Source organism: Nocardiopsis suaedae (assembly GCF_027706745.1).
Lineage (GTDB): Bacteria > Actinomycetota > Actinomycetes > Streptosporangiales > Streptosporangiaceae > Nocardiopsis_A > Nocardiopsis_A suaedae.
The window spans coordinates 1-47,311 of the sequence record NZ_JAQFWP010000057.1; the positions used below are offsets into that span (position 1 = coordinate 1).

Below are 47,311 nucleotides of genomic sequence, written 5' to 3' on the forward strand. Positions count from 1 at the left end.
GACCACGCACACACCCGGCGGCCGACAGAACAACAGGTAGGGCCGCCGACCTTCGTCGTCGCCGCCCTCCACCCCGCACCCCGGCGGCCCGCCGCCCGCCTGCCCGCACCGCGAGGGGCCCGCCGGACGGCAGGTAGGCCCGGGGAACCGCCCCGCTTGTGCCGTCGTCGCCGAACACCCCGACCACGCAGACACCCGGCGGCCGACCGACCGGCAGGTAGGGCCGCCGACCTGCGTCGTCGCCGCCCACCACCCCGCACCCCGGAATCCCGCCACCCGGCCAGGGCCCGTCAGCGGGGGATCCGCCGATCCGCCGCCACGTTCGGAAGGCTAGGACCCCGACGCGCGGACCGCGGCGACCGTGTCCAGGGCGGTCCTCGCCGCGGCGGCGTCATGGACGCGGAACACGCGCGCCCCCTCCCACGCCGATACCGCCAGGACCGCGAGCGTGCCCGCCGACCGGTCGGTGAGCGGCGCGTCCAGCGACTCGCCGATGAAGTCCTTGTTGGAGACCGCCACCAGCACCGGCCACCCCGTCGCCGCCAGCTCCCCCAGCCTGCGGGTCAGCTCCAGCGAGTGGTAGGTGTTCTTGCCGAAGTCGTGGGTGGGGTCCACCAGGATGCCCTCCGGGCGCACGCCCAGCCCGACCGCGCGCTCGGCGAGCCGGGCGACCGTCGCCGCCACGTCGGCCATGACGTCCCCGTAGGCGGCGCGGTGCGGATCAGTGCGCGGCCCCAACCCCCCGGTGTGGCTGCACACCAGGCCCGCGCCGGTCGCGGCGGCCACCCGCGCCAGGTCCGGGTCGGCCCCCGCCCAGGTGTCGTTGATCAGGTCGGCGCCGGCCCGCACGCACTCCTCCCCCACCCGCGCGCGCCAGGTGTCCACCGAGATGGCCACGTCCGGGTGGCGTCGGCGCAGCTCGGCGATGAAGGGCGCGGTGCGCCCGATCTCCTCGTCCTCGCCCACCTCGGCGCCGTACCCGGCCTTGACCCCACCGACGTCGATGATGTCGGCGCCGCGCTCCACCGCCGCGTCGGCGGCGCGGACCGCGGCGTCGAACGCGAAGGTGGCGCCGCGGTCGTAGAAGGAGTCGGGGGTGCGGTTCACGACCGCCATCACCGCGTGCTCCCCGGGGGCGAAGGACCTGCCGCCCAGCCGCAGGGTCAGCGGCGGCGCACCCGCCGCCCCCTCCCGGGCCGCACCCGCCCCCGCCGTGCTCACGCCGCCACGCCCTTCCTCGCTCGGGGCACCGCCGCCGGGGCCGCTCCCCCGTCGCCGCGGAGCCGTTCCTTGGCCACCCGCAGATGCTCCCACGTCTCCAGCCGCCCCACGTCAGGGCAGGCCCGGATCGCCTCGACCGCCTCCACCAGGGCGGCGCGGTCCGCCGCCGCGGCCGTGCCCACCAGGTCGTACCGGCCGAAGCCGGCCGCCAGGAAGGACACCCCCGGCACCGCGGCCAGGCGCGCCGCGAGCACCGAGGCGTCCCCCCGGCATCGCACGCCGAAGCCCAGGCGCTCGTCGGCGCCCACGACCGTGGGCTCCACCAGCGCGGTCACGTGCACCACCCCGGCCTCGATCAGCCGGACCACGCGCGAGCGCGCCGCCGCCTGCGAGAGCCCCACCCGGCGGGCCAGCTCCGCGTAGGAGGCCCGGCCGTCCTGCTGCAGGTGCCGCACGAGCCGCCAGTCCAGCGGGTCGATGGTGATGTCCCTGAGCTCGCGTACGCCGCTGTCGGCGTCCTTGACCACGCCGCCCGCCCGGAAGACCTCGGCTCCCCCCACCCCGGGCAGTACGCGCATGGCGGCGACCTCCTCGGCCAGCGCCTGGTCGTCGCGGACCCTCACCTGCGCGACGGCGGGGAAGCGCCCCGCCGTCTGCGCGGCGAAGGTGACGGCCTCCCGCTCGGCCAATTCCCCCAGCAGCGGCCCCACCGGGCCGGAAACGGTGAATGAAACATGGGCGAACACCTCCCGGCCCATGACCCCCGCGTGCAGCACCCCGACGATCCTGATCGCCCCGAGCGCCACCAGGCGGCGCACCCGGGCGCGCACGGCCGTGCGCGAGAGCCCCACCCCGTCGGCGAGGGCCTGATAGGTCGCTCTTCCGTCCCCCTGCAGCGCCCGCATGAGCGCAGCATCGACCGCATCGAGCACGATTTTCGCCTTTCGTTCCTTCGACGGCGCCCATTCCCCCCGGGCGCCGCCCCCTCCTGCGGCCAGATCATGGCAGTTGCGGCGTTCCTTAACTACAGATCACGGAAGAAACAAGCACGTATTCGGCGATGCATGCCCGCGAGACCAGACATACGACCCGTCTTTGCGACATGCCGGACAGATGGCTAACGTGCCGTGTCGCGTCCCCGCGTGCGGACGACTCCGGCAAAGCGAGACACTGTCATCCGGCATGGTCGCCTCTGGATGCGGTACGCCCATAAGTGACGCCGCGCCCGGACCGCGGCGCCGGAGGCCCGACGACGCGCTCGGCGGAGCGCCCGAACACGACCGCCCGCCACAGCGGGCGGGGAATGAAGAGAAGGGACCCCGATGGCATCACCAGGGGATGAGCGGCAGGATGCGGCGGCACGCCCATCGGGGTTGGGAAGAGCGCTGCTGCTGACCGCGGCCTCGCTCGTCCTTCCGGGCATCGCCCACCTGCGCACCGGGCGCCGGACCGCCGGGATCGTCCTGCTCAGCGGATACGCGCTGGCGATCGCGGCGCTCGTCGCCGCCGGCGTCCTCCTCTTCGGCGATGTGACGCTCGGGGCCAGCATGGCGGTCCAGGGCCGCTGGCTGCTCACCGCCTCGGCCATCGCCTTCGCCGGCACCGTCGTCTGGATGGCGGTGGTGGTGCACTCCTGGGTCATCACCCGGCCGCGCCCCTCCCGCGCCGGTGCCGCGACCGCGGGCGGCGCACTCGTCGTCGTGCTGTGCGCGGTGGCCGCCGCCCCCGCCGCCGCCGTGATGCACACGTCCTACGTCACCTACTCCACCCTCTCCTCGGTCTTCGGGTCCGTGGACCCGCTGGGTGAACCGCCGCACGACGCCGCCGACCCGTGGAACGGCCGCGACCGCATCGAGGTGCTGCTCATCGGCGGCGACTCGGGCAGCAACCGGTACGGGATGCGCAACGACTCCACGATGCTGGCGAGCATCGACGTCCACACCGGCGACGTGGTGCTCATCGGCATCCCCCGCAACCTGGAGGACGTGCAGTTCCCCGAGGGGTCGAAGCTGGCGGAGGCCTACCCGCCCCCCGCCGGGTTCGACGACCTGTTCAACGAGGTCTACCAGGCGGTCGCCGAGAACCCCGAACAGCTGGCCGAGAACCCCGCCGCCGACGACCCGTCCGCCGACACCCTCAAGTCCGTGGTCGGCCACATGACCGGCCTGGAGCCCGAGTACTACGCCCTGGTCGACATGAAGGGCTTCGAGGGCATCATCGACGCCATCGGCGGCATCGACGTCTACCTCGAGGACCCGATCCCCTACGGCCTGGAGGGCGACATCCTGCCCGCCGGGCAGCAGCACCTCGACGGCAACCAGGCGCTCTGGTACGGCCGCAGCCGCGTCAACAGCGACGACTACACGCGCATGGGGCGCCAGGGCTGCCTGCTCAAGTACGTGGTCGAGCAGGCCGACCCGACCGCGGTCCTGCGCGGCTACCAGGACCTCGCCGGGGCCGCCAAGCGCACCCTGCGCACGGACATCCCCCAGACCAAGGTGCCCGCCTTCATCGAGCTGGCCGACCTCATCGACGACGAGGGGTCGATGAAGACCCTTCAGCTCACCCCGCCCCAGGTGGACCCGGCCTACCCGGATTGGAAGGAGATCCGGGCGATGGTGGCCGACGCGGTGAACGAACAGGAGCAGGGGCAGGGCGACGGGGCCGACGCCGCCCCCGGGCCGGACCCCTCCCCGTCCGGCCCTTCCAGCGACCCGAGCGGCGGGGGCGCCGCCGGAGGGCAGGACGGGAGCCCGGAAGGGCAGCAGGGCCCAGAGGGCGGGGACGACACCACCGAGTGGCAGGAGTACACGGGCCTGGACGACCCCTCGCCGACCACGCCCGGACGCCAGGTCGGCGACGACGCCGGCTCGCTGGACGCCCTCTGCCCCTGAGGCGGCCCGGACGCATCCGCGGCGTACGCGGGGCGGGCGGCGGGACCGGTCCCGCCGCCCGCCCCGCGTACGCACGCCCGCCCCGGTCCGCACGTGCAGCGTGACCGAATCCGGACACTGCGTGGCCACGGGTGAACCGGTTGCCCGGGAGGCGCATCCGAACCCGGCGGACACCGTCCCCCACACCGCTTTCTAAGGAGCCGCCCCCGTGCGTCCAGCAGTCAAGGCCGCGGTCCCCGTGTTCGTCCTCGCCCTCGCATTGGCCGGGTGCTCGGGGAACAACCGCGACAAGGACCCTGAGGAGGACGGGGGCGGCGGGGCCGCCTCCTCCCCTTCGCAGGTCTCCACGGACGACGTGATCGCCGAGGGGACCTTCCCCTACCACGAGCACAAGGGCGAAGTGAAGATCGAGGTCAACGGGCTCACCGTGCGCGGCGACCTGATGCAGCTCGACTACACGCTGACCCCCGGGACCCCGAGTTCGGACCCCGCGAGCCGCCTGCAGCTCACCGACCTCGACGCCCCGGTCCTGGGATCGCACGTCTCGCTCGTCGACATGGAGAACCTGCTCCGCTACCACGTCGTCCAGGACGAGGCCGGCATCTACCTCCAACCGTCCGCCTCCACCGAGCTCACCTACGACGAGCCGAACGTGATGACGGTCTTCTTCGCCGCACCGCGCGAGGACGCCTCGGCCTTCGACATCTACTTCTACGGGTTCGACCCGATCATGGACGTCCCGCTGCAGGAGGCGGGGTGAGGCGCCGCGCGGCGGGGCCGCACACGCTGGGGGCCGGAGCCGTCGGCGCCGCGTTGGCGCTCGTGCTCACCCCGGCCGCCGCCGCTGACACGGGCGAGGTCGCGGGCGACCCCGATGCCGTGACCGAGGAGACCCTCGCCGACGCGGTGGTCCCCATCGATCCCGCGCCCTCCGTGATCGGCATCGCCCCGTCCGAGTCGGTCGAGGAGCTGGAGACCGAGAAGAGCGAGGGCGGCACCACGACCGTCACCATCGCCGCCGACGTCCTGTTCGCCTTCGACGAGGCCTCGCTGACCGACGAAGCCCAGGACACGATCGCCGGCATCGCCGGGCGCCTGGAGGGCGCCGGGGGCACCGTCCAGGTCGTCGGGCACAGCGACGGCATCGGGGACGACGCCTACAACCAGGAGCTGTCGGAGGACCGGGCCGAGGCGGTCAAGGGCGCGATCGAGGACGAACTCGGTTCGGCCGCCCCGGACATCGAGGCCGAGGGCCGGGGGTCGAGCGAGCCGGTCGCCGAGGAGACCGACGGCGAGGGCAACGACGTCCCCAGCGCACGGGCCGAGAACCGCCGCGTGGAGATCACCTTCGAGGGCGACTGACGGGCGGTCCGGGGGTCTCCGGGCAGGGGGCCGGGGGCTGGTCCCGGCAGTGGACCCGGCAGTGGACCCGTCGACGGGCCGGATTCCCCTCGCCTGCCGTCCGGATCCGGGGCGCCGATCCCTGGGACCGGCGCCCCGGCCCGTCCTCGTCGCCGCCCTCCGCCCGGCGGGCGGGCCCGGTGAACCGCCATGCTCGCCCCCCGGCGCCGTCGGCCGCCCCCGACAGCCGTCGAACGTCTGCGGCCGCCTGCACGCCCGCCACCCGGTTGTGCCCACGGCCAGAACCTGATGCGCGGTGCGGATGGAGCCCGTGGGCCCCGGACGACAGCCCTGCGCCCCCGTAAACACGCTCTTCCGCCGGTGACCGGACCCGGCCAGGGACGCTGCCGAGCGTTGATCGCTCCGTCGCCCCGTGTGACGCTCGCTGTGGGGCACAGGCGGCGCGACCTGCGGACGGGATCGGTGGGCGATGACCTCAGCGCAGCTGTGGACCCTGATCGGCCTCGGCGTCTTCCACGGCGCCAACCCCGCGATGGGATGGCTCCTGGCCGTCTCCCGCGGACTCCAGGAGGGCAGCCGCGCGGCGCTCCTCCGCTCCCTGCCCCCGCTGGCCCTCGGGCACGCGGCCTCCATCGCCGCGGTCGCGCTGGTCATCACCGTCACCGGCTCCCTCACCGCCTCCCACTGGTTCACCGTGGCCGGGGGCGCCCTGCTGGTCGCGGCCGGGCTGTGGACCCTGCTGGCGCGGCGCCACTTCCACTGGGCCGACGTGCGCATGTCGCTGCCGCAGATCGGTGTCTGGTCGTTCTTCATGGCCTCGATGCACGGCGCGGGCCTGATGGTGCTCCCCGTCCTCGCAGGCGAGTTCGCCCACGGCGGCTCCGGGACCGTCAGCGGCGGGCACCACCGCGGCGCCGCCGCGCACGCCGCCGGAGGAGTCGCCGAAGACCCCGCCAAGGGGACTTCCGGAGGAGCAGCCGAGGCGACGGCAGGGATGCCCCCGGACGGTGGTTCCGCAGCCGCGGCCTCCACCGCGGACGGCGCCGCGGACGCCTCCTGGAGCCTCGTCGACGCGACGTTCCTGGGGCTCTTCGCGACCGGCGTCCATACGCTCGCGATGTTCGCCGCCGCCGGGGTCGTCGCCCTCATCGCCTACGACTTCCTCGGGGTCCACGCGATGCGCCTGCGCTGGGTCACCATGGACCGCGTCTGGGCCTTCGTCCTGATCGCGGGCGGCGCCTTCGCCGCATGGTCGGTCCTCGCCTGAAGGGCCCAGCGCGCGGGGCGCCGAAGCGGCCGGGAATCCGGAGAGCCCGACCTCCCGAACAGGAACCTTCCCCCGTCCCGGCTCGTCGTACCGGCCGTGAGCACCGATCCCCGTCAGGGCGCCTCCGACGACCTTCCGCCCTCCCGTCCCTCCTCCGAGGACGGAACCGGACCCGAGCGCGCCTCCGGCCCCGGCGCGCGCGGGCGGGCCCGCCGCCGCGGCCGCAAGCGCGGCGGCTGCCTCGTCGGCTGCCTCATCACCCTCGCCGTCCTCGCCCTCATCGCGGGCGGCCTCGCTCTGGCCGCGCCCCGGCTGCTCGAAGCCGTCGGAAGGGACCGCACCGCGCTCCCCTGGGGCCCCGAGTGCGCGGTCCAGACCGAGGACGGCGCCATCGCCCTCACCACCGAGGAGGCGCAGCGGGCCACCACCGCCGTCGCGCTCAGCGCGCGCGGCGCCGAGGCCCCGGACACCTCCGACATCGACCCGGCCGCGCTCGAACGCCTCGCCCAGGGCCCACCCGACGACGCCGGCCCCAGCCTCACCTGCCGCGCCTCCCCCGCCTCGGGCCTGGAGCGCCAGGAGATGGCCGAGTCCGGCCTGACCCCGCGCGCCGAACAGGTGCTGGAGGCCATGGGCGAGGTCTTCGGCGAGCAGAGCCTCGGCGGCTACGAGCCCGGCGGCGTCGACAGCGGCCACGGCGCCGACTCGGCCCACTACGACGGCCGCGCCATCGACGTGTTCTACCGCCCGGTCAATGAGGAGAACCGGCGCGAGGGGTGGCTCCTGGCGCACTGGCTGGTCGCCCACGCCGAGGAGCTGCGGGTCGCGAACGTGATCTTCGACGACAAGATCTGGAACGCCCGCGGCTCGGCCGGGGGCTGGTGGGACTACCGCTCCCCCGACCCCGACAACGAGATCCTGCGGCACCTCGACCACGTCCATGTGGACGTCCAGCGCGGCGGCTGAACGGCCGGGGGCGCGCGCCGCGGCCGCCCCGCGCCGCTGGCGCGGCCCCTGGTGGGCGGGTGGGCCCGCGAAGTAGGTTGTCCGGCGTGCCTGACATCGATTCGGACTTCCTCGCATTGCCCCTGCGCGAGCTCGCCGACGCCGCCCTGGAGCGCGCCGGCGCGCTCGGCGCCGAGCACGCCGACTTCCGCCTGGAGCGGGTGCGCGGCCGCGTGCTGTCGGTCACCGACGGCTCGGTCGACACCGCCGCCGACTCCGACACCCTCGGCTTCGCCGTGCGCGTGGTGCACGACGGGGTGTGGGGCTTCGCCTCCAGCGACGTCCTGGAGCCCCGCGCCGCCGCCGAGGCGGCCGAGCGCGCCGTGGACATGGCCCGGGTGGCCGCCCCGCTGACGGCCGAGCGCATCGAGCTCGCCCCCGAGCCCGCCCACCCCGATGCGGTGTGGGTCTCCTCCTACGAGAGCGACCCCTTCGCCACCACCGTCCGCCAGCAGGCCGCCCTGCTGTCCGGCTGGTCCCGCCGCCTGCTGGAGGACCACCGCGTCGACCACGTGGACGCCACCCTGCTCCAGGCCAAGGAGCAGAAGTTCTACGCCGACAGCGCCGGGACCTCCACCACCCAGCAGCGGGTGCGCATCGCCCCGGAGGTGGAGGTGTTCGCCAACAGGAACGGCCTGATGGACAGCATGCGCACGCTCTCGCCCCCGGTGGGGCGCGGGGCGGAGTACACCGCGCAGGTCGAGGCCGAGCTGCACGAGCTGCCCGCGCTGCTGGAGGAGAAGCTGCGCGCCCCCTCGGTCGAGCCCGGCCGCTACGACCTGGTCATCGACCCGTCGCAGCTGTGGCTGACCATTCACGAGAGCATCGGCCACGCCACCGAGCTGGACCGCGCGCTCGGCTACGAGGCCGCCTACGCCGGGACGTCCTTCGCCACCCCCGACCACCTGGGCTCCCTGCAGTACGGGGCGCCGTCGATGCACGTGACCGGCGACCGGACGGTCGAGCACGGGCTGGCCACCGTCGGCTTCGACGACGAGGGGGTGGCCGCCTCCTCCTTCGACCTGATCCGCGGCGGTGTGCTCACCGGCTACCAGCGCGACCGGCGAATCTCCCGCCTGACCGGCCACGACGCCTCCAACGGGTGCGCCTTCGCCGACTCCCCCTCCACCATGCCGATCCAGCGCATGGCCAACGTGTCGCTGGCGCCCGCCGCCGACGGCCCCACCACCGAGGGCCTGATCGAGGGCGTGGAGGACGGCGTGTACATCATGGGCGACCGGAGCTGGTCCATCGACATGCAGCGGTACAACTTCCAGTTCACCGGCCAGCGCTTCTACCGGATCCGCAACGGCCGCCTGGACGGGATGCTGCGGGACGTCGCCTACCAGGCCACCACCACCGACTTCTGGAACGCGATGGCGGCGCTGGGCGGCCCGAGCACCTATGTGCTCGGCGGCACGTTCCGCTGCGGCAAGGGGCAGCCCGGCCAGGTAGCGGCGGTCAGCCACGGCTGCCCGTCGGCGGCCTTCACCGGCATCCGCGTCCTCAACACGGTTCAGGAGGCAGGCAAGTGAGCGTGTCCACCCCGCAGGAACTCGTCGAGCGCGCCCTGGGGCTGTCCCGCGCGGACGGGTGCATGGTGCTGGTCCGTGAGCGCAGCAGCGCCAACCTGCGCTGGGCGGGCAGCTCACTGACGACCAACGGCGCCGCGCGGTCGCGGTCGGTGACGGTGGTGGCGCTGGTCGACGGCCCCGGCGGCGCCCAGGTGGGCGTGGTCGAGCGCGGAGGGCTGCGCGACGGGGAGCTGGAGGGCCTGGTGCGGGCGGCCGAGAAGGCCGCCTCGTCGGCGATTCCCACCGAGGAGGCGGTGCCGCTGGCGTCCCCGGAGGAGGCCGGCCGGGGCGGCGACTGGGACGCGCCCCCGGCGGCCACGGGCGTGGAGGTGTTCTCCGAGACCGCGCGCGGGCTGGGCCGGGTGTTCCGCGGGTCGGAGACGTCCGAGCGCCTGCACTACGGGTTCGCCGAGCACACCGTCGTCTCCACGTTCCTGGGCACCTCGACCGGGGTCCGGCTGCGGCACGACCAGCCCGAGGGCACCATCGAGATGAACACCCGCGCCGAGGGCTCCGACCCGCGTTCGGCCTGGGTGGGCCGGAGCGCGCCGGACTTCGCGGCCGTGGACCCCGAGGCGCTCGACGCCGAGCTGGCGCGCCGGGCCGGGTGGGCGTCGCGCCGGGTGGAGCTGCCCGCCGGGCGGTACGAGGCCGTCCTGCCGCCCGAGGCGGTGGCGGACCTGATGGTGCCGCTGTACTGGGACTCGGGGGCGCGGGACGCCCTTGAGGGGCGGTCGGCCCTGTCCGCGCCGGACGGCGGCACGCGTGTGGGCGAGCGGGTGGCGGGGCTCCCGCTGAACCTGCTGAGCGACCCGGGGTACGCGGGCCTTGAGTGCGCGCCGTTCGTGATCGCCAGCAGCCCCGGGCGCGACATCAGCGCCTTCGACAACGGGCTCCCCCTGCGCCGCACGGACTGGATCTCCGAGGGGGTGCTGAACGCGCTGGGGCAGACGCGGGCGACGGCGCGCAGGACCGGGATGGAGCCGACCGGCTTCATCGACAACCTGGTGCTGGACCTGCCGGGGGCCGCGGGCGGCGTGGACGAGATGGTGGCGCGCACCGAGCGCGGGCTGCTGCTGACGTGCCTGTGGTACATCCGGTCGGTGGACCCGCAGACGATGCTCCAGACGGGTCTGACCCGCGACGGCGTGTACCTGGTGGAGGACGGGCGCGTGACGGGGGCGGTGAACAACTTCCGGTTCAACGAGTCGCCGCTGGACCTGCTGGGGCGCGCGACGGAGGCCGGGGCGTCGGTGCCGGCCCTGTCGCGTGAGGCCGGGGACGTCTTCCCCCGGACGGCGATGCCGCCGCTGCGCATCCCCGACTTCAACATGTCGACGGTCAGCAAGGCCTCCTGAAGGCCCTCAGACGGCCGGAGAGCGGCTCCGGACTCGCCCGCGGCGGTCCGGAGCCGCGTCCCGCCCGTGCGCCCCTCAGTCCTCTTCGAGGCGGAATCCGAGCTTGAGCCCCACCTGGTAGTGCGCGATGCGGCCGTCCTCCAGGTGGCCGCGCACCTGGGTGACCTCGAACCAGTCCAGCCCGCGCAGGGTCTGCTGGGCCCGCTCGATGCCGTTGCGGATGGCCTGGTCGACGCCCTCGTGCGAGGTGCCGACGATCTCGGTGACCCGGTAGGTGTGCTCGCTCATGGCCGCCTCTCCTCCGCCGCCGGCGCCCCCTCGGACGCCGGCGATGTGTTCCATCGCACATTTCCCGGCACCCTTCCCTGGGGGCGGATCGGGCAATCCCCCCTTCTCCGCCGCTTTCCCGACCCTTTACGGGTTCCGCCCATACACCATTGGTCCCGTTCCGGATAATTCGCCATTAGTTGGTGAAACAGCAGGTCCGCGGGACTATCCCGAGATCACGTCGTAACTGAGTCTTGACGTACCCCCGGGAGTGGCGGTGTACATTGGGGGCAGCGCTTCGGTCCCCCGTCGGAGCGCTGGGCCGGTGTTTCGAGCCCCCGTCGGAACACCGCGCGCGACGTCGGGTGGTTTGCCCCCGTAGCCACCCGGCGTCGCCTTTTTCTTTCCCGGCCCCGGCCGGCGCGGCCCCGGCGGCGCCGGCCGGGGCACGGCCGCACCGACACCGCCGTACCGCCCGGAGAGCACCCCGTTGAGCACGACCGAGCCCGCCGGAACCGCACCGCCCGTCTGCTCGCGGAGGGGCTGCCGGCAGGAGGCACGGTGGGCTCTGGTGTGGAACAACCCCAAGGTGCACACCCCGGACCGCCGCAAGACCTGGCTGGCCTGCGACGAGCACCGCGGCTACCTGGCCGACTTCCTGGAGGTCCGCGGGTTCCTGCGCGAGACGGTGCCCTTCGACGAGTTCACGGGCTGAGCCGCAGACTGAGCGGCCTGAGGGGGCCGCGGCCCGACCGGCGCCGCACGCCGCACGGAAGGCGGCGGTGCGCGCACGGCGCCCCTCAGTCCGTCCCGTCGCGCAGCAGCTCCCGCGCGCGGGCCAGCTCCTCGGGCGTATCGCAGTCGAAGGCCGCCAGCTCGGCGCCCTGGGGCGTCCGCACCCGCGCGTAGTCGAACGGCCGGGCGCACCCCGCAGGCGCGAACAGGCCCCGCAGGGAGGCCCCGGGGTAGGCCTCCAGGGCCGCGCGGAGCCGCTCGGTGCGCCAGACGCCCAGCAGCCACTGCTCCCGCCCCTCAGCGTCCACCATGACGGCCCCGTGCCGCCCCTCGGCGGCCGCCCGCAGCGCCGTCACGTGCTCGGCGCGCAGGAAGGGCATGTCACCGGCGAGCACCGCCGTCCAGGGCGCCCGGACCTCGCCCGCCCCGGCGCGCAAGGCCGGGACGGGCCCGGAGCCGGGCGGGTCCTCACGGACGTAGACCGCGTGCGGGCGCTCGCGGGGCGGCCCCACGATGACCACGCGGCCCGGAGCCGCGGCGGCGACGCGCTCCAGCAGGGTCGCTCCCCCGGCCTCCAGGCCGGGTTTGTCCGCGCCGCCCATGCGACGCGCCCTCCCGCCCGCGAGGATGACGCTGTCGCACTCCTGGAGCGCCTCCACGGCCCCTCCCCTCGGCGCCGCCGCGGAGCCCGGCCGGGCTCCGCGGCGGCCGCTCAGCTCAGCCCTTGACGCACACGACCTGGCGCAGGTGCGCCACGACCTCGACGAGGTCGGTCTGCGCCGAGATCACTTCCTCGATGTCCTTGTACGCACCGGGGATCTCGTCCACCACGCCGGTGTCCTTGCGGCACTCCACCCCGCGCGTCTGCTCGGCCAGGTCGGCCTCGGTGAAGGTCTTGCGCGCCTTGTTGCGGCTCATGCGCCGCCCGGCCCCGTGGGAGGCGGAGTTGAACGAGGACGCGTTGCCCAGGCCGCGCACGATGTAGGTGCCCGTCGCCATGCTGCCGGGGATGATGCCGTGGTCGCCCTTGCCCGCGCGGATCGCGCCCTTGCGGGTGACCAGGACGTCCACGCCGTCGTAGGTCTCCTCGGCGACGTAGTTGTGGTGGCAGGAGATCCACTGCCCGAAGCGCACGCCCGGGAAGGAGCGGCGCAGCACGTCGCAGGCCAGGCCCATCATGACGTCGCGGTTGCGGCGCGCGTACTCCTGGGCCCAGAACAGGTCGCGGCGGTAGGCGTCCATCTCCGGGGTGCCCGAGACGAACACGGCCAGGTCGCGGTCGGGCAGGTCCTGGTTGTGCGGCAGCTTGCGGGCCCGCTCGATGTGGTGCTCGGCGAGCTCCTTGCCGATGTTGCGCGAGCCCGAGTGCAGCACCGTCCACACGGTGCCGTCGTCGTCGAGGCAGACCTCCAGGAAGTGGTTGCCGCCGCCCAGGGTGCCCATCTGGTGGGAGGCGCGGTCCCGGCGGCCGTGCACGGAGGGGGCCAGGTCCTCGAAGCGGCCCCAGAAGCGGTCCCAGTCGCCGGTCTTGAGGCCGTGGAGGCGCGCGACGTTCACCGGCGAGCGGTGCATGCGGAAGCCGACGGGGACGGCCGCCTCCAGGTCCGAGCGCAGGCGGCCCAGGTCGTCGGGGAGGTCCTCGGCGGTCAGCGAGGTCTTGACGGCGGTCATGCCGCAGCCGATGTCGACGCCCACGGCCGCCGGGGACACGGCGTCGCGCATCGCGATCACCGAGCCGACGGTGGCGCCCTTGCCGTAGTGCACGTCGGGCATCACGGCCAGGCCGTGCACCCAGGGCATACGGGTGACGTTGCGGAGCTGGTCCATGGCGGCCGGTTCGACGCCCTCCGGGTCGGTCCACATCCGGATGGGCACGCGCGCACCGGGCGCCTCCGTGTAGGGCATGGCCCCTTCGCCTCCTTCTGACGGGCGGATCGGTCGCACCGGCCCTCATGGCCGGTGCCGCCGAACCTCCCGGCCCGGCGCCCCGAAATCAGACCAGGGGCGGACCCGCTGCGGCAACGGGTTTTCCGTGCCTGCGCCCGCCCCTGGGGACCGATCCGCCCCGGCCTCAGCCGCCGATCGCCGACATGGGACGGGCGGGCTGCAGGAACCCGGTGTCGTCGATGCCGTGGCCCGGCATCTTGCGGGCGACGGCGGCGAGCCAGCGCTCGGCGATCTCCTCGTCGGTGCCCCCCTCGCGCAGCAGCGGGCGCAGGTCGGACTCCTCTCGGGCGAACAGGCAGTTGCGGATCTGGCCGTCGGCGGTCAGCCGCACCCGGTCGCAGGCCCCGCAGAAGGGCCGGGTGACCGAGCCGATCACCCCGACCGTGGCCGGGCCGCCGTCGACCAGGAACCGCTCGGCCGGGGCGCTGCCGCGCTCCTCGGTATCGTCGGGCGCCAGGTCGTAGCGGGTGCCGAGCAGGTCGAGGATCTCGTCGGCGGTGATCATCGTGTCGCGGCGCCAGCCGTGCTGGGCGTCCAGCGGCATCTGCTCGATGAACCGCAGCTCATAGCCGCGCTCCAGGCAGTAGGCGAGCAGGTCGGGGGCCTCGTCGTCGTTGACGTCCCGCATCAGGACGGCGTTGACCTTGACCGGGACCAGCCCGGCCTCGGCGGAGGCGGCCAGGCCGTCGAGCACGTCGGGCAGGCGGCGGCGCCGCGCCAGCCGCTCGAAGACGTCGGGCCGCAGGGTGTCCAGGGAGACGTTGACCCGGTCCAGCCCGGCCTCGGCCAGGGCCGGGGCCATTCGGGCCAGTCCGATGCCGTTGGTGGTGAGCGCGGTCTTGGGTCGGGGCCGCAGCGCCGTCGCGGCGGCGATGATGCCGGGCAGGCCGCGGCGCAGCAGCGGCTCGCCCCCGGTGAATCGGACCTCCGTGATTCCGAGCATCGTGACGCCGATACGGATCAGGCGGTGGAGTTCGTCGTCGGTCAGCAGCTCCGGCTTGGGCAGCCACTCCAGCCCTTCCGGGGGCATACAGTACGTGCAGCGCAGGTTGCACCGGTCGGTGAGGGAGACCCTCAGGTCGGTGGCCACTCTCCCGTAGGAATCAGCCAGCACGGGCGACACCTCCCATGTTCGTCGCGGGACCCGGTCGGCGGCCGCCCGCAAGCGGCTGTGGGGGCCGGGACCGCATCTCCTTGGTGCTTCCCGACACACGCCACCCTAAAAGACGCGTGGTTCGTCCCGCAGTGCCGGACGGGCCGTTCTTGCACACGTGCGTCCAGTTCGGGACGTTTTCTGGCCGGGTTTCGGTCGAATTTCCGTCGCGCGGTACAAAACCGCTCCCCCGTCACGGCGAAGATTCGGCCGATGCCACAGCCGCCCGGGGCGGGCCCACCGCCCTCCGGCGGGTCCGCCGCGCCCGGCCCCCGTGTGCGGGGACCGCGGCCCTTGCGGTGCGGCGGGAGCGCTCCTGACCCCACGCGCACCGCGCACGCTACCGTCAGGGGACGACAACGGAAGGAGCCTCGATGGCCGTTTCGCGCGAATGGGGGCTGCCCGGCGGCCCCGGAGGGGCGCAGCGCCTGCACGCCCGGGCCTGGGCCGCGCCGGGCGAGGACCCCGCATGGCTGGCGGTGCTGGTCCACGGATACGGCGAGCACATCGGCCGGTACGAGCACGTGGCCGAGTACCTGTGCGCGAACGGCGCGGCCGTCTACGGGCTCGACCACCGCGGGCACGGCCGCTCGGAGGGCGAGCGCGTGCTCATCGAGGACTTCGCGGGCGTGGTGGAGGACGTGCACCGCCTGGTCACCCAGGCCCGCAGCGCCTACACGCGCCTGCCGCTGGTGATGGTGGGCCACTCCATGGGCGGGCTGATCGCCGCGCGCTACGCCCAGACGCACCCGGAGGAGCTGACGGCCCTGGCGCTGTCCGGGCCGGTGCTGGGCCGGTGGGACCTGGTCCCTGGCCTGCTCGCGCACGAGGAGATCCCCGACGTGCCCATCGACCCGGCGACGCTGTCGCGGGACCCGCAGGTGGGCGCCGCCTACGCCGCCGACGAGCTGGTGTGGCACGGCCCCTTCAAGCGCCCGACCCTGGAGGCCGTCGGCACCGAGCTGGAGCGGATCCGGGCGGACGGGTCCATCGGCCCGCTGCCGCTGCTGTGGGTCCACGGCTCGGACGACCGGATCGTGCCGGTCGACGGCACCACGCAGGGCATCCTGAGCCTGGCCGGGAACGACGTCACGGCGCGCATCCTTCCCGGCGCCCAGCACGAAGTGTTCAACGAGTCCGACCCGGAGCAGGCCCTGGCGGAGGTCGCCCGCTTCGCGGCGCGCTTCACCTCCGGGACCTGAGAGCGTTCCCCCGCACGGCACCGGAGGGGACCCTCGGTGCCGTGCGGGGGTGTCCAGGGGGCGGGCCAGGGGGCGGAACGGCCCCCGCCGGGCCCCAGAGGCCCCCTGAGGGCCTCCCCCGCCCAGAGGGCGGGGAGGGGGCCAGGGGCCGCCCGGACGCGCCTCAGCCGGCGTACAGGCTGTCGATGGCGTCGGCGAACTTGCGGTGGACCACCCGGCGCTTCAGCTTGAGCGAGGGCGTCAGCTCCTCGCTCTCCACGCTCCACTCGGTGGGCAGCAGCCGCCAGCGCTTGACCTTCTGCACCTGCGCCAGCCCGGCGTTCGCCGCCTCGACGGCCCGGGAGACCTCCTCCAGCACCAGTGGGTGCCCGGCCAGTTCGGCCAGGTCGGCCCCCTCGATCCCGTGGGCCCGCGCCCACCCGGGGGCGACCTCGGCGTCGAGCGTCAGCAGCGCGACCGGGTAGGGGCGCCGGTCGCCGTAGGCGAGGGCCTGGCCGACCAGCGGGTGCTCCCTGAGGCGGTTCTCGATGGAGGCCGGGGCGATGTTCTCCCCGCCCGAGGTGATGAACAGCTCCTTCTTGCGGTCCACCACGTAGACGAAGCCGTCCTCGTCGATGCGGCCCACGTCCCCCGTGTGCAGCCACCCCTCCCCGTCGAGGAGCGCGGCGCTGTCGCCGGGGCGCTCGTGGTAGCCCGCGACGTTGATGGGGCCGCGCACCAGGAGCTCCCCGTCGTCGGCGACGCGCACCTCCATGCCCTCCGAGGGCACGCCCACGCTGCCGAACCGGTAGGCGTCGGGCCGGTTGACGGTGACGGCGCCGCAGTTCTCGGTCATGCCGTACACGTCGCGGACGAGCAGCCCCAGGCCGCTGAAGAAGCGCAGGGTCTCCTCGGGCATCGGGGCCGCGGCCGTGATGCAGTAGACGGCCCGGTCCAGTCCGATGAGGGCGCGGATGGGGGCGAGCACCTCGGCATCGGCCCTGGCGAAGCGCTCTGCCAGGCCGGGCTCGCGCTCGCGGCCGTACTGGCCCTGTTCCAGATAGGCGCGGGCGACCTGGGAGGCCTCCTCGATCGCCGCCCGCTGCTCCTCAGGCGCCGCGGCCAGGGCGGCGGTGAGGCCGGCCTGGAGCTTCTCCCATACGCGGGGCACCCCGAACAGCCCGTGCGGGCGCACCAGGCCCAGGAACTCGCCCAGGCGGGGCAGCTCGGGGCAGAAGTACAGGTGCCCGGCCACTTTGATGGGCAGGTAGGCGCTGAGGACGCGCTCGGCGATGTGCGCCATCGGCAGGTAGGAGAGGGTGACGGCCCGTCTCGGGGTCGCGTTGGCGCGCAGGGTGATGACGCACTGGTAGAGGACCTGGTGGTGGGTCTCGAAGACGCCCTTGGGGTCACCGGTGGTGCCCGATGTGTAGAGCAGTGTCGCGTTGTCCTCGGGGGTCAGCGCCGCCGCGCGCGCCTCCACCCGGCCGGGGTCGGCGGCGTGCAGGCGGGCGCCCTCGGCGGTGAAGTCGGCCCAGGAGACGTATCGGCGGCCGTCCTCGGGGGCGTCCGGCACCGCCTCGGGGTCCATGAGCACGACCGTGTGCAGCGTCTCGGAGCGTTCCAAGGCCGGGCCCCAGCGCTCCAGCTCCTGGGCGCCCTCCAGGACGGCCGTGCGCACGCCGCAATCCTGGGCGACGAAGGCGACCTGCTCCGGGGCGAAGGTCGCGTACACGGTGAAGGGGACCGCGCCGGCGTGCACGGCCCCCATGTCGGCGATCAGGTGCTCGGAGCGGTTGGGCAGCATGAGCGCCAAGACCTCGCCCGGCCGGATGCCCGCCCCGGCGAAGGCCGCCGCGGCCTCCAAGGCGGCGCCACGGTACTGCGCCCAGGTCAGCGTCCTCCATCCGTCGCCCACCCGGTCGGAGAGGGCGGGGGCGTCCCCGTCCTCCTCCGCCGTGGTGCGCAGCCAGTCCACCAGGGTCCGGCCCTCGATCTCGGCCTCAACCGCCGCGCGCTCGCGCAGGGTCCGCTCGACGTCCACGACCGCCCTCCCGCCTCTCGAACGTGATCCACGTCACTCCCGCCCGCTTATCCGAACACGGTTAGGAGAGGAAGGGCAAGAGTGCGGATGATCCGCTGACACCCCTCAGAGGTAGAGCTCCCCGTGCATCGGGGCCGGGCGGGCCATCGCCTCCCCGTAGGCCTCGGAGAGCCGGTCCACGACCTCTTCGAGCACCTCCGGCGGCTGGGTGTAGGCCAGGCGCACATAGCGCTCCAGCGTCCCCTCCGTGCCGAAGACCGGCCCCGCCGCCGGGTGGACCCCGTGCCGCAGCGCGGCCTCGCACAGCGCCCCCGCGATCGGCTGGGGCAGCGCCACCCAGAGCACCAGGCCCCCGCTGGGCGTGGTGAACCGCCAGCCCGGGAGGCGCTCGCGCAGCAGGCCCACAAGGGCGTCGCGTCCGCGCCGCAGCCCGGTGCTGCGCTCGGCCCGGATGCGGGTCACGTCGGCCAGCAGGCGGGTGACGATCAGCTGGTCCAGCAGCGGGCTGCTGATGTCCACCCGCTGCCGCGCCGCCATCAGGCGCTCCACCATGGGCGGCGTGGTGCGCACCCACCCCACCCGCAGGCCGCCCCACAGCAGCTTGGAGACCGAGCCGACGCTGAACACCCGGCCGTCGGTGTCGTAGGCCGCCATGGGGGCGGGCTGGTCGCCGGAGTCGATGGCCAGCTCGGCCACGGTCTCGTCGACGATGACCGAGGTGCCCGCGCGCTTGGCCTCGCGCACCACGGCGGCGCGCTCGTCGTCGTCCATCAGGGCGCCGGTGGGGTTCTGGAAGTCGGGGATGAGGTAGGCGGCCTTGGGGCGCCACTGGCGGAAGGCGTCGGCGGCCGATTCCATGTCCCAGCCGTCGGAGGTGACGCCGAGGGTGCGGATGCGGGCCTCGGCGCGGCGGGCGCACTCCAGGGCGTGCGGGTAGGTCGGCGACTCCACCAGCACCGTGTCGCCGGGTTCGAGCAGCAGGTCCATCAGCAGGGACACGCCGTGCTGGGCGCCGTTGGTCACGAAGATCTGGTCGGGCGTGGTCGGCAGGCCGCGCTCGACGTAGCGGCGGGCGACGGCGTGCCGCAGCTCGGGCAGGCCGCGCGGGGTGTAGCCGAGCTTGCCCAGGTGGGCGGGGAGCTGTTCCACGGCCCGGCGGGCCGCCTCCTGCAGCCCCTCGACCGCGGGCGAGGCGGCCACGCCCAGGTCGATGTGCTCGGCCTGGGGGACGAACGGGGACGCGGCCGCGGTGCCGGAGTCGGGCAGGACCGTCCAGCTCCCGGCGCCCTGGCGGCTGTCCAGGTACCCGTTCTCGCGCAGCCAGGCGTAGGCGGCCGTGACGGTGTTGCGGCTGACCCCGAGCGCGGTCGCCAGGTCCCGCTCGGCCGGCAGCCGCGTGTGGGTGGGCACCCGGCCGTCCAGGATGAGGCCGCCGATGGCCCTGCCCACCGCCAGGTAGTAGGGCCGCCCCTGCGCCCCGTCGCCGACCAGGCGGGCCAATAGCCGTCCATTGATCCGGCGGTCACCGGCCACGACCGGTCCACTTTCTCGAATTGGCACTCAACATGCGACACATCATGGTGCCAATATTACGCACATGCCCCGTTCCCTTCAGCCCCGCCGTTTCCCCGCCGCATCCCGCGTCGCCTCCCTCGCCGCCCGCCTCGTCCCCGCGCCCCGGCCGCGCCGCCTGGCCCAGCTCCTGGTCGGACTGCACCTGTACGGGATCGGCGGCGCCCTGCTGCTCGCCGCCGACCTGGGCGCCATGCCGTGGGACGTGCTCCACCAGGGCCTGGCCGAGCGCACGGGCCTGACCGTGGGAACGTGGAGCGTCATCGTGGGCGCGCTGCTGATGCTGCTGTGGATCCCGCTGCGCCAGCGCCCCGGCCCGGGCACGGTGAGCAACGTCGTGCTCGTGGGACTGTCGGTCGACCTGACCCTGCTGTGGCTGCCCGACCCGCACACCCTGCCGCTGCGCATCGCCTACCTGGCGGCGGGGACCGTCGTCACGGGCGCGGCGACCGGCTGCTACATCGGCGCCCGGCTGGGTCCGGGCCCACGCGACGGCCTGATGACCGGGCTGGCCGAGCGCGGCCTGTCCATCCGGGCGGCGCGCACCGCGATCGAGGTCGCCGTGGTCGCGGCCGGGATGCTGCTGGGCGGAACGGCCGGGGTGGGCACGCTGGTCTTCGCCCTGGCGATCGGCCCGCTCGCCCAGGTGTGCATCCCCCGCATGCAAGTGCCCGAACGGAAATGACCCCGATCCATTGCGATCGACGGCTCCCGGGACGCCGTCGGCGCCGGTACGCTGTTCCGGACGGACGGTGACGGAGCGAATCGTCGGTCCATCCCCCCATGCCCTCCTCTGCCCGGCGGTCCGTGCACGGGCACGGAGGCGTCGCGCACAGGCGTCGCGGGAAGACCGATGGATACCCGTCCCCGGCACCGGCGGGCAGGTGGGCCCAGCCGCCGCGACCCGGCGGAGGGCACGAGGTGACCGAGGCACGGTCAGGCGCCCCCGACCACCCTCGGAGTCGGATACGGTACGTCCGCGCACGATGTGATCTTCATTACACACCAGGGGGTGAGCCGCGTGTCCGGCTGGATCGAGGACTATGCGCTGATCGGCGACATGCAGACGGCCGCGCTCGTGGGCCGCGACGGCTCCGTGGACTGGCTGTGCCTCCCCCACTTCGACTCCACCGCCTGCTTCAGCGCGCTGCTCGGCGACGAGCAGAACGGCAACTGGTGGATCCGGCCCGCCGACGGCCCCACCACCTCCACCTCTCGCCGGTACCGCCCCGAGACCCTCATCCTGGAGACCGAGTGGACCACCGATGAGGGCACGGTCCGGGTCATCGACTTCATGCCGCCCCGCGGCGGCGCCCCCCACCTGGTGCGCATCGTCGAGGGCGTCAGCGGAACCGTGCGCATGTCCACCGCCCTGAGGCTGCGCTTCGACTACGGCAACGTGGTCCCCTGGATGCGCCGCAGCGGCGGCGAGCTGGCCGCCGTCGCCGGGCCCGACTCGGTCTGGATCAGCACCACCGTCCCCCTCGACGGGCACAACTTCGCCCACGACGCCGAGTTCACCGTCACCGCCGGGCAGCGGGTGCCGTTCGTGATGACCTGGCACCCCTCGCACGTGGAGGAGTCCGAGCACCTCGACGCCGAGAAGTCGCTCTCGCGCACCGAGCGGTTCTGGCGCAACTGGGTCGCCAAGTGCAGCTACGACGGCCTCTACCGGGAGGCCGTGGTGCGCTCGCTGATCACCCTCAAGGCGCTCACCTTCGCCCCCACCGGCGGCATCGTCGCCGCCCCCACCACCTCGCTGCCCGAGGAGATCGGCGGCGTGCGCAACTGGGACTACCGGTACTGCTGGCTGCGGGACGCCACCATCACCCTGGAGGCGCTCATCCGCAGCGGCTACACCGAGGAGGCCGACGCCTGGCGCGAATGGCTCGTGCGCGCTGTGGCCGGCGAGCCGCAGCAGATGCAGATCATGTACGGCGTGCGCGGCGAGCGGCGGCTGCCCGAGTGGGAGGCCGACTGGCTGCCCGGCTACGAGGACTCGCGCCCGGTGCGCATCGGCAACGCCGCCGTGCACCAGTACCAGCTCGACGTCTACGGCGAGGTCATGGACGTGCTGGACCTGGGGCGCCGTTCCGGGCTGCCCCGCGAGGAGCACGTGTGGGGCATACAGCGCTCCCTGGTGAACTTCCTGGAGTGGTGCTGGCAGGAGCCCGACGAGGGGCTGTGGGAGGTGCGCGGCCCGCGCCAGCACTTCGTGCACTCCAAGGTGATGGCCTGGGTGGCCGCCGACCGCGCGGTGCGCACCGTCGAGGAGTTCGGCATGGCGGGCCCCATCGAGCGCTGGCGCGCGCTGCGCGACACCATCCACGCCGAGGTGTGCGAGTACGGCTTCGACGCCGACCGCAACACCTTCACCCAGTACTACGGCAGCAAGGAGCTGGACGCCGCGCTGCTGCTCATCCCCGAGGTGGGCTTCCTGCCCTACGACGACCCGCGCGTGGTGGGCACCATCGAGGCCATCCGCGACGACCTGATGGTCGACGGGTTCGTCATGCGCTACCGCACCGACCGTGCCGGAACCGCCGACAAGCTCCCCGGCGACGAGGGCGCGTTCCTGGCGTGCAGCTTCTGGATGGCCAACGCGCTGCTGCGCATCGGGCGCGAGGGCGACGCCCGGGAGCTGTTCGAGCGCCTGCTCTCGCTCCGCAACGATGTGGGGCTCCTGGCCGAGGAGTGGGACTCCAAGGCCGGGCGGCAGGTCGGGAACTTCCCCCAGGCCTTCAGCCACGTGCCGATGGTGACCACCGCGCTCAACCTGTCCAAGCACGACGGGCTGCGCCGCTGCAAGTAGGCGTCCGGCGGCGGGCCGCCCGCCGGACGCCCGTGACCCCCGCTTGGCCCCGCGCCGGGGTAGGCGTTGGGCCCACGCGGGTAGTGCGTCCCCATGCTCGACGTGTCGGTCCAGGGCTGGCAGCAGCTCCTCGCGCTGCTCACGGCCCTGGTTCTGTGCTCCCTCATCGGTCTTGAGCGCCAGCTCCAGCACAAGAGCGCCGGGTTGCGCACCCACACCCTGGTCGGCGTCGGCGCCGCGCTGTTCATGCTGGTGAGCAAGTGGGGCTTCGGCGACGTGCTGGAGCTGGACGGGGTGACGCTGGACCCGTCGCGGCTGGCCGCGCAGATCGTGTCCGGCATCGGCTTCATCGGCGCCGGCCTGATCTTCGTCCGACGGGACGTGGTGCGCGGCCTGACCACCGCGGCCACCGTGTGGGTGGCCGCGGCCGTGGGCACCGCCGCCGGGGCGGGGCTGTGGCTGCTGGCGGCGGCGGTCACCGCCATGCACTTCCTGGTCGCCTACGTCTACCCGTACCTGACCCGGCGCATCGCCCGGTCGGGCCCGGACACCGCCGTCTTCGAGATCGAGTACCGGGACCGGCAGGGGGTGCTGCGGGAGATCCTCTCCGAGGCGACCTCGCGCGGGTTCGACGTGCGGGACGTGCGCACCCGGCGCAGCGACGGCGGCGCCGCCATCGAGCTGGCCCTGACCGTGGTCGGGCGGGCCGAGCCGCCCGCGCTGGCGGCGGCCCTGGCCGCCCTGGACGGAGTGCTGTCGGTGCACACCGCCGACCCGGACGACGTGGAGGGCTGACCCGGCCCGTCCCCTCCGGCGTCCTCAGGTGAGCTTCGGGTCGCCCCACACGGCGGCGGCACCGCCGCAGTCGCCGGACCACTCGACCGTCAGGCGCAGCCGCAGCACCCCGGACACGTCCGCGGTCAGCTCGGCGGGCTCGCCGGGGCCCGCGGTGGCCGATGCGAGCCGCTGCCCGTCCCCGGTCACGGTGAACACCGCCGGAGCCCCGGACGCACCGTCGGCGACGCCCACCGTCGCGGCCAACGCGGAGGAGCCGCGGCCCAGGTTGTACTCGGCCACCGACGTCCCGCAGGAGCCCGACACGAGCAGGGACTCCTTGTAGCGCACGTCGTCCAGGTCGGCGGAGCCGGGGCTGAAGGCCGAGGCGGGGAGGATGGTCGACCGGCCCGAGAGGGGGTCGCCGGGCCGGGAGTTGACCTTGTCCTCCTCGTCGTCCCCGCCGTCCTCGCCGTCGTCGGCCGAGGGCGAGGCCGAGGTGGACGCCGATGCCGACGGCTTCGGGGAGGGGTCGTCCTTACCGGACCGCGCGTCCTCCTCCCGCTCGTCGCCGCCGGCCCGGTGGTCGCCGCCCTCCTGCGCTTCGGCGCCGCGCATGCGGTCGAAGAGCATCCAACCGGCGGTGTCCGGGCCCGCCATCAAGAGCAGGACCAGGGCCGCGGCGCCCGCGATGAGGGCCGCGCGCTTTCCCGCGCCGCTCTTCCCGGCACTCTGCGCACCGGCACGCCCCTCGGCGGCGTGCCGTTCGGGGACGGCGCCTCCGGAGGCCGCCTTCGCCTGGCGCCTGGGGCGGCGGGCGTCCCTGCCGCGCGGGCGGCCTCCTGCCCGCCTCTCGTCGGGCACCGTGGGGTCGGTGCGGGGATCGGCGGCGGGCGCCGCAGGGGCGTAGGCGGCGGCGCCCCCGCCCGAGGTCAGCGCGCGCAGCCCCCGCACCCACTCCGCGGCGGAGGGCCGGTCCTCAGGTTCGGCGGAGAACATCGCCAGCGCGCGCTCGACGGCGGACGGGTCGGCCCCCGCGAGCATGGGCAGGCCGCGGAACGCCTCCCGCATCTGCTCAGGGGCCGGGTAGGGGTCCTGCCCTGTGAGCGCGAAGTACACGATGGCGCCGAAGGCATAGCGGTCGGTTGCCGCGGAGTACTCCCCGATGAACACCTCGGGGGCCGCGTAGCCGGGCGTGAACCAGGGCGTGCGGGTGACGTGGCGCGCCGAGATGCGGCTCAGCCCGAAGTCGACCAGGGTGATGGACCCGTCGCCGCCGAACATGAGGTTGCCGGGCGACAGGTCGCCGTGCACGACCGGGCGCCCCGACGGGGTCGCGCGGCCCGAGTGCAGGTGGTCGATGGTCTCGCCGACGCCCTCCAGGCTGGCCAGCAGCGCGGCGGCGGCCTGTGGGCCGTCGACGGCGTGCTCGGCGCGCCAGTCCCGCAAGGGGACGCCGTCGACGTAGTTCATCACCAGGTACAGGGACCGGTCGGCGGGATCGGCGGCCCCGGGCGGGTGCTCACGGGCACCCTCGAAGTTCTCCCGGATGCCGACGACGCCGGGGTGGTTGATGAAGCGCAGCAGCTCCGCCTGCTCGCCCCAGCGCGCGCTGAGGTCGCTGAACTGCCGCTCGTCGGCGGCGATCTCGGCGTGCAGGGCCTTGACGATCACGGGCTCGGTGTGTCCGGCCAGGACCACCTCGGCCAAGTGCAGGGTTCCCTCCCCGCCCCTGCCGACCTGGCGGACCAGGCGGTACTTGTCCGGCTGGTGGTCGGGGCCGACGAACAGGTCGGTACTCACGGGTGCGCCTACCGGGGTCGGGATCGTGCGGGGTCGGGGCCGGGCCCGCGCTCCCGCGGCGTGGCCATCGCGGGGAGGGGAACGGGCGGCACCGCACAAGGGTAGGGGCACCAGGGTCGGCGGTGGCAATCGGGGCCGACCGGATCCGCCGCGTCGGCAGGGGGACCCACGCGCGGACTCCGCACCGGACCCCTCATACACCGCCCCCACCTGCAGCGATGCCGGGGACTGCGGACGCGCAGGCATCTGCCATACGCCGTTCAAAATGCGGATCACACTCGTTGGGGACGGAGTGTCACAGTGGCGCTTCACGGTTCCGGGCACGACCGGGCGGGAGGTACGGGCATGCGGGCGAGGACCGAGCACGACGGCCGGGAGCGCCGCACGGAGCGCACGGGCCGCTGGCTGGCCGTGGTGGAGGAGTCCCAGGGGCGGGGCGGGCGGGTCCTGCCGGAGACCCTGGAGTGGACCTACGAGGACCGTGACGAGGCCCAGGCGGCGGCACTGGAGCTGGCGCGGACGCACACGATGCCGGGGCCGCTGTCGCCCCAGGGGCGGATCATCACCCGGGACGGGGACGACTGCTACCGGGTGTACGTACAGGGCAGGACGAGCGTCTTCCACTTCACGGTGCGGGTGCTGCAGGTGGCCCAGATCCGGGCCCGGTGAGGGGTTGGTAAGGGGTCGGCGCACAGGCCGGACGGACGCGGCTCTTACAGGTCGCGCGGATCAGGCGGGCGGACCGCTACGGGCCCAAACCCGCGAACCCGCCGACACGCTGCGGCCGGGGCCGCCCCGTGGGCGGCCCCGGCCGCCGTGTCCGTCGTACCGGTCCGCGCCGCAGCGAGCGGTCGGCGTCACCGCGGCTCGGTGTCGACCTCTCCGGGGGAGGCGTCGAGGATCTGGGACTGCAGGTCGGTGGTGAACGGGTCGACCGACGAGCCGTTGATGTAGACCGCGGGCACCCCGGCCAGTGCGTCCGTTCCCGTGTACCGCGCCATCGCCGCATCGGTCGCCGTCAGAAGCGCGTCCACGGCACTGCCGCTGGGCGCGCCGCCGCCGTTCACCTCGGCGTCGGCCGCCGCCACCTCCTCGTCGATGCGGGTGGCGAACTCCGGATCGTCGATGCCCACCTGCTCGCCCAGGGACGTCAGCTCCTCGGCGCTGAACCCCTCCTCCCCTTCGGCGGGCTGGGCGTCGAACAGCCGGTCCTGGTACTCCAGGTAGTAGCCGTACTCGGCGGCGACGATCGCCGCCGCGCCGCCGCGCAGCGAGTTCTCCGCCATCGTCCCGCCCTGGGTGGCGAAGATGCTGACGGGCCGGTAGTGCACGGTCGCCTCACCGGAGGAGCCCATGTCATCCAGCAGGCTCCCGCTCTCGGTGTGGAACTCCTTGCAGGGCGGGCACTGGAAGTCCATGTACACCTCGACGACGGGCGCCCCGGTGCCGCCGGGCTCGGCGAGCACGACGCTGCCGTCGTCCTGCTGGACCTGCAGCCCGTCGGCGGAGACCGCCGACCCGTCCCCGCCGGAGCCGCCGAAGCCGCCGCGCAGGAAGAGGACGACGCCGGCCACGGCCACCAGGACGAGCACCAGGCCGCCCGCGACCAGGCCGATGACCAGCCCGGTCTTGGACTTCTTCGGCGGCGCCCCGCCCGGCATCGGCTGGCCCGGGTGCCCTGGATGCCCTGGGTAGCCCTGCGGCGGGTACGGCGGCTGCGGCCCGCCGGGACCGTACGGCGCACCGGGTGCACCGGGCCCTCCCGGCGGCCCGGCAGGCGGCCCCTGAGGGGCGCCGGGCGGGGGCCCAGGGGGCGCGCCGGGGCCGCCCGGAGGCGGAGGCCCGGCAGGACCGGGTCCCCCGGGCGGAGGGCCGACGGGCTGCCCGCCCTGTGGGCCGGGCTGCCCCGGCGGAGGCCCATAGCCCGAGGGCTGGGGGCCAGAGGGCTGCTGCCCGGGGTCCTGCTGCCCGGGAGGTGGCCCAGGAGGACCCCCCGGTCCGGGCGGTCCAGGCGGTCCGCCCGCGCCGGGCGCCGGGGGACCCGCCGGTGCGCCGGGAGGGGGAGGACCACCCGGTCCGGGGCCGTGTTGCGGAGGCTGGGGGTTCCGGTCGCCGTCGGGCTGCTGGTTCACGCGCTGCTCGCAATGCTCCGGGGTCGCGGGGATGCGGCCCCATCAGGGCCGCCGGGCCACGATAACCGTTCCGACAGAGGTGTTCGCGCGCGATGTGAGGGTTCCCCGCCCTCCGGGGTCTCACCGGCGGCACAGGGGCGGAGACCGCGCATCTGAGTCAGACCCGAACGGGCCCGGCCCCGTTCCCCGGAACGGCGGCCGGGTCCGGTCCCTTCTCCGCTCCCCACCGGATCGGCGAATCCGTCCGATTCGGTCCCTGGGCGTCGCTAGGTTTGTCCGCATGGGACGACCGCTGAACGAGATCATGGACAAGGGCTGGGCCGAAGCCCTGGAGCCGGTTGCCGGGAAGATCGAGGAGATGGGCGCCTTCCTGCGCCAGGAGGTCGCCGAGGAGCGCACCTACCTCCCGGCCGGCGAGAACGTGCTGCGCGCCTTCCAGCAGCCGTTCGACGATGTGCGGGTGCTGATCGTGGGGCAGGACCCCTATCCCACCCCCGGGCACGCGATCGGGCTGAGCTTCGCGGTGGCGCCCGACGTCAAGCTCCCCGGCAGCCTGCGCAACATCTTCCAGGAGTACTGCGACGACCTCGGGCTGCCCAAACCCTCCAACGGCGACCTCACGCCGTGGACCAAGCAGGGGGTGCTGCTGCTGAACAGGGCGCTGACGGTGATGCCGGGCAAGCCCGCCTCGCACCGGGGCAAGGGCTGGGAGGAGGTCACCGACCAGGCCATCCGCGCCCTGGCGGCGCGCGACACGCCCATGGTGGCGATCCTGTGGGGCCGCGACGCGCGCAACCTGCGCCCGCTGATGCCGGACGTCCCGTGCGTGGAGTCGACGCACCCGAGCCCCATGTCGGCCAAGAACGGCTTCTTCGGCTCGCGCCCGTTCAGCCGGGCCAACGCGCTGCTGCAGGAGCGCGGCGGCGAGCCCGTCGACTGGCGCCTGCCCTAGGTCCTGGCTGGAGTCCGGCGGCGCCTCGCCGAGCCGCGGCCCCCGATGATCTCGGGAGAAACGACGCTACGAGCGCGGTTTTAGCGTCGTTTCTCCCGAGATCAACAACGGAGGGGCCTCAGGGCTCCCGGCCGTAGACCTCCGGGATCTCCTCGTCGCTGAGCTCGATGCAGAACTCGTTGCCCTCGGGGTCGGCCATCAGCCAGAAGCCGCCCCCGTTGTCGCGGCGGAAGTCCTCCAGCACCGTCGCCCCGAGGCCGACGAGGCGCTGCTTCTCGTCCTCGCGCCGGATGCCGCGCGGCCCCAGGTCCAGGTGCACACGGTTCTTGACGGCCTTGCCCTCGGGCACCTGCAGGAACAGCAGTTCGGGGCGCCCGTCCGCGGCGACCACCTCCGCCTCGTCCCCGCCGGGGGCGTTCTCGGGACCGAGCTCCCCGCCGACCACCTCGGCCCAGAACCGGGCGAGCGTGTACGGGTCGGCACAGTCGAAGGTGACGGCGCGAATGTAGGACGGCATGCGGCCTCCAGGTCGGTCCGGTCCCCCGCCGCGCCCGGCCCCGGCGCCCTCCCTGCCCCGGCGGCCGGACCCCCTGCGACTGGGGGCTTTCCGTGGCATGCTCGCATCGCGGACTGACAGGATGAAAGCCGTTTTCCGCGCACGGAGCACACAGACGGGACGCACCCGTCGCCCCCCGGACGAGGAGAGGCCGCCCCCCACATGGCGAAGAGGCAGTTGAGCTACGCGGACGCGCTGAAGGTCCTCGGCAAGGACGAGCCCGCACTCCTGGACTTCGCGGAGAAGCTGGTCGACGGCGGGCTGGGCGCGCTGGGCGTCCCGGACCTGTTCGGGGTGCGCAGCGAGCTGGTGAAGAAGGGGCGCGAGGCGATCCGGCCGCTGCGCGAGAAGATCACCGGCGTCAGCCGGATGACCCGCATGGAGCGCATCGAGGCGGCGCTGAAGATCATCGCGGTGGAGGCCTTGTTCACCGCTGTCGACGAGGTGCTGGACGGCCCCGACAGCCCGCTCGCCATGAAGGACCTGCGACTCACTCGCGAAGCACAGCTGGAGATCGCCGACGGCGTGCGCCCTCTGGACGGGGACGTGCTGCGGATCGAGGACGGGGTCCTGGCGGTGTCCGAGGAGAACGCCTCGCTGATGGCCTACGGCCTGCACCGGCGGATCATCCGGGACCTCCGGGAGCACGTGGAGCGGACCGAGGCGTTCGAGCGCCTGGACGAGGCGGGGCGCGAGGCCGTTCGCGCGCGCCTGAACGTCGATGAGGTCGTGCCCAAGACCGCCGCGAACTACGCCGACAGCCTCCTGGGGCTGGCCGCCGACGTCCCCGAGGTGCGCATCTGGGCGCAGATGCAGGCCCAGAGGCGCACCGACGCGGGCATGGAACGGGTGGAGACCGGCCTGGCCGCACTGCGCGGCATCCTGGAGCAGGTCTCCTCCGGGACGGCCCCGGGACGGCGGCGCGAGGAGCTGGCCACGCTCAACCGGGCGGTGCTCGACCGGCCCATCCTGCGCACGGCCACCTCGGGCACCGGGGTGCCCACCTCCGCCGAGGCCTACCTCTCTCCCCGCGGGCGGTTCACACGCACCATCGTCGGGGCGAACCTCGCCTCGGAGGCATGGTGGCAGGAGCACGCCACCGCCCACGAGGACGTCCAGCTCGTCATCGCCGGGCTGCTGACGCGCCCGACGGCCCTGCGCTACCCCATCACCGTCCTCGGCCACCCGGGGGCGGGAAAGTCCATGCTCACCGAGATGATCGCGGCCCAGCTGCCGCCGTCGGACTTCATGGCGGTCCGTGTGGAGCTGCGCGGTGTGCGGGCGAACGCGCCGATCTACGACCAGATCGACGACGGCCTGCGCGCGTCCCTGCACACCGGGACGTCCTGGCGCGAGCTGGCCGACGACGCCGAGGGCGCGCTGCCGGTCGTGATCCTCGACGGTTTCGACGAGCTGCTGCAGGCCACCGGCGTGGACCGGTCGGACTACCTGGAGCAGGTGCAGGAGTTCCAGCGGCGGCAGGAGGCGATGGGGCGGCCGGTGGCGGTCATCGTCACCAGTAGGACCGTGGTCGCCGGGCGGATGCGGTTCCCGGAGAACTGCCCGGTGCTCAAGCTGGAGCCGTTCAGCACCGCGCAGGTCGAGCGGATGCTGGAGGTCTGGAACGACGCCCAGGAGGAGTCTCTCGCCGCCCGCGGCCTGTCCCCGACTCCGTTGGAGTCGGTGCTCGCCTACCGGGAACTGGCCGAGCAGCCGCTGCTGTTGATGATGCTGCTCATCTACGACTCGGACGGCAACGCGCTCCAGGGCAAGGAGGGCGCGCTGTCGCGCTCGGCCCTGTACGAGGAATTGCTCCGGATGTTCGCCGACCGGGAGATCGACAAGCACCGTTCCAACCTCACCGAGGACGAGGCCGAGCAGGCCGTGGAGGGTGAGCTGCGCCGTCTGGAGGTCGTGGCGCTGGCGATGTTCACCCGGCACCGCCAGACGATCACCTCGGAGGAGCTGGACAAGGACCTGGAGACGCTGTTCCCGGAGGCCGGCGTCCGGCCCGAGGAGGCCGACCTCCACGGGGCGCTGAGCGACGCGGACCAGGTGCTGGGGCGGTTCTTCTTCGTGCACGAATCGCGTGCGGAGGCGAAGGACCGGACGGCGAGCGTGTACGAGTTCCTGCACGCGACGTTCGGCGAGTACCTGGTGGCGCGGTACGCGGTCGCCGTGCTGGAGGGGCTGGTCGAGGACCGGCGGGAGGAGCGCAAGCGCTCCCGGCGGCGGCGGAACACGCGGCCCCTGGACTACGGGGAGCTGTACGCCATCACCTCCTATGCGGCGTTCACGTCGCGGGCGGCGGTCGTGGAGTTCCTGGACGACCTTCTGGAGCGGCGCTTCGCCGAGGAGCCGGATGAGCGCTCGGACTACATCGACCTGCTGTTGGCGCTCTTCCACGAGGCGCCGTACGCCCGTCCGTCCCAGGAGTTCGAGGGGTACGAGCCCTGGCGCGCGACGGTCATGTACCGGCAGGCCGCCTACTCGGCGAACCTCGTGGTGCTGCTGGCGTGCTGTGGGGAGACGCTGGACCTGGCGGAACTGTTCCCGGACGAGGACCGGATGGCGTGGCACGGATGGCGGCGGCAGGCGACGTTCTGGCGCGGGCTCATGGACGAGGAATGGCACGGGTTCGTGGACACGATCCGCATCCGGCACTCAGGCGGCCTGAGGCGCGAGACGACGACCACCCTTGAGCGTGAGCGCGGCGAGCCGGTGGTGGTCGGGGAATGCCTCGGTTTCGAGGTGAGCCCTGAGGGGCCGGGGGACCTCGACATCATCAATCCCTACGAGATCACCGTCCCCTTCGACGGGGTGACGTCAAAACTCCTGCGCGGCACGGCCGTTCGCACGAACGGGACGGCGGCCCGGATGATGCTGATGATGACGCCGCTCCTGCGCAACGTGAACGAAGAGGCCCTGATCTGGTACGCGGACCCGGACGAGCCGACACGGACATGGAGCGAGACCCACGACATCCTGCGCCTGCGCACCGAGCCCTTGTACGCGGATATCGCCGGGCGCCTCAGGGCCTACAAGCGACTCCTAAACACGCCCAGTCTCGGCCGCATCGAACTTCTGACCCTAAGACAGGCAGCCGATGATATCGAAACATGGAATGACAACCCGACTCTACGAGATCTTCATCTAGAATATTTTACGGAGATGCTACCTTCCATTATCCGTCTCTATTTGTTGGACCTCCAGACAGTCGTCATTGCACCGAGACTAGCACCTAAAGAGCTTGCCCCGGTCTTCAACAGGCTCGAATCATACCTGGGTCAAGAATTCGGTACAATCTTCCAGAGAATCATCGATATAGCCAAGGAAAACGAAGCCTACACAGAAGACCTCACCGAGCAACATAGCCATTCGAAGGAATGGAAACAGGGAGAAACGGTCCGGTTCAGCAGCAGGTTCCCCGAGAGCACGAGGTCCTATTCGGGATTGAACCCCAACTCCGGAGCCTGGTAAGACCAGACGCCCCCGAGGCCGCCGCAGGGGCGCCGTCCGGCTCACGCAACCGGAACGGCTCCCCGGGCATCTAAGGGGACATGGACTCCACACTCCCCCGTGTCCGCACCGGTGTCCCTCTCCCCACCGCCGCCTCCCGGCGCGCCACATCTCCCCTGCCCGGACCGAGACGCCGCCCCCTGCTCCTTCCGCACACACCCCATGCACGCCGGGCCGCGACCGCCACGGCCCTGTGCGGAGCGGTGTTCGCGACGCTCCCGGCCGCGCCCGCGCTGGCCGCCGATGAGCGCTCCATCGCCTCCCTGGATGTGGACGTGCGTGTCGGCCGGGACGCGACCGTCCGTATCACCGAACGCATGACTTACGAGTTCGGCGACGACGGCACCCCCGTCCGCCGCCTCCTGCCGCACAACGGCAGCATCGCCGGGTCCCGGGAGATCGGCCTGGGGCTGCGGGACGTGGAGGTGGTCGACACCGACGGCGTGCGGGCCGTCGAGGTGGACGAGCGGGACAACGTGACCGAGGTCGTCATCGGTGACGCGGACGAGCCCTTCAGCGGCACGCGCACCTTCGCCGTCGCCTACACCTACGAGACCCTGATGGTGCGCGGGGAGGGCGACCACCCCCGCATGTTCCTGAACACGGTGGGCAGCGATTGGTCCCTGCCCGTGCGCGATGTGAGCGTCGACGTGGACCTGCCCGCGGAGCCGGACGGCATCGACTGCTACGCGGGCGACCTCGGGAGCAGGTCGCCCTGCACGTCCGCCGACACCGGCGGCAGGCGCGCGACCTTCACCCACGACGAGGTCGGGCCGGGGCAGGCGATGAGCGTCGATGTCGTCCTGCCGCAGGGCGCCGTCGACCCCGAGCTGCCCACCACGGACGAGGCCGAGGCCCCACTGACGGACATGTGGCCGATCACCGCGTTCGGCCTGGGGGTGGTCGGGCTGGTGCTCGCTTACATCATCTTCGGCGACCGCTCCCCTGTCCGCAGGTTCGGCAGCGGCGGCGGAGCGGGCGGGGGCCATTACGGCGGCGGCTTCGGCGGTGGAGGAGGAGACGGCTGGAGCGGAGGGGACGGCGCGGGCGACGGAGGCGGTGGCGGCGGCGGGGACTGATCTCTCCCGCGCACCGGCGCCCCGGGGCCCAGCGCCCCGCCGTGCCGCTACCGGTGCTGGCCTCCGCCCGCCCAGGCCGGGTCCGGCACCGTCCCGAACGCGGCCCGTCAGCCCTGCGGCTGCGTCCCGTCCGCCCCCTGTGCACCGTCAGCGCCCGCCATCTTCGCGTTGATCTTGGTGGGGCGTCCGATCTCGTCGAACTCGACGGTGGCCCCGAAGGTCGGCCCCGCCAGGTCGAGCCGGGAGCCCGACGGGTCGAACTCGGCCTGCAGCCCGCGTCGCACCCCGTAGGAGTACAGCGCCCGGCGCCGGTCGTTCAGCGGCAGACCGGACAGGCCCTCCTGGATGGTCCGCATGACCCGTGGGCCCTCCGGCGCCGGGAGGGTGAACGCGGGGTGCTCGATCATGAAGGAGGCGTGCGTGCCCGAGCCGACCTCGGCGGTGTAGGAGGTCCAGCGGCCCGCGACGGCCTTGGCCGCGTCGGTCATCAGGGCGGCGACCACGCGCGGGTGGTCGGGCGCGCCCGGAAGGGCGCCGAAGGGCACCTCCGCCTCGGCGAGCTCGGGGATGCCGTGCTCGCGCCCGAAGTCGCGCACGGCGGCGGTGAGGGCGGTGATCTCCTCGGGGTAGCCCGACGGGTTGGCCCACGCCCACATCCAGGAGCCGGGGCCGGGGGCGGCGCTGCCGAGCAGGTGCACGCCGGTGCAGGTCAGTTCGTGCTCACCGGTGAAATGGAAGCGCTGGGCCTCCAGGTCCGCCTGCCAGTTGTGCTGGCCGCCGACGACCTCTTCCAGGTGGAGCTGGTGCTCGAGCGACAGGAAGGCGGCGTCGTCGATGAGGTCGGAGAAGGAAGGAGAGGAAGTATTCGACACGCCGCGCACACTAGGCGGCGCCACTGACAGCGTCGAATCGGACACACGCCCCGTGCCCGACACAGACTCGGCCTTCCCGCACACACGCCGCCCTCTAGGGGAGAATGCCCGCCTGGGCCCCCGCCCTTTGGGCCGTCGAAGCCCCGCCGAAACCGTAGCCCCGACGAATCCGAGAGGCGGTCATCCATGGACGCCACCGACCTGCGACACCTGCGCCGCTGCGTGGACCTTGCCGAAGAGGCCCTGGACGCCGGAGACGAACCGTTCGGGTCGGTCCTGGTCTCCGGCGACGGTGTCGTCCTGGCCGAGGACCGCAACCGCATCGCCGACGGAGACAGCACCCGCCACCCCGAGTTCGCCCTCGCGCGCTGGGCCGCCGAGAAGATGCGCCCCGAGGACCGCCCGGCCGCGACCGTCTACACCTCGGGCGAGCACTGCCCGATGTGCTCGGCCGCGCACGCCTGGGTGGGACTGGGGCGGATCGTGTACGCCGCCTCCAGCGAACAGCTCACGGAGTGGCTCGCGGACCTCGGCCTTCCGAAGCCTCCGGTCCGCCCGCTGCCGATCCGGGAGGTGGCCCCCGGAGTGGCCGTGGACGGCCCGTCCCCGGACCTGTCGGAGCGCGTACACCGGCTGCACCTGCGGTACCGCGGCCGAGTATGAGCGGAGTGCGGTCGGCGGCGTCGGCGCCCCCCGGTCCGGTCGCGAGAGGGCCCGGCGGCGCCGGGCCCAGTACAGCATGGCCGCGAAGGTGCGCATGCCGTCGTCCATGCCCTCCGGTCGGCCGCCGTGATCCCCTCGGCCAGGTGCGAGAGCGGGCGACCGCTCATCAAGACCCCAGTAGGTCCAGATGGAAGCCGACGATAATGAGCAAGAAAGCGAGCCATCGGGCAAGATACGCATGCCTCCCAATCTCGAGAACCTTTCCGAGCAGAGAAAAAACAGCCAGCACCACCCTCCCGAAGGTCACAATGGACACAAAAACAGCAATCAAGGCCAACGGGGCAAGAATAAAAAAGATCACAAAAATCGGAGTCTCCCAAAGAGGGGTCGGAGAAAGAAGATCGTACACCTCAAATGCAGGCACCATGATTATCAAAAGAATCAACATAGGGCTCACATACAAGGCCACCCCAAGGCAAGTCCCAAGAAATGATTGAATTCGCCCTGAGACCTCGCTCGGGCTTTCCTCAAAGAATGTATCTACCCAATACCCGCCGACCTGGCGGGCTTCCCTGATCTTGTCCGACTGCCTGAGCATCCGCTCGGGGCCGATAAGGTCGATTACGACAACCGCACCACCAAGGAACTGCAGGCACTTCCCAATCCTGGCCCACCACAGCACAGGTAAGCCGTACATGGTCGAGCCCTCTAACCTCTGACCGTTCCACCAAAGGCCAACGGCTTCCCAGAAGCCAACGTCCTGTACCACGACAACAGCCACCTCCGCAGTAGGTGGCCGAACCTTATCGCACTGTTTAACGGACGAAAACCGCCCGGCCTTAATCCCCAACTACGCGCACCCCTTCGGTGGGCCTCGCCGCCATGCACGGGCAGTTCACGCCTAACGGGACTTGGAACCGTTCTACAGCCGCCGACGTTTCACCTCCCCTGGACTCGGGAGAGTCGCTGCGTCCGGAGCCGCTGCTTCTCGAATCGTCGCGGACCGCCGGGGGAACCCGGGCGAACCGCGGCGCCATAGTCCACATCTCCTCCTCGTCGCGACCCGCCGAAGGCGGTCATGGCCGCCGAATGTCCCCCTCCAACGGACACCGGCGTCGACGTGTCCTCCGCCACACGCCCCGCGTCCGGGTTGAAGTTGACACCTGTGTCACCTCCTAGCGTCCGCGTATGTACATTGCAGACGTGAGGATCGGAGAGCTGTCGGACCGGACCGGAGCCAGCCCCCGGTCGTTGCGGTACTACGAGCAGCAGGGGCTCATCGAGTCCCACCGCAGCGGCAACGGGTGGCGGGGGTACGACGAGGAGGCCGTGCGGCGGGTGCGCAACATCCGCATGCTCCTGGACTCGGGGCTGACCGTCGCCGACCTGCTCCCCCTCGCCCCCTGCCTCGGCCTGGACCTGGACCCCGAGCACTGCCACCGCGCCCTGGAGATCTACCGGCGGCGCCTGGGCGAGCTGGACCGGCGCATCTCCGACCTCAACGGCCACCGCGACCGGCTGGTGCGGCGCCTCGGCGGAGCCTGACCCCGCCGTCCCGCTCCGGCCGCCCGCGGGGCCGCGACCGGAGGGACAGGGACCCGACCGTGCACACCCGACCGCCCTTGTGGCTGTTCATCCTGGCCGCCGTGCTCTTCACGACGGCCACCGACGAGTTCATCATCGCCGGGGTCCTCCCGGCGATCGCCGCCGACCTGGAGGTGGGCGTCGGCGCCGCGGGCCAGCTCGTGACGGCCTTCGCCGTCGCCTACGCGGTCGGCGCCCCCACCGTGGCCGTGGCCGCCGACCGGCTGCCGCGCCGGACGGTGATGGTCGGCGGGCTGGCGCTGTTCGCCGCCGCCAACCTCGCCGCGGCCGCCGCGCCCGGCTTCTGGGCGCTGATGGCGGCCCGGGTGGCGGCCGCCCTGTGCGCGGCCGCCGTGACCGGTGCCGCGTTCGCCACCGCGGCGGGCGCCGCACCCGAAGGGCGGCAGGGCCGGTACCTGGCGACCACCACGGCGGGCATGACGGCCGCCCTGATCGGCGGCGTGCCGCTGGGCGCCTGGCTGGCGGGGGCGGCGGACTGGCGCGCGACCTTCGTCTTCGTGGCCGTCGTCGCGGCGGCGGCCGCCATCGGCCTGCGGGCCACGGCTCCGTCCGTGGCCGGAAGCGCCCCCGCTCCCCTGCGCGACCGGCTCCGTCCACTGACGACGCCGGGGGTTCTGCGGTATGTGGGGGCGACCTTCCTCGCCGCGTCGGGCGGGCTGATGTTCTACAGCTACCTCTCGGTGTTCGCCGCCGAGACGGCGTCCGGCGCCTATGCGGTGCTGACGGGGCTGTTGTTCACCGTCGGCGTGGCGGGAATGGCGGGCGCCGTGCTGAGCGGCCGTTGGGCGGACACGTTCGGCCCCCAGCGCGCGCTGGCGGGAGTGCTCGGCGGCCACGCGGCGGCGTTCGCCCTGCTGGCCCTGTTCGCCTGGGCGGGGTGGGGAGGCGCGTTCCTGCTGTTCCCGCTCGTGGCGGTGTGGGGGCTGTTCGCCTGGGCGCTGACGCCGCCGATGCAGGGCAGCGTCATCGCCGCTGCCGGGCCGGAGCACGGGATGACGGCGATGTCGATGAACATCGCGGCGTTGTACCTCGGGACGGGCGCCGGTGGCGCCCTCGGGGGCGCGGTCGTCGAGGCGGCGGACGCGTCGTGGGTTCCGGCCGCTTCGGCGGTGCTCCTGCTGGGCTCGTTCGCCCTGGCGCTCGGACCGGCGGTGGCCGCCGCCCGCGCCGCCAAGGCACCGGAGGCCGACGAGACCAGTGGCGCCGGGGCGGCCACGGGCGGCCCCCCGGCCACGAACGCCCGCACGTCCTGAGCCATGGCCGGTGCTGACGGCCGACGGCGGACCGACCCTTCCAGGGCCGGTCCGCCGGTCGTCTTCAACCGCTCCTCATCCGCGCCTCATACGAGTCATGCGGGCCGTTTCACGTGAGCCCCCGATCACGTAAGCCCCCGACCCGACGCCCTCGCCGACGTCCCTTACAGCCGGGGCCTTCAAACGGTCGGCGATCCGCGGTCGGCGCGCCCCGGCCAGGAGTCCCGCTGACGGACCGGTCCGCCGTCGGGACCCCCGGATCGGCGCCTTGACCATCGCACCTGCCCTACCGGACGGACACGACTCCGGTTCAGGGGACGTGCCTCCTGAACCGGACCCGGGCGGAACCGCTTCCCGGCCTCAGGAGCCCGCGCCCCCGGCCGCCCAGGGCCCCGTGCCGTAGACGAAGCCGTAGTCGGTGAACACGTCGGGGTCGCCCTGCTCGAAGGCGGTGCCGACCACCACGGCGCCGCCCCCGGGGACGGCGTCCAGCGCTCCCGTGGACAGGTCGTACTTCTCGTCCGACAGCGGCTGCCCGGTCGTGGTGCCGTCGGCGGCGATGTGCACCATGGTCGGGTTCCATCCGTCCTTCACGACCCACAGTCCGCCGTCGCCGTCGTCGGCCACCTTGTCGTAGGTGCCGGACTCCTCGCCCTTCTCGACCGACCACGACTCGCCGTCGAAGCGGGCCAGGAGCGGCCGGTAGTGGTTCTCGTCGTCGCCGTCCTTCCAGAACACGTGGCCCACCGCCACGACGTCGTCGGCGGAGCGGGCCAGGACGTCGGTGAAGACCGCGTCGGACTCGCCCGGAGGAAGCTCTACGCCGGGCACCTCCATGGGCTGCCAGCGCTCCCCGTCCCAGCGGTCGACGGCGGCCGTTCGGTCCCGGATCCCGGCCGCGAACACCGCGTCCGGCCCGGCTGCCGAGACCGCCTGGAAGACCGACGGCGCGGGGTAGTCCCTCCAGATGTCGCCGTCGAAGAACACGGCGCGGTCGTAGCCGTCCACGGGGCGGGAGAGCATCCATGCGGTGCCGTCGCCGACCGCCGCCAGGCCGGTGGGGGCCAGGGCGGGGTCGATCTGCGGGGCGGTCCAGGATTCGCCGTCGTAGTGCAGCACCACGGCGTCGCCCTCGGGGGTGCCCCCGGCCGCCCACACCTCGTCCTCGGCGGAGGCGTCGGCGGTGTCCGGCTCGACGGTCCACCCCTCGGGGAGGGTTTCGCGCGTCCACGTGTCCCCGTCCCAACGGTGGATCCAGGTGGCGCCGGCGTTCTGCGCACTGTCGTCGCCGAAGGCCCACACCGCGTCGGGGCCTGCGGCGGCGACGGCGGTGAACGAGCCGCCGTCCTCGGGCGACCCGTGCACCTGCCTCCAGGGGGCCTGGTCGGCGAAGGCGGGGCCCGCCGGGGCGGCGGCGAGGGCCGCGGCCGCGGCGACCGCGGACACGGCGGCGGCCGGGGTCGCCGCGGTGCGCCGCACCGTTCCGCATCGGGATGTCGTACGCGCCATTCTTCACTCTCCGTCCATTGGTGCGATACGAATCATTACGTATGACGCGCCCCACACGGCACACGTTGGCGGCGTGGGCGGAGAATCGGCCGATTCCTCAGAACTTTCCCGCCGCGGACACCCGTTCCGGTAGCGGCCGTCGGCGTGCCCTCAGCGGAGTCCGATGCGCCGCCGCACGCGCGCGTGGAAGTCGGCCGCCGTGTTCCCCCTGGGGTAGGGGGTGTCGGGGACCGGTACGCCGAGGAAGGCGCACAGCGGGACCCACCCCTCCTCGGCGCGGAACACCAGGAGCCGGTCGCCGGGGACCTCGGCGGCCACCCGGGCCCGGTGCCGGGCCAGCACGCCGAGCGCGTGCGCACGGTCCTCGAACCGGCCGCCGAAGGTGCGCTCCCAGATGAGCTCCTCGGCGAAGTCCGCGACCCGCCCGGCGTCCCCGTCCAGGCGGCGGCGCCTGCCGTCCTCGTCGTACCGGCTCAGGTAGAGGGTGCGGTACGCGCTCTCGTACCAGGCGTCGGGGTCGCGGTCGGTCAGGACGACCTTGGCGCGGGGGAAGGCCCGCACGAGCCCGCCCACGAAGGCGCAGGCGGGCCAGCCGACGGCCGCCCCGTACCCGGCGACGGCGCGGGCCGCCGACTCGCGCCCCTCCGCCGCGTCGCGCCAGGCGGCCAGGCGCTCGGGCCAGTCGTACAGCTCCTTCATGTGGTGGACGGGGCCGAAGCCGAGCAGCTCCAGGGCGGTGCGCAGGGACAGGGTGCCGGTCCGCCCGAACCCGGCCCCGATCACCGCGACCATCGCGCCCCTCGCGGGTGCTCCTTGAACACGCGGGCGCGCACCCCGACCGGTTGGAGGGCCAGGGCGGGGCGGGGGCGCACGTCCTCGGGGCCGACCGGCTCGAAGCGCACCTGCGAGCGCAGCGCGATGGCGACCTCCTCGACCTCGCTCAGGGCCATCGAGGCGCCCAGGCAGCCGCGCGCCCCGGCGCCGAAGGGGAAGTAGGCGTAGCGGTGGACGGGCCCGGCCCCGTCCAGCCACCGCTCGGGGCGGAAGCGGTCGGGCTCGGGGAACCAGCGCCCGTCGCGCTGGGTCACCCACTGGCTGAGGCCGATGACCGTCCCGGCGGGCAGGAGGTACCCGCCGAACTCGACGGGCCGGGCCGCCTCCCTGCTGATGACCCACGCGGGCGGGTAGAGGCGCAGGGCCTCCTTGGCGCAGGCGGCGGCGTAGCCGTCGGCGCCCGCGGCCCGCGCGGAGGCGGCGAGCGCCCCGTCGGCCTCGGGGGCGGTCCCCAGGCAGTGCACCAGCCAGGTGAGCGCGTCGGCGGTGGTCTCGTAGCCGGACATGAGCAGGGTGGCCAGCTCGTCCCGGATCTCGGGGAAGGGGGCGCGGGGGCGCTCCTCGACGAGGCGGCCCAGGGCGGTGGCGCCGCCGTCGGGGCGGTGGCCGTCGATCAGCCGCCGCAGGGACGCGTCGAGGGCGCGCACGGCGCGGCGGAGGGAGAGGTTGACGGGGGTGGGCACCCACGTCGGCAGGCGGACGGGGCTGGAGGTCAGGCGCATGACGGCGGCCACGGCGTCGGCGAGCGCGTCGGCCTCGCCGCCCAGCGGGCGTCCGGCGATGTGCACGGCGCCGATGCGCATGGCCAGCCGGGACATCTCCTTGTGGACGTCGATGGTGCGGCCCTCGGCCCAGGAGCCGACGGTGCGGGCGACCGCGTCGTGGGCGTGGCTCCTCAGCCCGGCCAGGCGTTCGCTGCGGAAGGCGGGCTGCAGGCGGCGGCGCTTGCGGGCCCAGTCCTCGCCTTCGCTGTTCATCATGGCCAGCGGGAAGCCGGTGCCGCCGCGGCGGCGCTCGCCGGGGCGCACCTTGACCAGGTTCCGGTCGCGGTCGACGAGGGCGCGGCCGACGTCGTCGGGGTGGACGAGCAGGACGTTGCCGGAGGTGAGGGCGACGACGTCGCCGTGGTCGCGGGCGGCCCGGGTGAGGAAGCCGAGGGGGTCGACGGCGAAGTCGGCCGCGTTGGCCGCGCCGCGGCCTCCGGAGGGGCCGGGCGGCCGGCGGCCGCGCGGGGGCGGCGACGGCCGGGCCTGGGTCATCCCACCTCCTGCTGCGGGGCTGCCGGGAGCGGTCGCGGCACGCGGGCCGTGCGCGCCCGCGCGCCGCGGTTCAGCGGAAGGAGGTGGTGATCAGTAGTAGATGTAGGGCCGGGTGAGGCGCTTCTTGTCGACGATCCCGAGGGCTGCGGCGACGCGGTAGGCGACTCTCTTCACAGAAGACCCTTTCCACTCGCGCCCGGGCCGTTTCGCGGTCCGGGCTGGTGTCACCGCGCGGGCGGCGGAGCCGGTCGCGCGACGCGGTCAACCTACGTGAACGGGCGCATGCTCGGCCATGACGGAGAGGTGAGCATCGCCTGACCGTCGGTGTCCGCCCGCCCGGCCCCTCCGTTGTTGATCTCGGGGAAAACGACGCTACGAGCGCGGTCGTAGCGTCGTTTTCCCCGAGATCAACGGGGATCCGCCCGACTCGGGACCGGAGCTAGGCGCGGGCGGCCTGCCGCCGCTCTTCGGCCGTGCGCTTCCGGGTCTTCCGCCAGGGCATCAGGGCCTCGTGCCAGGCGGGCAGGACGCCTGCGGCGACGAGCGACCGGTAGGTGATCAGCGGGGAGCCGACGACGGTGGGCAGGATCCAGGCCAGGACGTTCCCGTCGGCGAACTGCACGGCGACCGGGGTCACGTAGGCGATGACCGCGGACATCATCAGCACGAGGTGGATGCGGTACCAGTTCGGCACCGGCTTGCGGCGGGCCAGGTGGACCCCGGCGGCGACGGCGGCGAGGGTGGCCGCCGCGACGATGCCGAGCCACCACATGTCGGGGGCGAAGGGCAGCAGGGCGTAGGTGGTGACGGCCACGACGACCACGGTGGCGCCGAAGACGCGCCCGGAGACGGTGTGCAGGCCCCGGCGCTTGCGGGCGGTGAGGGCGGCCAGGGCCGCCACGAGGCCGATGGTCCCGGCGGCGATGTGGAGGGTGAGAAGGGCGGTGTGCATGGGGTCCCCCGTCGGGTCGGCGGGCGGCGGTGCGGGACGCGCCCACCGACAGTCCATTGTGGAACGTTGCTCCCACAGAGTGGACCTGACACAGTGGACTGTCAAGGGGGTTTCAGATGAACGGACGCCGCACGGCCAAGGACGCGCCGCACGGACTGAACAACACGGCCGCCTCGCTCCTGGGGTTCCTGCACGAGCGCCCCATGACCGGGTGGGACCTGGTCGCCGCGGCCGAGGACCTGATGGGCGACTTCTGGTCGATCACGCGCAGCCAGGTGTACCGGGAGCTGTCGTCGATGGCCGGGGCCGGACTGGTGGAGGAGCTGGAGCGCGGCAAGCGGGACCGGCGCCCCTACGCCATCACCGACGCCGGGCGCAAAGCGTTCGCCGACTGGAGCGCGGCCGTTCCCGCGGAGGAGGCGGTGCGGTTCCCGCTGCTGCTGATGCTCACGCTCGGGCGCCACATCCCGCGCGAGCACCTGGCGGCGGCCGTCGAACACCACCGGGAGCTGCACACGAGCCGCCTCGCGCGCTACGAGGACCAGTTCGGGGACATGACCGACCCGTACGCGGTCGCGACCCTGAGCTTCGGCATCCAGTACGAGCGGGCGGTGCTGGCGTGGTTCGACGGCCTGCCGGAGGAGATCACCGGCGTGCCGCCGAAGAGCTCGCCGAAGGCGGCAGACGCGACGAAGGCGGCGAGGGCTCCGGGGGCGCCCCGAGAGGACCCCGGCGACGGACAGGACCGGCTGGACCCCTGAGCGCCGCGCGTCCGCCGAGGGCACCCGGCAGGGGCGGCGCGGGACGCCGTCAGGGACGGCTCCAGCGAACGCGACGGCCAAGGGACGGCTCCAGCGAACGCGACGGCCATACGGCAGGATCGGGTGGGGCCGGGTGGGGCTACCACCTGTCGCCTGCCGCCTCACAGAGCAGGCAGCGGCTCCGGGCCCCTTCACCCGTAGGACGCTCTGCCGCTCCCCACCCGGATCGCGCGCCGGAGCCGTGTCCTTCTCGACGACCGAAGCACGCCTTGCCGGGCTCCCCACAAAGGGCCTCCACCGGGCACCTCCACAGAAGGACCGCAGAACTCCCTAAGGACACGTCCCCCCGGCCCTCGGATCTCAGGTGCCGGACTCGCGCTCCGCCGCGCGCTCGATGCCCGCGATGATCGCGTCCAGGCCGTACTCGAAGTGCCGCATGGGGTCGCCGCGCCCGGACGCCATCCCCCCGACCAGCGCCGCCAAGTGCGGGAACATCCCCTCGGGCAGCGACCGCAGGTAGCCGACGATCTCGCCGATCCGCCGCGCCACGTCCTCCGTTCCGGCGGCATGCCCCGGCCCACCGTGCACCTCCTGCTCGAAGGCGAACGCCGTGCCGTAGAGCGCCAGCAGGTCACCCGCGGCCCCCGCCGCTTCGAGCGCGATCCCGCCCGCACGCAGGATGCCGATCTGGGCGTCCATCTGCGCCATCAGCCGCGGCGTCGTAGGGATCGTCGTGCGCATGGCGATCTCGGCCGCCCCGGGGTTGTCGAGCAGCACCCGGACCTGCATCACGGTGTGCTCGCGGAGCTGCTCGCGCCACCGCCCCGGGTCGGGCACCGGGACCGGCGCGTCCGCGAAGACCTCGTCCAGCATCAGCTCGTGCAGGTCCTGCTTGTCGCGCACGTGGGCGTAGAGCGAGGCCGGCCCCGTGCCCAGGGCCTGGGCGACGCGGCGCATCGTCACTCCTGCCAGCCCCTCCTCGGCCATGATCCGCAACGCCGCCTCCACGACGGCCCCGGTGCTCAGCGGGCGCCGCGAGGAGGGGCGCCGGGCCTTGCGCCACGGCGGGGGAGGGACGGCGGCGCCGCCGGGTCCGGACGGATCGGCAGGCCCAGACGGGTCGGCGGCGGACGGAGAGGCGCTCATGGCGAACAGTGTACTTGTCACGAACACCGTTCGGAGGTAGAACAGTGTTCGTCAACGAACACCGTTCGACGCCCACGACCGATCACGAGGTCCCGCCATGGCATGTACCGAGCACGCCCCCGTCCTGATCGCCGGAGCCGGCCTCGCCGGCGCTTCGGCGGCGATGTTCCTGGCCCTGCACGGAGTGCGGGCGCTGGCCGTCAGCCGCCACCCCGGCCCCTCCGACCAGCCCAAGGCCCGCGGCCAGTCCTGGCCCACGATGGAGGCGCTGCGCATCGCCGGGGTCGCCGAGGCCGTGCGCGCGGCCGGGTTCGACGTCGACCGGCCCATGCCGATCGTCATCGCCCGCAGCCTCACCGAGCCGCCCCTGCGCGAGATCATCGGCCAGGACTGGCCCGACTGGTCGCACATCACCCCCGAGCGGATGGGCATGGCCAGCCAGGAGCGCACCGAGCCGGTGCTCATCGGCCGCGCCCGCGAACTGGGCGCCGAGGTCCGCTTCTCCACCCGCCTGGAATCCTTCGAGCAGGACGACGAGGGGGGCACCGCGCACCTGCGCGACCTGGACACCGGCGAGGGGTACACGGTCCGCGCCGGGCACCTGGTCGCCGCCGACGGGTGGCGCGGCGGGATCCGCGACGCCCTGGGCATCGGCACGCACGGGCGCGGCACCATCTCCACGTCGGTCGGCCTGGTGGCCGAGGCCGACCTCGCCGAGGCCACCCAGGGGCGCGAGTTCAGCCTCTACTACTTGCAGAACCCGCGGATGGCGGGCGGCGGAGGCGCGTTCACCACGACCGACACCCCCGGGCGCTACGCCCTGGCCTTCGGGCACGACCCGTCCTCCGGCAAGGACGCGGAGGATTACACCGACGCCGAGTGCGCGGAACAGGTGCGGATCGCGGCCGGGCTCCCCGACCTGGACGTGAAGATCGTCGCCAAGGACCTCACCGGCACCGCGCACGTGGTCGCCGACCGGTTCAGCGAGGGGCGCGTGCACCTGATCGGGGACTGCGCGCACACCATGCCCCCGCACGGCGGGCAGGGCGGCAACACCGCCGTCATGGACGGGTTCCACCTGGCGTGGAAGCTGGCGGCGGTGGTGCAGGGCTGGGCGGGCGAAGGGTTGTTGGCGTCGCACGACGCCGAGCGGCGGCCGCACGGGCGGATGGTGGCCGACCAGCAGTACGCGAACATGGTGCGGCGGCAGTCGCCGCACCTTGCCGACGGCACCGAGGCCGAGGAGGTCGCCCCCGAACGACTGCTGCTGGGCCACCGCGTCCCCGACGGCGCGGTGGTGCGCGAGGCCGACGACGACGGGGCCTTGACCGAGGACCCGGCGGCGCCCACGGGCCGCCCGGGGTCGCACGCCCCGCACGTGTGGCTGGAGCGGGACGGCGAGCCCCTGCCGGTGCTCGACCTGCTCGGGCGGGGCTTCGTCCTGCTGGCCGAGGACCCGGCCTGGGCGGCGGCCGCCGAGCGGGCCGCGTCGGCGCTGGGCGTCCCGATGCGCGCCGAGGTGGTGGGCGTACCGGGCTCCGGACAGGGGCTGGTCGACCCGCGGGGCCGGTGGCGGACCCTGTACGGCATCCCGGCCCACGGCGCGACACTGGTGCGGCCGGACCGCTTCATCGCCTGGCGGACCGCGTCCCCGGCCGACCCGGGCGCGCTGGTGGCGGCCCTGCGGACGGTCCTGTGCCGGACCGATGGGTGATGGCGCTCCCCGGTGGCTGGCCGGTACGGGCGACGGCCGCTCGCGTATCGGCAGGTCCCCAGGAAACAGGTCCCAGGAAACTCACAGGGGCGGACTCTCCCGACTCCCCCGAGCGGAACGGCCCGCTCGTCGCCCCACTGTTGGAGCCGTTTCGCGGCGATCCGGCTTCGCTCCGGAAGGAGCCTTCTGGACGGCGTCACTCCGCCACGGCACGCACCAAGTCCGGGAGCACTTCCCCGATCGGGTCGCGCAAGACGGCGGACGCGGCCTCGTCGTAGGGGGTCGGCTCGGCGTTGACGACGATCAGGGTGGCCCCCGCGCTCAGGGCGACGTCGCACAGGCCCGCCGCCGGGTGGACGGTCAATGAGGTGCCGACGGCGATGAAGACCTCCGCACCCTCCGCCACGGCGGCGGCCGCCTCGATCACCTCCGGGTCGAGCATCTGCCCGAAGGAGATCGTGTCCGCCTTCTGGATGCCGCCGCAGTCCAGGCAGTGCGGGTCCGACTCCTCGTCCAGGCGGGCGAGGACCTCCGGGGAGGGCGTGCGCAGACCGCAGGACATGCACGCCACGCGGTGCATCGTGCCGTGGACCTCGATGACGCGGTCGTCGGGGACGCCCGCGGCCTGGTGCAGGCCGTCGATGTTCTGGGTGACCAGGCCCCGCAGGCGGCCCGACCGGGCCAGGTCGGCCAGCGCGCGGTGGGCGGTGTTCGGCTCGGCGTCCCAGGCGGGGTGGTCGCGGCGCATCAGCCACACCCTGCGGCGGACGTCGGCATCGGACATGTAGGTGTCGTAGTCGAACATGGCGGCTGCGGCGGGGTCCTTGGTCCAGACGCCCTGTGGGCCCCGGAAGTCGGGGATGCCGGAGTCGGTGGAGATGCCCGCACCGGTGAGGACGGCGACCTTCCCGGCTCCGCTGACCAGTGCTTCAGCCGCTGCGAGGGAGGGTCCGTCGACCATGGGTCTCCACCGCCTTCCGGTCGATGCCAGGGGATCGATGCCAAGGAGCCGGAGAAGCGGCCGGTCGACCGGTCCACCGCCGAGGCGGCGCCCATTCTGCCACCGGTCCGCCACCGGCCCGCCGCCGAGGCGGCGCCGGGAAGCCGACCGAGGGGGCAGGGACACAGGGGTGCGCTGGTAGGCGCTGGAGAAGGCGCCGAAGAAAAGGGCGGCGACCCACGAGGACAGTGTCGCCGGCCTTATGGCGTGTGCATGGTCGCTGCCGTTGGGCGGCGCCGGAACAGCGGGTCCCCCACTCCGGCCCCCGATCGGGCCGCGGGTGGTCGGGGTGCGGGGTGGAGGGCGGCGACGACGAAGGTCGGCGGCCCTACCTGTTGGCCGGTCGGCCGCCGGGTGGGTGCGTGGTCGGGTGGTGGGCGGCGACGGCGTGAGCCGGGCAGTTCCCTTGGCCTGCTTGCCGGGCGGCGGGTTCCTCGCGGTGCGGGGGCGGGCGGCTCGGGTGGTTCCCCGCTGACGGGCCCCGGCCGGGCGGCGGGCCGCTGGGGTGCCAGGTCGTTGGCGGCGACGACGAAGGT

General features: G+C 73.5%; 41 protein-coding genes. 21 read left to right on the top strand and 20 right to left on the bottom strand.

What is annotated here, in order from left to right:
- Window positions 1-330: 330 nt before the first annotated feature.
- Together folP and O4U47_RS23625 are read right to left on the bottom strand one after the other, a co-directional pair.
- Window positions 331-1,221, bottom strand: coding sequence for a dihydropteroate synthase (gene folP / locus O4U47_RS23620; protein WP_270680147.1), 891 nt, complete (start codon window positions 1,219-1,221; stop codon window positions 331-333).
- The gene (locus O4U47_RS23625; protein ID WP_270680148.1) at window positions 1,218-2,153 is read right to left on the bottom strand and encodes an Lrp/AsnC family transcriptional regulator; all 936 of its coding nucleotides are present in this window, start codon (window positions 2,151-2,153) and stop codon (window positions 1,218-1,220) included. Before O4U47_RS23625 ends, folP begins: the two co-directional genes overlap by 4 nt.
- A gap of 390 nt (window positions 2,154-2,543) precedes the next feature.
- Here O4U47_RS23625 and O4U47_RS23630 point away from each other — a divergent pair, with 390 nt between their 5' ends.
- The 7 genes from O4U47_RS23630 (at window position 2,544) to O4U47_RS23660 (ending at window position 10,681) form a co-directional block, all read left to right on the top strand.
- Window positions 2,544-4,115, top strand: coding sequence for an LCP family protein (locus O4U47_RS23630; RefSeq protein ID WP_270680149.1), 1,572 nt, complete (start codon window positions 2,544-2,546; stop codon window positions 4,113-4,115).
- A 208-nt stretch (window positions 4,116-4,323) separates the two neighbouring features.
- On the top strand, window positions 4,324-4,875 hold the full coding sequence (locus O4U47_RS23635; protein ID WP_270680150.1) for a hypothetical protein: 552 nt from the start codon (window positions 4,324-4,326) through the stop codon (window positions 4,873-4,875).
- The gene (locus O4U47_RS23640) at window positions 4,872-5,477 is read left to right on the top strand and encodes an OmpA family protein (RefSeq protein ID WP_270680151.1); all 606 of its coding nucleotides are present in this window, start codon (window positions 4,872-4,874) and stop codon (window positions 5,475-5,477) included. The genes O4U47_RS23635 and O4U47_RS23640 overlap by 4 nt, the downstream gene beginning before the upstream one ends.
- A 469-nt stretch (window positions 5,478-5,946) precedes the next feature.
- Window positions 5,947-6,744, top strand: a complete 798-nt coding sequence (locus O4U47_RS23645) for a cell wall anchor protein (protein ID WP_270680152.1) — start codon at window positions 5,947-5,949, stop codon at window positions 6,742-6,744.
- Between the two features lie 96 nt (window positions 6,745-6,840).
- Window positions 6,841-7,710 carry a hypothetical protein gene (locus tag O4U47_RS23650; protein ID WP_270680153.1) on the top strand — a complete coding sequence of 290 codons (870 nt, stop codon included), beginning with the start codon at window positions 6,841-6,843 and terminating at the stop codon, window positions 7,708-7,710.
- An 86-nt stretch (window positions 7,711-7,796) separates the two neighbouring features.
- A complete protein-coding gene (locus O4U47_RS23655; RefSeq protein WP_270680154.1) occupies window positions 7,797-9,284 on the top strand; it encodes a TldD/PmbA family protein in 1,488 nt (495 codons plus the stop codon).
- The gene (locus O4U47_RS23660; RefSeq protein ID WP_270680155.1) at window positions 9,281-10,681 is read left to right on the top strand and encodes a metallopeptidase TldD-related protein; all 1,401 of its coding nucleotides are present in this window, start codon (window positions 9,281-9,283) and stop codon (window positions 10,679-10,681) included. Before O4U47_RS23655 ends, O4U47_RS23660 begins: the two co-directional genes overlap by 4 nt.
- A 75-nt stretch (window positions 10,682-10,756) precedes the next feature.
- Here the strand turns inward: O4U47_RS23660 and O4U47_RS23665 are convergent, their stop codons facing one another.
- Window positions 10,757-10,969 carry a dodecin gene (locus tag O4U47_RS23665; protein ID WP_270680156.1) on the bottom strand — a complete coding sequence of 71 codons (213 nt, stop codon included), beginning with the start codon at window positions 10,967-10,969 and terminating at the stop codon, window positions 10,757-10,759.
- Window positions 10,970-11,438: 469 nt separating this feature from the next.
- On the opposite strand from O4U47_RS23665, the gene O4U47_RS23670 reads away from it, so the two are divergent.
- The gene (locus tag O4U47_RS23670; RefSeq protein WP_270680157.1) at window positions 11,439-11,663 is read left to right on the top strand and encodes a hypothetical protein; all 225 of its coding nucleotides are present in this window, start codon (window positions 11,439-11,441) and stop codon (window positions 11,661-11,663) included.
- 85 nt (window positions 11,664-11,748) lie between these two features.
- On the opposite strand, the gene mobA is transcribed toward O4U47_RS23670, so the two are convergent.
- The 3 genes from mobA to moaA all read right to left on the bottom strand — a co-directional run bounded on the left by mobA (window position 11,749) and on the right by moaA (window position 14,744).
- Window positions 11,749-12,342 (bottom strand): molybdenum cofactor guanylyltransferase, encoded by a 594-nt coding sequence (gene mobA / locus O4U47_RS23675; protein WP_270680158.1) that lies wholly within the window; start codon window positions 12,340-12,342, stop codon window positions 11,749-11,751.
- Between the two features lie 58 nt (window positions 12,343-12,400).
- On the bottom strand, window positions 12,401-13,588 hold the full coding sequence (locus O4U47_RS23680) for an RtcB family protein (protein WP_270680159.1): 1,188 nt from the start codon (window positions 13,586-13,588) through the stop codon (window positions 12,401-12,403).
- A gap of 166 nt (window positions 13,589-13,754) precedes the next feature.
- On the bottom strand, window positions 13,755-14,744 hold the full coding sequence (gene moaA / locus O4U47_RS23685; protein ID WP_270680160.1) for a GTP 3',8-cyclase MoaA: 990 nt from the start codon (window positions 14,742-14,744) through the stop codon (window positions 13,755-13,757).
- Between the two features lie 413 nt (window positions 14,745-15,157).
- Here moaA and O4U47_RS23690 point away from each other — a divergent pair, with 413 nt between their 5' ends.
- Entirely contained in the window at window positions 15,158-15,985 is an 828-nt protein-coding gene (locus O4U47_RS23690) for an alpha/beta hydrolase (RefSeq protein WP_270680161.1), read from the top strand.
- 163 nt (window positions 15,986-16,148) lie between these two features.
- Here O4U47_RS23690 and O4U47_RS23695 read toward each other — a convergent pair whose 3' ends face one another.
- Together O4U47_RS23695 and yczR are read right to left on the bottom strand one after the other, a co-directional pair.
- The gene (locus tag O4U47_RS23695) at window positions 16,149-18,008 is read right to left on the bottom strand and encodes an AMP-dependent synthetase/ligase (RefSeq protein ID WP_270680162.1); all 1,860 of its coding nucleotides are present in this window, start codon (window positions 18,006-18,008) and stop codon (window positions 16,149-16,151) included.
- A gap of 105 nt (window positions 18,009-18,113) precedes the next feature.
- Complete coding sequence (yczR, locus tag O4U47_RS23700; RefSeq protein WP_270680163.1) at window positions 18,114-19,541, bottom strand: MocR-like transcription factor YczR; 1,428 nt, start codon at window positions 19,539-19,541, stop codon at window positions 18,114-18,116.
- 64 nt (window positions 19,542-19,605) lie between these two features.
- Between yczR and yczE the strand changes: the two genes are divergently transcribed.
- The 3 genes from yczE (at window position 19,606) to O4U47_RS23715 (ending at window position 23,187) form a co-directional block, all read left to right on the top strand.
- Entirely contained in the window at window positions 19,606-20,265 is a 660-nt protein-coding gene (yczE, locus tag O4U47_RS23705; RefSeq protein ID WP_270680164.1) for a membrane protein YczE, read from the top strand.
- 336 nt (window positions 20,266-20,601) lie between these two features.
- The gene (locus O4U47_RS23710) at window positions 20,602-22,392 is read left to right on the top strand and encodes a glycoside hydrolase family 15 protein (RefSeq protein WP_270680186.1); all 1,791 of its coding nucleotides are present in this window, start codon (window positions 20,602-20,604) and stop codon (window positions 22,390-22,392) included.
- A gap of 93 nt (window positions 22,393-22,485) precedes the next feature.
- Window positions 22,486-23,187, top strand: coding sequence for an MgtC/SapB family protein (locus O4U47_RS23715; protein ID WP_270680165.1), 702 nt, complete (start codon window positions 22,486-22,488; stop codon window positions 23,185-23,187).
- Window positions 23,188-23,211: 24 nt separating this feature from the next.
- Here the strand turns inward: O4U47_RS23715 and O4U47_RS23720 are convergent, their stop codons facing one another.
- Complete coding sequence (locus O4U47_RS23720) at window positions 23,212-24,969, bottom strand: protein kinase domain-containing protein (RefSeq protein ID WP_270680166.1); 1,758 nt, start codon at window positions 24,967-24,969, stop codon at window positions 23,212-23,214.
- 345 nt (window positions 24,970-25,314) lie between these two features.
- Between O4U47_RS23720 and O4U47_RS23725 the strand changes: the two genes are divergently transcribed.
- A complete protein-coding gene (locus O4U47_RS23725) occupies window positions 25,315-25,638 on the top strand; it encodes a hypothetical protein (RefSeq protein ID WP_270680167.1) in 324 nt (107 codons plus the stop codon).
- Window positions 25,639-25,826: 188 nt separating this feature from the next.
- Here O4U47_RS23725 and O4U47_RS23730 read toward each other — a convergent pair whose 3' ends face one another.
- Window positions 25,827-26,630, bottom strand: coding sequence for a DsbA family protein (locus O4U47_RS23730; RefSeq protein WP_270680168.1), 804 nt, complete (start codon window positions 26,628-26,630; stop codon window positions 25,827-25,829).
- A 751-nt stretch (window positions 26,631-27,381) separates the two neighbouring features.
- Between O4U47_RS23730 and O4U47_RS23735 the strand changes: the two genes are divergently transcribed.
- Window positions 27,382-28,053: a uracil-DNA glycosylase gene (locus tag O4U47_RS23735; RefSeq protein WP_270680169.1), complete on the top strand. Its 672-nt coding sequence runs from the start codon at window positions 27,382-27,384 to the stop codon at window positions 28,051-28,053.
- A gap of 118 nt (window positions 28,054-28,171) precedes the next feature.
- Here the strand turns inward: O4U47_RS23735 and O4U47_RS23740 are convergent, their stop codons facing one another.
- Window positions 28,172-28,570 carry a VOC family protein gene (locus O4U47_RS23740; RefSeq protein WP_270680170.1) on the bottom strand — a complete coding sequence of 133 codons (399 nt, stop codon included), beginning with the start codon at window positions 28,568-28,570 and terminating at the stop codon, window positions 28,172-28,174.
- Between the two features lie 201 nt (window positions 28,571-28,771).
- Here O4U47_RS23740 and O4U47_RS23745 point away from each other — a divergent pair, with 201 nt between their 5' ends.
- Window positions 28,772-32,089 carry an NACHT domain-containing protein gene (locus tag O4U47_RS23745; RefSeq protein WP_270680171.1) on the top strand — a complete coding sequence of 1,106 codons (3,318 nt, stop codon included), beginning with the start codon at window positions 28,772-28,774 and terminating at the stop codon, window positions 32,087-32,089.
- Between the two features lie 242 nt (window positions 32,090-32,331).
- The gene (locus tag O4U47_RS23750) at window positions 32,332-33,207 is read left to right on the top strand and encodes a DUF2207 domain-containing protein (RefSeq protein ID WP_270680172.1); all 876 of its coding nucleotides are present in this window, start codon (window positions 32,332-32,334) and stop codon (window positions 33,205-33,207) included.
- A gap of 107 nt (window positions 33,208-33,314) precedes the next feature.
- Here the strand turns inward: O4U47_RS23750 and O4U47_RS23755 are convergent, their stop codons facing one another.
- The gene (locus tag O4U47_RS23755) at window positions 33,315-34,079 is read right to left on the bottom strand and encodes a DUF6882 domain-containing protein (protein ID WP_270680173.1); all 765 of its coding nucleotides are present in this window, start codon (window positions 34,077-34,079) and stop codon (window positions 33,315-33,317) included.
- Between the two features lie 186 nt (window positions 34,080-34,265).
- On the opposite strand from O4U47_RS23755, the gene O4U47_RS23760 reads away from it, so the two are divergent.
- The gene (locus O4U47_RS23760) at window positions 34,266-34,742 is read left to right on the top strand and encodes a nucleoside deaminase (protein ID WP_270680174.1); all 477 of its coding nucleotides are present in this window, start codon (window positions 34,266-34,268) and stop codon (window positions 34,740-34,742) included.
- 166 nt (window positions 34,743-34,908) lie between these two features.
- Here O4U47_RS23760 and O4U47_RS23765 read toward each other — a convergent pair whose 3' ends face one another.
- Window positions 34,909-35,523, bottom strand: a complete 615-nt coding sequence (locus O4U47_RS23765; protein ID WP_270680175.1) for a hypothetical protein — start codon at window positions 35,521-35,523, stop codon at window positions 34,909-34,911.
- A gap of 422 nt (window positions 35,524-35,945) precedes the next feature.
- Here O4U47_RS23765 and O4U47_RS23770 point away from each other — a divergent pair, with 422 nt between their 5' ends.
- A complete protein-coding gene (locus O4U47_RS23770) occupies window positions 35,946-36,287 on the top strand; it encodes a MerR family transcriptional regulator (protein ID WP_270680176.1) in 342 nt (113 codons plus the stop codon).
- A gap of 59 nt (window positions 36,288-36,346) precedes the next feature.
- Window positions 36,347-37,600 (top strand): MFS transporter, encoded by a 1,254-nt coding sequence (locus tag O4U47_RS23775; protein WP_270680177.1) that lies wholly within the window; start codon window positions 36,347-36,349, stop codon window positions 37,598-37,600.
- A gap of 360 nt (window positions 37,601-37,960) precedes the next feature.
- Here the strand turns inward: O4U47_RS23775 and O4U47_RS23780 are convergent, their stop codons facing one another.
- The 5 genes from O4U47_RS23780 to O4U47_RS23795 form a co-directional block, all read right to left on the bottom strand.
- Window positions 37,961-39,109 carry a hypothetical protein gene (locus O4U47_RS23780; RefSeq protein ID WP_270680178.1) on the bottom strand — a complete coding sequence of 383 codons (1,149 nt, stop codon included), beginning with the start codon at window positions 39,107-39,109 and terminating at the stop codon, window positions 37,961-37,963.
- A 150-nt stretch (window positions 39,110-39,259) separates the two neighbouring features.
- On the bottom strand, window positions 39,260-39,901 hold the full coding sequence (locus O4U47_RS23785; protein ID WP_270680179.1) for a sulfotransferase family protein: 642 nt from the start codon (window positions 39,899-39,901) through the stop codon (window positions 39,260-39,262).
- A complete protein-coding gene (locus tag O4U47_RS23790; protein ID WP_270680180.1) occupies window positions 39,889-41,202 on the bottom strand; it encodes a cytochrome P450 in 1,314 nt (437 codons plus the stop codon). The genes O4U47_RS23785 and O4U47_RS23790 overlap by 13 nt, the downstream gene beginning before the upstream one ends.
- A gap of 90 nt (window positions 41,203-41,292) precedes the next feature.
- Window positions 41,293-41,430: a cittilin family RiPP precursor gene (locus O4U47_RS31335; protein WP_408639021.1), complete on the bottom strand. Its 138-nt coding sequence runs from the start codon at window positions 41,428-41,430 to the stop codon at window positions 41,293-41,295.
- Between the two features lie 211 nt (window positions 41,431-41,641).
- On the bottom strand, window positions 41,642-42,154 hold the full coding sequence (locus tag O4U47_RS23795; RefSeq protein ID WP_270680181.1) for a hypothetical protein: 513 nt from the start codon (window positions 42,152-42,154) through the stop codon (window positions 41,642-41,644).
- Between the two features lie 116 nt (window positions 42,155-42,270).
- On the opposite strand from O4U47_RS23795, the gene O4U47_RS23800 reads away from it, so the two are divergent.
- Complete coding sequence (locus O4U47_RS23800; RefSeq protein ID WP_270680182.1) at window positions 42,271-42,915, top strand: PadR family transcriptional regulator; 645 nt, start codon at window positions 42,271-42,273, stop codon at window positions 42,913-42,915.
- Window positions 42,916-43,275: 360 nt separating this feature from the next.
- On the opposite strand, the gene O4U47_RS23805 is transcribed toward O4U47_RS23800, so the two are convergent.
- Window positions 43,276-44,061, bottom strand: coding sequence for a TetR/AcrR family transcriptional regulator (locus tag O4U47_RS23805; RefSeq protein ID WP_270680183.1), 786 nt, complete (start codon window positions 44,059-44,061; stop codon window positions 43,276-43,278).
- Between the two features lie 97 nt (window positions 44,062-44,158).
- Between O4U47_RS23805 and O4U47_RS23810 the strand changes: the two genes are divergently transcribed.
- Window positions 44,159-45,775: an FAD-dependent monooxygenase gene (locus O4U47_RS23810; protein ID WP_270680184.1), complete on the top strand. Its 1,617-nt coding sequence runs from the start codon at window positions 44,159-44,161 to the stop codon at window positions 45,773-45,775.
- A 196-nt stretch (window positions 45,776-45,971) separates the two neighbouring features.
- Here O4U47_RS23810 and O4U47_RS23815 read toward each other — a convergent pair whose 3' ends face one another.
- The gene (locus tag O4U47_RS23815; protein ID WP_270680185.1) at window positions 45,972-46,736 is read right to left on the bottom strand and encodes an SIR2 family NAD-dependent protein deacylase; all 765 of its coding nucleotides are present in this window, start codon (window positions 46,734-46,736) and stop codon (window positions 45,972-45,974) included.
- Window positions 46,737-47,311 lie beyond the last annotated feature (575 nt).

Bases quoted from the DNA above. Each gene is read 5' to 3' on its own strand.
- O4U47_RS23630 (WP_270680149.1), top strand. From the start codon at position 2,544: ATGGCATCACCAGGGGATGAGCGGCAGGATGCGGCGGCACGCCCATCG.
- O4U47_RS23645 (WP_270680152.1), top strand. From the start codon at position 5,947: ATGACCTCAGCGCAGCTGTGGACCCTGATCGGCCTCGGCGTCTTCCAC.
- O4U47_RS23665 (WP_270680156.1), bottom strand. From the start codon at position 10,969: ATGAGCGAGCACACCTACCGGGTCACCGAGATCGTCGGCACCTCGCAC.
- O4U47_RS23680 (WP_270680159.1), bottom strand. From the start codon at position 13,588: ATGCCCTACACGGAGGCGCCCGGTGCGCGCGTGCCCATCCGGATGTGG.
- O4U47_RS23690 (WP_270680161.1), top strand. From the start codon at position 15,158: ATGGCCGTTTCGCGCGAATGGGGGCTGCCCGGCGGCCCCGGAGGGGCG.
- yczE (WP_270680164.1), top strand. From the start codon at position 19,606: ATGCCCCGTTCCCTTCAGCCCCGCCGTTTCCCCGCCGCATCCCGCGTC.
- O4U47_RS23715 (WP_270680165.1), top strand. From the start codon at position 22,486: ATGCTCGACGTGTCGGTCCAGGGCTGGCAGCAGCTCCTCGCGCTGCTC.
- O4U47_RS23725 (WP_270680167.1), top strand. From the start codon at position 25,315: ATGCGGGCGAGGACCGAGCACGACGGCCGGGAGCGCCGCACGGAGCGC.
- O4U47_RS23730 (WP_270680168.1), bottom strand. From the start codon at position 26,630: ATGCCGGGCGGGGCGCCGCCGAAGAAGTCCAAGACCGGGCTGGTCATC.
- O4U47_RS23735 (WP_270680169.1), top strand. From the start codon at position 27,382: ATGGGACGACCGCTGAACGAGATCATGGACAAGGGCTGGGCCGAAGCC.
- O4U47_RS23740 (WP_270680170.1), bottom strand. From the start codon at position 28,570: ATGCCGTCCTACATTCGCGCCGTCACCTTCGACTGTGCCGACCCGTAC.
- O4U47_RS23745 (WP_270680171.1), top strand. From the start codon at position 28,772: ATGGCGAAGAGGCAGTTGAGCTACGCGGACGCGCTGAAGGTCCTCGGC.
- O4U47_RS23760 (WP_270680174.1), top strand. From the start codon at position 34,266: ATGGACGCCACCGACCTGCGACACCTGCGCCGCTGCGTGGACCTTGCC.
- O4U47_RS23780 (WP_270680178.1), bottom strand. From the start codon at position 39,109: ATGGCGCGTACGACATCCCGATGCGGAACGGTGCGGCGCACCGCGGCG.
- O4U47_RS23785 (WP_270680179.1), bottom strand. From the start codon at position 39,901: ATGGTCGCGGTGATCGGGGCCGGGTTCGGGCGGACCGGCACCCTGTCC.
- O4U47_RS23790 (WP_270680180.1), bottom strand. From the start codon at position 41,202: ATGACCCAGGCCCGGCCGTCGCCGCCCCCGCGCGGCCGCCGGCCGCCC.
- O4U47_RS23795 (WP_270680181.1), bottom strand. From the start codon at position 42,154: ATGCACACCGCCCTTCTCACCCTCCACATCGCCGCCGGGACCATCGGC.
- O4U47_RS23800 (WP_270680182.1), top strand. From the start codon at position 42,271: ATGAACGGACGCCGCACGGCCAAGGACGCGCCGCACGGACTGAACAAC.
- O4U47_RS23805 (WP_270680183.1), bottom strand. From the start codon at position 44,061: ATGAGCGCCTCTCCGTCCGCCGCCGACCCGTCTGGGCCTGCCGATCCG.
- O4U47_RS23810 (WP_270680184.1), top strand. From the start codon at position 44,159: ATGGCATGTACCGAGCACGCCCCCGTCCTGATCGCCGGAGCCGGCCTC.
- O4U47_RS23815 (WP_270680185.1), bottom strand. From the start codon at position 46,736: ATGGTCGACGGACCCTCCCTCGCAGCGGCTGAAGCACTGGTCAGCGGA.